The sequence below is a fragment of the Streptomyces sp. NPDC037401 genome, from assembly GCF_055602345.1.
The window spans coordinates 1-57093 of sequence record NZ_JBVJWO010000029.1 but is presented as its reverse complement, the minus strand read 5'-3'; the positions used below and the strand labels follow the sequence as shown (position 1 = coordinate 57093).

Annotated in this window: 50 protein-coding genes and 3 pseudogenes; 23 read left to right on the top strand and 30 right to left on the bottom strand. The window is 71.9% G+C overall.

The features are described from left to right. Nucleotides 1-129: 129 nt before the first annotated feature. Nucleotides 130-906, bottom strand: a complete 777-nt coding sequence (locus tag ACZ7H1_RS27055) for a hypothetical protein (RefSeq protein ID WP_470790372.1) — start codon at nt 904-906, stop codon at nt 130-132. Nucleotides 907-1336: 430 nt separating this feature from the next. On the opposite strand from ACZ7H1_RS27055, the gene ACZ7H1_RS27050 reads away from it, so the two are divergent. The 8 genes and pseudogenes from ACZ7H1_RS27050 (at nt 1337) to ACZ7H1_RS27015 (ending at nt 6583) form a co-directional block, all read left to right on the top strand. Then, the gene (locus ACZ7H1_RS27050; RefSeq protein ID WP_470790371.1) at nt 1337-1918 is read left to right on the top strand and encodes a hypothetical protein; all 582 of its coding nucleotides are present in this window, start codon (nt 1337-1339) and stop codon (nt 1916-1918) included. Then, nucleotides 1816-2433, top strand: coding sequence for a phosphodiester glycosidase family protein (locus tag ACZ7H1_RS27045; protein ID WP_470790416.1), 618 nt, complete (start codon nt 1816-1818; stop codon nt 2431-2433). The genes ACZ7H1_RS27050 and ACZ7H1_RS27045 overlap by 103 nt, the downstream gene beginning before the upstream one ends. Nucleotides 2434-2661: 228 nt before the next feature. Then, entirely contained in the window at nt 2662-2880 is a 219-nt protein-coding gene (locus ACZ7H1_RS27040; RefSeq protein WP_470790370.1) for a peptidase inhibitor family I36 protein, read from the top strand. Nucleotides 2881-2895: 15 nt separating this feature from the next. After that, nucleotides 2896-2952, top strand: a pseudogene (locus tag ACZ7H1_RS27035) (hypothetical protein); the annotation flags it as partial. Nucleotides 2953-2958: 6 nt separating this feature from the next. Next, nucleotides 2959-3369, top strand: coding sequence for a peptidase inhibitor family I36 protein (locus tag ACZ7H1_RS27030; RefSeq protein WP_470790369.1), 411 nt, complete (start codon nt 2959-2961; stop codon nt 3367-3369). Continuing rightward, nucleotides 3366-4925 (top strand): phosphodiester glycosidase family protein, encoded by a 1560-nt coding sequence (locus ACZ7H1_RS27025; protein ID WP_470790368.1) that lies wholly within the window; start codon nt 3366-3368, stop codon nt 4923-4925. Before ACZ7H1_RS27030 ends, ACZ7H1_RS27025 begins: the two co-directional genes overlap by 4 nt. A gap of 423 nt (nt 4926-5348) precedes the next feature. Then, the gene (locus tag ACZ7H1_RS27020; RefSeq protein WP_470790367.1) at nt 5349-5579 is read left to right on the top strand and encodes a chaplin; all 231 of its coding nucleotides are present in this window, start codon (nt 5349-5351) and stop codon (nt 5577-5579) included. A gap of 116 nt (nt 5580-5695) precedes the next feature. After that, nucleotides 5696-6583: a hypothetical protein gene (locus ACZ7H1_RS27015; RefSeq protein ID WP_470790415.1), complete on the top strand. Its 888-nt coding sequence runs from the start codon at nt 5696-5698 to the stop codon at nt 6581-6583. A 582-nt stretch (nt 6584-7165) separates the two neighbouring features. Here the strand turns inward: ACZ7H1_RS27015 and ACZ7H1_RS27010 are convergent. Continuing rightward, on the bottom strand, nt 7166-13303 hold the full coding sequence (locus ACZ7H1_RS27010) for a DNRLRE domain-containing protein (RefSeq protein ID WP_470790414.1): 6138 nt from the start codon (nt 13301-13303) through the stop codon (nt 7166-7168). A 378-nt stretch (nt 13304-13681) separates the two neighbouring features. Here ACZ7H1_RS27010 and ACZ7H1_RS27005 point away from each other — a divergent pair, with 378 nt between their 5' ends. Further along, the gene (locus tag ACZ7H1_RS27005) at nt 13682-15589 is read left to right on the top strand and encodes an SMI1/KNR4 family protein (protein WP_470790366.1); all 1908 of its coding nucleotides are present in this window, start codon (nt 13682-13684) and stop codon (nt 15587-15589) included. Between the two features lie 5 nt (nt 15590-15594). On the opposite strand, the gene ACZ7H1_RS27000 is transcribed toward ACZ7H1_RS27005, so the two are convergent. The 6 genes from ACZ7H1_RS27000 to ACZ7H1_RS26975 all read right to left on the bottom strand — a co-directional run bounded on the left by ACZ7H1_RS27000 (nt 15595) and on the right by ACZ7H1_RS26975 (nt 20745). Further along, nucleotides 15595-16386, bottom strand: a complete 792-nt coding sequence (locus ACZ7H1_RS27000) for an alpha/beta fold hydrolase (RefSeq protein WP_470790365.1) — start codon at nt 16384-16386, stop codon at nt 15595-15597. A gap of 223 nt (nt 16387-16609) precedes the next feature. Then, on the bottom strand, nt 16610-17212 hold the full coding sequence (locus ACZ7H1_RS26995; protein ID WP_470790364.1) for a dihydrofolate reductase family protein: 603 nt from the start codon (nt 17210-17212) through the stop codon (nt 16610-16612). A gap of 133 nt (nt 17213-17345) precedes the next feature. Continuing rightward, the gene (locus ACZ7H1_RS26990; RefSeq protein ID WP_470790363.1) at nt 17346-18068 is read right to left on the bottom strand and encodes a dioxygenase family protein; all 723 of its coding nucleotides are present in this window, start codon (nt 18066-18068) and stop codon (nt 17346-17348) included. 236 nt (nt 18069-18304) lie between these two features. Beyond that, nucleotides 18305-19138 (bottom strand): NAD(P)H-binding protein, encoded by an 834-nt coding sequence (locus ACZ7H1_RS26985; protein WP_470790413.1) that lies wholly within the window; start codon nt 19136-19138, stop codon nt 18305-18307. A 355-nt stretch (nt 19139-19493) separates the two neighbouring features. Beyond that, the gene (locus ACZ7H1_RS26980; RefSeq protein WP_470790362.1) at nt 19494-20126 is read right to left on the bottom strand and encodes a hypothetical protein; all 633 of its coding nucleotides are present in this window, start codon (nt 20124-20126) and stop codon (nt 19494-19496) included. A gap of 133 nt (nt 20127-20259) precedes the next feature. After that, entirely contained in the window at nt 20260-20745 is a 486-nt protein-coding gene (locus ACZ7H1_RS26975) for a hypothetical protein (protein WP_470790361.1), read from the bottom strand. A 207-nt stretch (nt 20746-20952) separates the two neighbouring features. Between ACZ7H1_RS26975 and ACZ7H1_RS26970 the strand changes: the two genes are divergently transcribed. Further along, on the top strand, nt 20953-21579 hold the full coding sequence (locus tag ACZ7H1_RS26970; RefSeq protein WP_470790360.1) for an HAD-IA family hydrolase: 627 nt from the start codon (nt 20953-20955) through the stop codon (nt 21577-21579). Between the two features lie 108 nt (nt 21580-21687). Here ACZ7H1_RS26970 and ACZ7H1_RS26965 read toward each other — a convergent pair whose 3' ends face one another. Then, nucleotides 21688-21891: a cold-shock protein gene (locus tag ACZ7H1_RS26965; protein ID WP_470790359.1), complete on the bottom strand. Its 204-nt coding sequence runs from the start codon at nt 21889-21891 to the stop codon at nt 21688-21690. Nucleotides 21892-22172: 281 nt separating this feature from the next. Between ACZ7H1_RS26965 and ACZ7H1_RS26960 the strand changes: the two genes are divergently transcribed. Further along, a complete protein-coding gene (locus ACZ7H1_RS26960) occupies nt 22173-24956 on the top strand; it encodes a phosphodiester glycosidase family protein (protein ID WP_470790358.1) in 2784 nt (927 codons plus the stop codon). 58 nt (nt 24957-25014) lie between these two features. Here the strand turns inward: ACZ7H1_RS26960 and ACZ7H1_RS26955 are convergent, their stop codons facing one another. The 3 genes from ACZ7H1_RS26955 to ACZ7H1_RS26945 all read right to left on the bottom strand — a co-directional run bounded on the left by ACZ7H1_RS26955 (nt 25015) and on the right by ACZ7H1_RS26945 (nt 29019). Continuing rightward, complete coding sequence (locus tag ACZ7H1_RS26955; RefSeq protein WP_470790357.1) at nt 25015-25584, bottom strand: hypothetical protein; 570 nt, start codon at nt 25582-25584, stop codon at nt 25015-25017. A 57-nt stretch (nt 25585-25641) separates the two neighbouring features. Further along, entirely contained in the window at nt 25642-26400 is a 759-nt protein-coding gene (locus ACZ7H1_RS26950; protein WP_470790356.1) for an LmeA family phospholipid-binding protein, read from the bottom strand. Nucleotides 26401-26520: 120 nt separating this feature from the next. Continuing rightward, complete coding sequence (locus ACZ7H1_RS26945) at nt 26521-29019, bottom strand: MMPL family transporter (protein ID WP_470790355.1); 2499 nt, start codon at nt 29017-29019, stop codon at nt 26521-26523. 94 nt (nt 29020-29113) lie between these two features. Here ACZ7H1_RS26945 and ACZ7H1_RS26940 point away from each other — a divergent pair, with 94 nt between their 5' ends. Next, nucleotides 29114-29788, top strand: coding sequence for a TetR/AcrR family transcriptional regulator (locus tag ACZ7H1_RS26940; RefSeq protein WP_470790354.1), 675 nt, complete (start codon nt 29114-29116; stop codon nt 29786-29788). 186 nt (nt 29789-29974) lie between these two features. Here the strand turns inward: ACZ7H1_RS26940 and ACZ7H1_RS26935 are convergent, their stop codons facing one another. Continuing rightward, nucleotides 29975-30346: a hypothetical protein gene (locus ACZ7H1_RS26935; protein WP_470790353.1), complete on the bottom strand. Its 372-nt coding sequence runs from the start codon at nt 30344-30346 to the stop codon at nt 29975-29977. A 7-nt stretch (nt 30347-30353) separates the two neighbouring features. Then, the gene (locus ACZ7H1_RS26930) at nt 30354-31472 is read right to left on the bottom strand and encodes a hypothetical protein (protein ID WP_470790352.1); all 1119 of its coding nucleotides are present in this window, start codon (nt 31470-31472) and stop codon (nt 30354-30356) included. A gap of 189 nt (nt 31473-31661) precedes the next feature. Here ACZ7H1_RS26930 and ACZ7H1_RS26925 point away from each other — a divergent pair, with 189 nt between their 5' ends. Further along, nucleotides 31662-32198 (top strand): GNAT family N-acetyltransferase, encoded by a 537-nt coding sequence (locus tag ACZ7H1_RS26925; protein ID WP_470790351.1) that lies wholly within the window; start codon nt 31662-31664, stop codon nt 32196-32198. A 71-nt stretch (nt 32199-32269) separates the two neighbouring features. Here the strand turns inward: ACZ7H1_RS26925 and ACZ7H1_RS26920 are convergent, their stop codons facing one another. After that, on the bottom strand, nt 32270-32842 hold the full coding sequence (locus ACZ7H1_RS26920) for a GNAT family N-acetyltransferase (RefSeq protein WP_470790350.1): 573 nt from the start codon (nt 32840-32842) through the stop codon (nt 32270-32272). 192 nt (nt 32843-33034) lie between these two features. Here ACZ7H1_RS26920 and ACZ7H1_RS26915 point away from each other — a divergent pair, with 192 nt between their 5' ends. After that, entirely contained in the window at nt 33035-33466 is a 432-nt protein-coding gene (locus tag ACZ7H1_RS26915) for a hypothetical protein (protein WP_470790420.1), read from the top strand. An 82-nt stretch (nt 33467-33548) separates the two neighbouring features. Here the strand turns inward: ACZ7H1_RS26915 and ACZ7H1_RS26910 are convergent, their stop codons facing one another. Next, nucleotides 33549-33680, bottom strand: a complete 132-nt coding sequence (locus ACZ7H1_RS26910) for a hypothetical protein (protein ID WP_470790419.1) — start codon at nt 33678-33680, stop codon at nt 33549-33551. On the opposite strand from ACZ7H1_RS26910, the gene ACZ7H1_RS26905 reads away from it, so the two are divergent. The 3 genes and pseudogenes from ACZ7H1_RS26905 to ACZ7H1_RS26895 all read left to right on the top strand — a co-directional run. Beyond that, entirely contained in the window at nt 33630-33875 is a 246-nt protein-coding gene (locus tag ACZ7H1_RS26905; RefSeq protein ID WP_470790412.1) for a helix-turn-helix domain-containing protein, read from the top strand. The genes ACZ7H1_RS26910 and ACZ7H1_RS26905 overlap by 51 nt on opposite strands. 681 nt (nt 33876-34556) lie before the next feature. Further along, nucleotides 34557-35915, top strand: coding sequence for a transcriptional regulator (locus tag ACZ7H1_RS26900; protein ID WP_470790349.1), 1359 nt, complete (start codon nt 34557-34559; stop codon nt 35913-35915). Between the two features lie 11 nt (nt 35916-35926). After that, nucleotides 35927-36373: pseudogene (locus ACZ7H1_RS26895) on the top strand (DciA family protein); the annotation flags it as partial. Nucleotides 36374-36465: 92 nt separating this feature from the next. On the opposite strand, the gene ACZ7H1_RS26890 reads toward ACZ7H1_RS26895, so the two are convergent. Genes ACZ7H1_RS26890 through ACZ7H1_RS26875 form a run of 4 tightly spaced genes read right to left on the bottom strand, consistent with a single transcriptional unit; the run spans nt 36466 to nt 39846 of the window. Beyond that, nucleotides 36466-37752, bottom strand: coding sequence for an acyltransferase domain-containing protein (locus tag ACZ7H1_RS26890; protein WP_470790348.1), 1287 nt, complete (start codon nt 37750-37752; stop codon nt 36466-36468). Nucleotides 37753-37784: 32 nt separating this feature from the next. Next, a complete protein-coding gene (locus tag ACZ7H1_RS26885) occupies nt 37785-38555 on the bottom strand; it encodes a 3-oxoacyl-ACP reductase family protein (RefSeq protein WP_470790347.1) in 771 nt (256 codons plus the stop codon). Continuing rightward, complete coding sequence (locus tag ACZ7H1_RS26880; RefSeq protein WP_470790346.1) at nt 38552-39571, bottom strand: 3-oxoacyl-ACP synthase III family protein; 1020 nt, start codon at nt 39569-39571, stop codon at nt 38552-38554. Before ACZ7H1_RS26880 ends, ACZ7H1_RS26885 begins: the two co-directional genes overlap by 4 nt. Further along, nucleotides 39568-39846, bottom strand: a complete 279-nt coding sequence (locus ACZ7H1_RS26875; RefSeq protein WP_470790345.1) for a phosphopantetheine-binding protein — start codon at nt 39844-39846, stop codon at nt 39568-39570. Before ACZ7H1_RS26875 ends, ACZ7H1_RS26880 begins: the two co-directional genes overlap by 4 nt. Nucleotides 39847-40159: 313 nt before the next feature. Between ACZ7H1_RS26875 and ACZ7H1_RS26870 the strand changes: the two genes are divergently transcribed. Both ACZ7H1_RS26870 and ACZ7H1_RS26865 read left to right on the top strand, forming a co-directional pair. Next, nucleotides 40160-42115, top strand: coding sequence for an AAA family ATPase (locus ACZ7H1_RS26870; protein WP_470790344.1), 1956 nt, complete (start codon nt 40160-40162; stop codon nt 42113-42115). A gap of 143 nt (nt 42116-42258) precedes the next feature. After that, nucleotides 42259-45099, top strand: a pseudogene (locus ACZ7H1_RS26865) (BTAD domain-containing putative transcriptional regulator); the annotation flags it as partial. Nucleotides 45100-45208: 109 nt separating this feature from the next. On the opposite strand, the gene ACZ7H1_RS26860 reads toward ACZ7H1_RS26865, so the two are convergent. From ACZ7H1_RS26860 to ACZ7H1_RS26815, 10 genes are all read right to left on the bottom strand, one after another. Continuing rightward, on the bottom strand, nt 45209-45925 hold the full coding sequence (locus tag ACZ7H1_RS26860) for a beta/alpha barrel domain-containing protein (protein ID WP_470790343.1): 717 nt from the start codon (nt 45923-45925) through the stop codon (nt 45209-45211). Continuing rightward, nucleotides 45925-46635: a phosphoribosylanthranilate isomerase gene (locus tag ACZ7H1_RS26855; RefSeq protein WP_470790342.1), complete on the bottom strand. Its 711-nt coding sequence runs from the start codon at nt 46633-46635 to the stop codon at nt 45925-45927. Before ACZ7H1_RS26855 ends, ACZ7H1_RS26860 begins: the two co-directional genes overlap by 1 nt. Continuing rightward, a complete protein-coding gene (locus ACZ7H1_RS26850) occupies nt 46632-47768 on the bottom strand; it encodes an acyl-CoA dehydrogenase family protein (RefSeq protein ID WP_470790341.1) in 1137 nt (378 codons plus the stop codon). The genes ACZ7H1_RS26855 and ACZ7H1_RS26850 overlap by 4 nt, the downstream gene beginning before the upstream one ends. An 11-nt stretch (nt 47769-47779) precedes the next feature. Then, entirely contained in the window at nt 47780-48154 is a 375-nt protein-coding gene (locus ACZ7H1_RS26845) for an ectoine synthase (RefSeq protein ID WP_470790340.1), read from the bottom strand. A 25-nt stretch (nt 48155-48179) separates the two neighbouring features. Continuing rightward, nucleotides 48180-48989 (bottom strand): tryptophan synthase subunit alpha, encoded by an 810-nt coding sequence (gene trpA / locus ACZ7H1_RS26840; protein WP_470790339.1) that lies wholly within the window; start codon nt 48987-48989, stop codon nt 48180-48182. Further along, nucleotides 48982-50031 carry a hypothetical protein gene (locus ACZ7H1_RS26835; RefSeq protein WP_470790338.1) on the bottom strand — a complete coding sequence of 350 codons (1050 nt, stop codon included), beginning with the start codon at nt 50029-50031 and terminating at the stop codon, nt 48982-48984. Before ACZ7H1_RS26835 ends, trpA begins: the two co-directional genes overlap by 8 nt. Nucleotides 50032-50034: 3 nt before the next feature. Then, nucleotides 50035-50295 carry an acyl carrier protein gene (locus ACZ7H1_RS26830; protein ID WP_470790337.1) on the bottom strand — a complete coding sequence of 87 codons (261 nt, stop codon included), beginning with the start codon at nt 50293-50295 and terminating at the stop codon, nt 50035-50037. Then, a complete protein-coding gene (locus tag ACZ7H1_RS26825) occupies nt 50292-51839 on the bottom strand; it encodes an AMP-binding protein (RefSeq protein ID WP_470790336.1) in 1548 nt (515 codons plus the stop codon). The genes ACZ7H1_RS26830 and ACZ7H1_RS26825 overlap by 4 nt, the downstream gene beginning before the upstream one ends. A gap of 66 nt (nt 51840-51905) precedes the next feature. Beyond that, entirely contained in the window at nt 51906-52448 is a 543-nt protein-coding gene (locus tag ACZ7H1_RS26820) for an anthrone oxygenase family protein (RefSeq protein ID WP_470790335.1), read from the bottom strand. A 195-nt stretch (nt 52449-52643) separates the two neighbouring features. Then, a complete protein-coding gene (locus ACZ7H1_RS26815; protein WP_470790334.1) occupies nt 52644-53477 on the bottom strand; it encodes a Rossmann-fold NAD(P)-binding domain-containing protein in 834 nt (277 codons plus the stop codon). Nucleotides 53478-53558: 81 nt separating this feature from the next. Between ACZ7H1_RS26815 and ACZ7H1_RS26810 the strand changes: the two genes are divergently transcribed. From ACZ7H1_RS26810 to ACZ7H1_RS26795, 4 genes are all read left to right on the top strand, one after another. Beyond that, the gene (locus tag ACZ7H1_RS26810) at nt 53559-54500 is read left to right on the top strand and encodes an AraC family transcriptional regulator (protein ID WP_470790333.1); all 942 of its coding nucleotides are present in this window, start codon (nt 53559-53561) and stop codon (nt 54498-54500) included. 105 nt (nt 54501-54605) lie between these two features. Beyond that, nucleotides 54606-56099 (top strand): FAD-binding protein, encoded by a 1494-nt coding sequence (locus ACZ7H1_RS26805; protein ID WP_470790332.1) that lies wholly within the window; start codon nt 54606-54608, stop codon nt 56097-56099. 43 nt (nt 56100-56142) lie between these two features. After that, nucleotides 56143-56517, top strand: a complete 375-nt coding sequence (locus ACZ7H1_RS26800) for a YybH family protein (protein ID WP_470790331.1) — start codon at nt 56143-56145, stop codon at nt 56515-56517. 12 nt (nt 56518-56529) lie between these two features. Continuing rightward, nucleotides 56530-56958, top strand: coding sequence for an acyl-CoA thioesterase (locus ACZ7H1_RS26795; RefSeq protein WP_470790330.1), 429 nt, complete (start codon nt 56530-56532; stop codon nt 56956-56958). The last annotated feature ends 135 nt before the right edge of the window (nt 56959-57093 follow it).

Below are 57093 nucleotides of genomic sequence, written 5' to 3'. Positions count from 1 at the left end.
GCCTTTCGGCTCGCTCAGTGGGAGACCTGGGCGACGAGGTGGCCCTGCAGGCGTGTACAAGTTCCGGTGCTGGGGCCCCTCTGTGCGGAGGCCCGGCATCCGGACTTCGTCTCCGGATCGCGGGGGCTGTCACCCCTCCTGCGAGCGCCTGCGTGCCTGGCGGAGGATCTCCTCGCCGAGCCGCTCGCGGTCCGAGTCCGCTCGGAAGCGGAATCCCCTCTGGGCCTCCACCAGTTCGGCCAGCCTCCCGGCCTGGTCCGCGTCCAGGGCATCGACCATCTGCACCGCGAGCAGCATGGCGTGGTACTGCTCGAAGGCGCTGCGCGAGTGAGCGATGGCGGCAAGGGTGGCTTCGAAGTTCCGCAGTCCGGGGTTGGCCTGCATCATTGCCAGGGCAGTGATGCGCTCCTCGTCCGTACCCTCCCGCAGCCAGCGCGAGACCTCGGCGGGCTCGAAGGGCTGTTCCCGCGCCAACTGGCGCGCCCGGGCGAGCACCTCTTCCATGGCCCGGGTACGTGATGCACCGGGGCGCATCGAACCGCGTACCGAGCTGTAGTCGTCTGCGATCGGCCGTGCGGCGTCGAGCAGGGTCATCGCCTCTGCCCGCAGCTCGTTCGCCGTGGCGTTGTCCCCTCGGCGCTCGGACTCCTCCGCCAAGGCGAACCTCTCCGCAGCGGCGGCCCGCATCCTCAACGTGGCCCCTGCGAACTCGAGGCTCTCGACGCGGCTGCCGAACAGGGCAAGGAGGAACAAGATGCCCCCGAAAACGATCAGCGCCGCCGAACCGGTCCCGTTCTGCGTCGCGAAGACGGCGAATGCCCCCAACCCGAACGACCCCGCACCGACGAGAGCCGTGAGCGTACGCAGGGCAGGCGTGAACCAGACGGTCTCGGCGCTCGTCTTCACCGGTCGCTCCGCTTCTGCTCGACTGGTCGTGAAGCTATCGGCAAACAGGGGTGAATCCGAACAATCACGGCATCGTGTCAAGGCATGGCGTACGGTCCCGCCCGCTCCCGGTCGACGGCGAGGACCTCACCACGCCCGACGGACCTTGCGGCCACACCCGGGCGTACAACCATTCGATATCGTAAGGAAGGTGCCGTCGCATACGCCGCCAAGGTACCGGCGGAATTCAGGGCCAAGGTGGTCGAGCTGCACTCCCCGGAGACTGTGGACACGTACGCGCTGCCGTTCTACGGAGTGCATGCCGGCCCCTACGCCAGCGCAGCCGAGGCGAATGCGGCCGCCGCCGAACTGAACCCGGACTACTCGACCCGGGTCTTCCACTCCGCGGAAACCGACCCGGAAGCAAGGGGCCCTGGCAGATCCGAGTCAGATGGCCGTAGCCGGCGGTGCGCTGGCCGCAGTCAACGGCATCGAGTTCGACATCGACTCCGTAAACAACAAAGATTTCATCGGATATGAAGGCGTTCCACAGGGGCTGTACGCGCGCAACAACGTGTTGCTCGGAGCACCCGACAACGGTCGTACCGCTCTCCTCCTGAACACGGCGGGCGGCGGCAACCGCACCACCGAGGTCTCCTTCCGGACGTGGATCTCCGTCCCGGACAGGGTCGAACGCGACATCGACGGCATCAACCGAGTGGCCGGCCAGATCCTCGGCTGCGGCGGCGTCGGCGGCGACTACCGCCTCACTGCAGCAGGTCCGGTAGGCATGCTGGCGCCCATGCGCAACGGCACCTGCCTCGACCCCGACGAGATCGTGATCTTTCGTCCCGAGTGGGGGGACACGACCCCTGCGCCTGCCAAGGCGTGGGCCGGAACTCCCGTGACGGAGGTCGTCGTGAACGGCAACTGGGAGGTTCTCGAGGTCCGCCAGGCGCCGGGACCGATCCCTGCGGCCGCGTCCTCCAGGGCATCGGCAAGGGCGGCGCTTGGCTCAAGGCCCTCGGTCTGAAGGCAAAGACGGCTTCGGCTCCCGGCGACACGATCAAGCCGCGGACCGTCATCACCGACCCGCAGGGCGACCCCGTCACCTCGGCCGAATTCTCTCCCGTACCGGGCGGCACTCCCGCACTGCTGCGAGACGGCGCCGTCCACCTCAACCCGGCCGCCAACGGCATGGCACACGCCTCGTGCACCCTCCCCGTGCCGGCAGAGAAGTGCCGTCCCAGCGGGGTGCTGACCTCGCGGCATGCCCGCACCCTGGCCGGCATTTCCGCGGACGGCCACCTGATGCTCGTCACGATCGACGGACGCAACACCCAGCACAGCGTCGGTGTGACCCTGCCCGAGGCCGCCGAGGTCATGCGGTGGCTCGGAGCCCGCGACGCCGTCGGCCTCGGCAGCGGCGGTGACACGACCCTCGTCGTGAACGACAGTCTTTACAACCGCCCGCGGGACCAGTGGGAGGACACCGTCAACGTCGAGCGGCCCATGAGCAACGCCATCGTCGTCGTACCGCGCTCCTGAACGTGCCGCGGCAGACTCGGCCCTGGCCCCTTCGCCGCGCAGGTGCTGCGGGCCGGGTCGTCACTCCGAGCGAGGCCCGGGTCGGGTGGATCACGCAGGTCCGGACGGTGGCCCGGGCCGGGGCGCGGTGACCGCGTCAGGCGGGCCCTCGCACCGCACCGCCGGCTGAGCGCCGCGGACACGACCTCTACGATCGCCATCACAGCACGTATTCACATAAGGACAATCTTGAAGATCACCATGCTGCGCGGCGCCCTGGCGGCGGGCTCGCTTGCCCTGCTCGGGACGGCGCTCTCCGCCCTGCCCGCGAGCGCCGCCGGGTACGAGGCCTGCCCGACCGCCTCGCTGTGCCTCTACAGCGCAGCCGACGGCACCAGTGACGAGGGCGACACCGTCCGCGCGTACGACATGGGAGGGAACGCTCAGGGCCAGTCGTACGGCACGTAGGGCGACCGCGCCGAATCCCTGTACAACAACTCGCCCTACTGGGCCTGCCTGTACACGGAGGCCCGCTTCGGCGGCCAGGTGAAGGCGGTCGCGCCCGGCGCCAAGGACAACCTCTCCGTGCTCGCCCCGAACCTCGGCGGCAAGCTCGGCTCCCACAAGCTGGCGCCCTCGCAGGGCCACTGCTTCACCGGGTTCGAGCGCTGCCCCGACGGCACGCTCTGCCTCTTCCAGGAGCCCGCCGGCCGCGGCCGCCTCACCAGCACCGGCCAGGACTACCGGGCCTACCACCCCGACGTCTGGGCCGACCAGATCGAGTCGGTCGTCAACCGCACGGACAAGACGGCGTGCTTCTACGCCAAGCACCTCGACCAGCTCACCGCGGCGGACAAGCCCTTCCGCGTCCTGCCCGGTGACGCGACCTCGGTGACCGGCAGCCTGGCGAACACCTTCAACTCCCACCGGTTCAGCGACAATGAGGACTGCTCGTGACCACCCTCCGCCGGACCGCCGCCGCCACCGCCCTGGCGACCGCCCTCCTGTTCACCCTCCCCGGCGCCCCCGGCTCAGTCGCCACCACCGCCGCCCCGCCGCTGACCGGCTGGGAGGGGATCACGGAGACCGACGCCGACAAGGTCCTCGCCCCGGGCGTCGAGCACTTCCGGTACCGGGAGACCGCCCCGCCGTCAGGCGATCTCCGCCACGGCAAGCCGCGGCGCGAGCTCAACATCCTGCGGATTGACCCGGCGAAGGGCTCCCTGCGCATCGAGGGCACGTACGGCAGGGCTGCCGGCGACGCCGAGATCGTCCGCGACCAGCTCAACGCCAACAAGAACCTCCCCGTCGGCGGCATCAACGCCAGCTTCTTCTCCCCCGAGGGCCGCCACGCCCTGGCCGCCCCGGAGGACGAGGAGTCCGTGCAGAGCTACGGTGCGACGGTCCGCGACGGGGTCCTGCTGGGAGCCGCCTGCAACCCCGACAAGGCCAGCCGCCGGTCCCTCGTGCTCCAGTACGGCATCCCGTACATCACCGAGGTCTCGACGGGCATCGCCGTCACGAGCGACCGCGCCCCCGCCGGCGGCGGCCCGGCCCGGCAGGTCGTGGACGACGTCAACCGCAACCCGGGCGGGGCCCTGGCCTGCCCGCGCGACGACACGGACGGCGTCGGCGACAAGGACCCCAACGACCCGGAGGACGCCGAGGGCCGCAAGTACGCGGACTCCGAGGGCCGGTCGATGACCGTGTACCAGGACCCGACGGAGTTCGTCCTCTTCAACGACCGGTACGGGATGAAGACGCCCCGGCCGGACCTCAACACCGCCATCGGATCGGACAACTCCGAGGGCTTCGAGGTCGTCGTCGAGGCGGACGGCAGCCTGACCCGTCCCCCGACGTGGACCACCGTCCGCGGAGGCAAGGACGTACCCAAGGGCAAGCACATCCTCCAGGTCGTCGGCACGGTCCCGACCGCGTGGCTCAAGGAGATGTACGAGGTCGGGGCGAAGCTCACGCTGGAGCAGAAGGTCACCGACACCTTCGACGGCCGCGACATACCGCTGGACGAGTCCGTGGACATCGTCTCCGGCGGCCACCGGCTGCTCATGAGCGGCGTCAACAAGTTCCCGGGCATCCGGGACGGCAAGGGCGAGCCGACGTCCTGCGCCCGCCTGGTGAGCGCGGGCGAGCAGGTCATCTGCAAGGACTCTCGGACCGTCGTGGGCGTGGACGACCAGGGCCGGACCGTCATCGCGACCCTGACCGGACCGCGTGACGAGAACCCGGAGACCGGCCAGGCCGACCTCGCAGTCTTCGACGGCGGCTTCTTCGCCGAGGTCACCAAGCCCCTGGCCGAGCTGCGGGTCATGGACGCGATCAACCTCGACGGCGGCGGCTCCACCACCCTGCTCATCCGCCAGAACAACGACAATCCGGCTGATACCGCGGCGAACTACCGCCGGTACAGCGGCCTGACGGACCTCAAGCACCGCCCGGTGTTCGACTCCGTGTACGTCGGCCTCGGCGGGGACGTCGTCACCCCGGGCAGCTAGGCCGTTTCTCAGCGATCTCCTCGCGGGCGACGGACGAATCCGTTCCGCCGGACCGGACCCGGTCGGCGTAACGGAATGCCGCGCGGCCCCGTTCAGGATCTTTACGGGTGGGGAGCGCCCAGCGTCGTCTGTACGAAGGCCTCCACCCCCGCGGATCACCCGCCGCGAGGCCAGGTGAACGTGTAGTCCGCGGGGTGGGCGTCCCGGAAGGGCACCCAGACGATGCCGGGCCGCCCGGGATGCGGCCCGCACTCGGGGATGCGGCCTGTGCACGGCACCCGAACGGGTCGAGCACCGTGTCCTCGCACCCCGCTGACGGGTTGGAGAGGACGAGAGCCCGGCGTGGGCCCGTCTGCCTGCCGGGCTCACGGCCTACCGCCGCTGCTGCTTACCGCGCCAGAGTCACATCCTCAAGGAGACCCAGTGAAGAAGACCACGGCCGTCATCGCCGCCACCGGCGCCGTCCTCCTCGGCGGAGCGGGCATCGCCTCCGCCGACGCCGGCGCCCAGGGCGCGGCCATCGGCTCGCCGGGTGTCATCTCCGGCAACGCCGTCCAGGTCCCGCTCAACATTCCCATCAACGTCTGCGGCAACACCGTCAACATCATCGCGCTCCTCAACCCGGCCTTCGGCAACACCTGCGTCAACCGCTGACCCACCCCACAACGCACCGCGGAGCCCTGCCGGCTCGCCGTGTGACCTGTGAGCGCGGCCCCCGGCTTCCTCCCCGGCGGCCGCGCTCACACGCGTAACGCCCCGGGAGAGCATCGATCGACAAGACGCTGCCCGGCTCGCCCACTGCGTTCGGAGCAGGGCCCGCCACTGCCCGGGATGCCTCTCCCGCCAGGACGCGATCGGCCGAGCAATGGCGTAGGAGACGCTCGGGACCGCCATTCAGATGGGGCAGTGGCAATCCAAGGGCGTGGCGCGTCCGTGATCAGACCTTCTGCCGACGTGTTCCTGTATGTGGAGGGTACGGAGAACGCCACCCGACGGGAGAGATCCATGACCATTCGTACGATGCGGCACCGCGTGGCCGTCCTCGGTACCGTTTTGGGGCTCGGCATCGCGGTGCCCTTCACCACAGGGGTCACCCCCGCGTACGCGCAGGCGGAGCTGAGCATCCTGAAGACTGCAAAGGGAATTCCCAGCGGGGTCTCAGCGGGTTCTACAGAATCACGGTCCGCAACTCGGGGACCGAATCGACCGATGGCGCGACGACCATGACGGACGTCCTCCCGGCCGGGTTCACCGTCGATTCCATCAGCATCCAGAACTTTTCCACCGACACGCTGACGTGTGGCACCCCGGGATCCCAGACCCTTCAGTGCCAGAGCTCCGAGATGGAACCGGGGGACAGCTACGAGGTCGCGTTCGCCGTCGACATCCCCGACGACGCCCCCTGCGCGGTCGAGAACACCGCGACGGTGACCGATGGCGTCATCACACGCTCGTCAAGGGCCGCGGCCATCATCCCTGGCCCGGGCTGCGACCTCGACAGCGGCGGCAATAGCGGCAACGGGGGCAATCAATCCATCCTTCCGATCAACCTCAGCGGCGTGATCTCGGCGTTCAACAACATCACCACCAACAACAACATCAACAGCCCCCATGCCGCCAACGTCAGCGCCCAGGCCTTCCGTCAGAACGCCAACTGATCCCATCCGCGATCGAAGAGCTGACAAGAGCTGTCTCCCAGGTCTGGCTGTGAGTTCGTCAGCAGCGGCCGCACCCAGTCCGTTGCCGGTGGGCAACTCGCGCGGCAGGTCTGAGGAGGCCATGGCCCAGTACACGGGGCCGGGTCGAGCGGACCGGCGTCCCGCGTGACAGCGCGGTCGCACCAGTCGCACAGCACTGTCGCGTCGGCACCCCGCCGCCTCAAGGACCTCGGCCACGGAATCCCGGCTCGGCCCAGAACTGCCGGCCACCCGCAGGCCGGTCGGGTCGGGCGGCTGAAAAGAGAGGGCCTGCCGTGGGGATTCCACGACAGGCCCTCTCAGAACGTGCGTCGGGCGCCTCAGCGCTCGCGGCGAGCAGTCGGAGCGGAGTCCGACCCACCCCTACCCGACCTTCGCCACCAGTCCCAGGCGAACGTCAGGCTTCCGAAGGCGAAGAGTACGGCGATGAGGTGCCCGGAGACACCCAGGGCAACAGCCATCACCCCGAGCACCGCCGCCGCCACCGCTTCGATGACGCCCATCAGCCGGCTCGCGGTCGAGCCGCTCACCCGCACGCACGCGTCAGCATCGGGTCCTCCAGACCGAGGGGATCATGTACCACGAACGATGTGACCAGCGCATTTTCGCCCAACCACCTCGAAGCGCAGCGCAGTCCTTCGTGTACGAGGCAATATATCCGGCCGAGACCGCGATGTACCAGGCGTAGAAGCGCATGGCGTTGACCACGTGCTTCCAGTAGCCGGGAACGTAGTCCTTGAGAATTCCGAGGAATCCTCCGACCGCGGCTGCGCTCCATGCCAGCCGGCTCGTCTCGCCCCGGGTGAGCTTGACCGATATCCAGAAGTACTGGACGGGCGACCACCAGGCGTTCTTCCAGTAGCTGAACCGGAAGGCACCGGTGAGGTCGTGGCAGTTCACCGGGTCGCCGACGCAGTACTCGTAGGCGTTCGCGTTGCCGCCGTAGACCGGGTCGGTCGACAGGAAGCGGCCGGTGCCGGGGTTGTAGAGCCGCACGCCCATCATGGTGAGGGAGCTGGGCGTCTCCGTGGAACGCTGCTGCGCTCCGTGCCAGTTGTACCGGGTCGGCGACTGGCCGTCCCTGGCGTTGCCGTACTCGTCGCTGTCGAGGGCGACGGGCGGCTTGCTCGTGTCCAGCGGCAGCTGGAGGGCCACGTCGCCGTGCACGTCGCTCAGCTGGAGAACCGTCTCACCGCTCTGGCCGGTGACGGCGCCGAGCACGCCCGCGAGCGATTCCACGTTGCGGCTGATCTGGCCGGTGGTCGTGTTCTCGACGATCCAGCGGGGGGCGTCGCCGTCTTCGCCGTAGTGGTTGATCTTCGTGCCGAGGTCGGTCCAGGTGCTGCCGCTGCCCGATTCGAGCTTCCACGACCGCATGCGCAGGGCGGAGTCGAGCTGCCACGTCTGGCGCCGGCCGTTGGCGACCTGCTGGTGGACGAGGTCGTTGGCGTAGTAACCGACCGTGCCGTGGCCCGGCGCGGTGGTGGTGCGGCCGAAACCGTCGTACACGTAACCGGCGTCGACCAGGCGGTCGCCGCTGTCGTAGGTGTGGGTGGTGGTGGTACCGCCGGAAGCGGGGCAGTCGGCGCCGGGGGTACCGGCCGCCGAGGTCAGCGTCTTCCGGTTGGAACGCTGGTCGAACGTGTAGGTGCGCTTGGTGCAGACGGTGTTCGCGGTGTCCTCGACGGACGTGAGCCGGCCGGTGGCGTCATAGCCGAACGCCTGCTCGGACCAGCCGCTCTGCGAGGAGATCTGGCCGTGGACCGAGGACGAAGCGGTGTCCGAGTACACCAGGGTCCCGTCCGAGTCACGGGTGTACGTGCGCCCGCTGACCGCACCCACGCTGTTCTTGACGACGTCGAGGGAGTAGCCACCCGGCAGCTTCTCGCTGTCCACGTCCCCGTCGGCGTCGTAGACGGCCTGGAAGGCGCCCGCCACGGAGTCGGTGAGGGCGGTGGCCAGGCCACGCGGTTCAGCGCTGTGATCGTAGGTGTAGGTGACCGTGGACGGCGCGCCGTCGGTGATCTTGGTGGGGCGGTTGAGCAGGTCGTACTCGGCCCGTGTGGCGCCTCCGTCGGCGTCGGTGTAGGACGTCTGGCGACCGAGCTTGTCGTACGTCTTGGTGATCGTGCCCGCAGTGGGGGACGTCTTCTTGACGATGTTTCCGGTGCCGGCGTCGTACTCCGTGGTGACCTCGGGTACCGCCTGCCCCACACCGCCGGTGACCGTTTCCTTGGTCGCGCGGCCCGAGGCGTCGTACGTGGTCGTGGTGGTGCGTGTGACGCCGTTCGCGGTGTCCATGACCTTGGCCGGGTGGCCCCACCAGCTGTACTCGGTGGTGGTGGTCGGCAGCTGCGACGGGTTGGTGCCGCCGCCGGTGATCGCGCCGGCCGGGCCGGTGGAGCAGACCAGGTCGGCCCACTCGGGGCGGCCCTGACAGGTCCCGGTGCCGGTGGCGGACCAGTAGGTGGTCACGCGCGTGCCGGCGTCGGTACCGGTGGCGCCGGGCAGCCGCTGCTTGGTGACACGGCCCTGGGCGTCGTACTCGGTGGTCTCGGTGATCGCGAGCCCGTCCGGATCCTTGATCGTCTGGGTCGGGAGCCCCTTCGACCAGTCGACCACGGTCGCCGCGACGCGCTTGTCACCCAGCACCGAGGCGTGTTCGCGCACCTGGGCGCCGGCGGTCACCCGGGTGATCTGGTCCTTCGCCTTTGCCGAGCCGTCGGTCGGACGGCCGGCGTCGTACTCGTACACCCGCTGGGACCGGGCCGTCACCGAGGTACCGGCGGCCACCAGGGTGGTCGTACCGGACTTCAGGTCGGCGCTCAGCTGGACCCGCTGCAGGGGGCCGAAGCCCTCGAGCTCGCGCGTGCCGTTCTCGTTGAAGACCGACGTGGTGGACAGCAGGCCGGCCCGGTCGGCGGAGGACAGCTGGGCGATCCCGAGGTCGGCCTGGACGGCGCGGTCGGCGGCGGTGATGCCGAGCGCGACGGCGCGGTTACCGGCGGACAGCCTGCGCACGGTGTTGCCGAAGCGGTCGTACTCGGTGGTGCTGATGTGACCACCGGGAGCAGCCGCGTTGACCGTGCGCCCGGACACGCCCATGTACGTGATGTTGGCGCGCCCGTACGAGCCGGAGGTCAGAGCGCCGCCGTCGTGGGACGAGGGCACGGAGTCACCGGGGAAGACGGCGGTCGCGTCGGTCGGGGCGTCGGTCTGGCCCCAGCCCTTCACCTGCGCGGCACCCATGGCGTACGGGGCGACGGCGCCGGTCAGCGGGACTTCGTAGACCACGGAGGTCGCGTTGGTGCCCTCCACGACGTCCGTCGTGCCCTGCTTGAGGCCGGAGCGGGACGCCTTGAGGAGCATGCCGGGACCGGCGGTGGCGCTGCTGCCCGCCTGGCCGTAGGTGAAGGTCCAGGGCAGCTCACCCGGCTCGGTCAGGCCGGTGACCCGACCCGCCGTGTCGTAGGCGTACTCCGTCTTCAGCGCGGGGCTGACCAGCGGGTTCCAGGCCTGCCGCAGCCGGCCGGAAGCGTCGTACGCGTACGACTGCACGCTCTTGGAGGTCGCAGCCGCGGCACCGGGCTCGGTGGACCACAGGCGGACCTCCTTGACCTGGTTCAGGTAGTCGCCGAAGACGGTGTCGGTGCCCGTGGTGCTCGTCGCGTAGACGAACTCGAGCACGCGGCATCCCTTGGTGGCCGGGGTCGCCGTGCAGGTGGCCGCGGTCACGGCGGAAGTCGGCGCGATGACCCGCTTGGGGCGGGCCAGCTTCTTGCCGTCCACGGTCACGGTCTCCGACACCACCGTGACGGTGGAGTTGGTCAGGCCGTTGCGCAGCGTGGAGGAAACCTGCCAGGTGGCGGCCGCCGCGTCCGGCTTGGTGAACTCCGTGACGGTTCCCCGGTTGTCGGAGAGGGTGAACGAGCCGGTGACACTGCCGGTGAGGGTCAGGTTCTCGGCGCCGGGCTCGGGGATCCAGGCGGTCTTCGCCGCGTTGGCGGTGAAGTGCAGCTCGGTGCCTTCGGAGTCGACGACCGCCACAGCAGTGTCGGAGGTCTTCCGCAGGTGCGAGTAGTCGGAGTCGGTCAGCTCAGCGGCCGTTCCGGAGACCCATTCCTTGCCGAAGATGCCCGCCTGGCCTTCCTGCTGCCCGCCCTGACCGGGGACGCGGGAGGAGGCCGTGCGCTCCACCGAGAGGCCGAACGCCGAGGCATCCGACGCCGACAGGGCGTAGTCGCCGGTGAGCAGGTTCAGTTCGCCCGGCCCGATCTCGCCGGTCGCGGCGCCGGAGGCGTTGCGGTCGACGATGACGGTGAGGGGCTGGGTGGCGCCGGTGGCGGAGTTCGGGCCGGTGAAGTCGGCCTTGATCTGGACCGTGCCGTCGGGGTTGACGGTGTCGGTGGTGTTCCAGACGAGGGCGCCGTTCTGGCCGAAGACCATGCTGACGGGCCAGGAGGCGACAGGCGTGCCGCCGGCGGTGACATCACCGGCCGGGATCTGCACCCAGGCGTCGGCCTCGGAGCGGCGCCAGGAGAAGGACACCTTGTCGTACTTGCTGCCGTCGGCCTCGGCGACCAGCGGGAGGCGGCGGGCGGTGCGCTCGCCCTCGCTGGGCTGGACGAAGCCGCCCGGACCGGCGTGGAAGGTGTACTCGATCGCCTCGGACTTGTTGTCCGCCTTGTCGACCGTGCGGACCTGGAGGGTGTGGGTGCCGTCCTTCGGCGGGGCGATGGAGATCGCCTTGGCGCCGGCGGCGCCACCGGTGGTCACCTTGGTCCACTTGGTGCCGTCGAGGGACCACTCCAGCCAGTTGTGGTCGGCCGCGGGCGGGGTCACGTTGAAGACACCGGTCTGGCCCGCGCCCTTGACCCAGGCGTTCGACGGGTAGTCGGTGGACGTGATGCCGGTGGGGGCGGAGGGGGCGGCGGTGTCGACCGTGAAGGTCTTCTCCGCGGACCAGCCGAGGTTGTAGTGCGTGCCGTCGTACGGGGAGGTACGGAAGCGGTAGGTCTTGCCGTTGGTCAGCACCCCCGCCGGAACGGTCACCGAGGCCGGCTTGCCCGAGGGCACGAAGGCCGACCGCAGCACGTCACCGACCTGCGCGTTGGTCGCGTTGTCGAAGATCTGGAACGCGCCCTGGATCGTGTCGCCGTTCACGTCGATGAACGTGTCACGCAGCGTCGGGGTGACCGTGTTGACGACGTAGGCGCCGCCATAGGAGAAGAAGGGGGCGCCCGCCTCCTGCTTCGTACCCGTCCGCGGACGGTAGTTGTACGTGACCGTCAGCTTGGGCGGGTTGGAGGCGGCGTTGGCCGAATTGACCCGCTTCCACTCCTTGACGTCCAGCTCGTCGGTGGCCCGCAGGCCCATGCCGGAGTAGGCCCACTTGTTGTTGGACCAGTGCTGGACGAGGTTCTTGACATCCGCGGTGATCCAGCCGTCGGCGGTGCAGGCCGTGTTGCCCTTGGTCTGCGTCGAGGTGGCCATCTTGGTCACCATCGAGGGCTGGTTCGTCCAGCGGGAGGAGGTGGAGGCGTTGTTGGCCGTCCACACCTCCCACGGCTGGGCCGAGCAGTCGGTGTTGCCCGAGTGGAAGTTCCACAGGGAGAGCGTCGCGCTGGAGATGAGCGCGTCGGCGACGGGGGCGGTGTTCCAGGTGATGAAGGAACGGGCCGTGCGCCAGGTGCCGTCGCCGTTCTTGGTGCCCGGGTTGCCCATGTCGAGCTCGGTGTCGGCCGACCAGTCGACGGTCTCGCCCTGCTGGACGTAGGTGTCGAAGAGGTTCCCCAGCGTCGAGGTCGACGGGTCGACCGTCACCGGGTACTTGGTCGCCGGGTCCGCCAGGAACTTGGCGTCCGGGGTGATGACCAGGTCCACGCCGCCCTTGGTCTTGACGACCTTCATGGCGACCTTGGACCGACGGGTGTGCTCACCGGAGACCTCGTCCACGGTCGCGTCCCACATCACGGGCGCGGGCATGCTCGCGGTCTTCTTCGACTTCTTGTCCGTGAAGAGAATGCTGCCGTCGGCCTGGGGCTGAACCTTCAGACCCTTGGTCCGCAGCGGAAGCGTGTACGAAAAACCGGCCGCCGGCTTCGCCTTGACCTCGACGAACTGCTCGAAGCCCGTACGGGTCGCCTCCACGACCACGTCCGCACCCGGAACGGCGTTGACGTACGTCGCACGCGTGCCGTTCAGCTCCGGCTTGGGCAGACCGCCACGCCATTGCAGCGTGATGGCGTTCTCGCCGGTGCCGAGAGTGACCAGCTCCGTGGCCGGGGCGGCCTGCGCGGCCTTCAGCGATGCCGACTTGGCGCCCGACTTTCCGGCCAGGCGCAGCCCCCGAGGGTGCGCCTTGGGCGCGACCGACCCGTCGGGCGCGGCAGCGAGCTCCACGTCCACATTGCGCCAGTCACCGGTGTCGGGGTCCTCGAACCGGATCGGGCCGGCTGACAACTCCGTCGTCAGCGAACCGTCCTTGTTCACCCACGTCGTCGACGTCTCCGTACGCTCCGACAGCGCCTCCACGCGCTTGCCCGACAGCCGCGCCGCCACGCGGGCCGACTGGATGTCGGCCGCCGCAGTGACGGGCTTCGGCGTCGCAGGCGCCGCGTTGCCCGCTCGCGAAGGGGCGGCCACCGCCGCCTCGGCTCCGTAGATCATGGACACGGCCATCAGCAACGCCATGCCCGACGAGGTGGACCGCAGGCCACCTCTTCTGCCGAGCGGCTTACCGGCATACCCAGTGGGTATGCCTCTTGACTTTCCGGAAGGCAAAATTTCCCCTACGTCTATGAAATCGTCTTACATACCGGACAGTTGGTCTTACAAGCTGTCCACAGCAAGAGGAATGTAGCGTTCCCGTCAAGATCAACAACGTGGACAAACAGCACTTCCCGCCCCCTATCCCGGGTCAGGCGTTACATGATCGAAATCGGCCAACGCCCACAGCGGGACGCCGCTCCTGACTGTTCGTCGAGGAGGGTGCTCAGTAGCGCCCTGTTCCGCCGGGCGTCGCGAGCTGTGTCAGTGGTGGATGTCAGCATCGGGCCCATGGCGAATACGACACCGATCGACTGGCGGCCGTTCCTGCTCGGATGGAGCGAGGAGTGGTCCGATTCCCTGCCTGATGACGAGACGCGCAGCGAGACGGACGAAGCCGCCCGGCGGGGCCGGTGGTTGGGGTTTCCGGCGGCGTCCGAGGGGCGGATCGCCGCCATGGAGGAGCGCCTCGGCCGGCGGATGCCCCCGTCGTACCGGGAATTCCTCAAGGTCAGCGACGGGTGGCAGCACGCCGGCGGGTTCGTCTGGCTGCTGGCGGGGACCGCGGACGCGCGCTGGCACGACAACGAGTCCGGGCTCGCGGACGTGTTCGAGGAGTACCTGGACGACGACGCCGGACCCGAGGGGCGGCGGGAAGCGGACATATGGCGGCGCGGGCTCCAGCTCGACGTCGAATCCGACGTCACCCACGTCCTCATGGATCCCGAGGACGTGGACGAGGACGGCGAGTGGGCCGTGTACACGTGGGCGAGCTGGCGGGCCGCGGAACCCGAGCGGCACGCGAACTTCGCCGAGTTCATGCGGGCCATGCACCGGGAGTTCCACAGCCTGCGGGCACGCCCGGTCAGAGGGGAGCCGGAGTTCGCCAACGACACGACGCGAGATCTGGACGCCCGGATGGAACAGGCCCGGCTGGAGGCACTGCGCGGCGACTGGGAGCGGGCCGGGCACGCCTTGGACGAGGCGAAGGAGTACGGCAGACCGCGGGCCGCCGGGCTGGGCGACCAGATTCGCCGCCTGCTCGGACAGACCTCGATGGTGTACTTCGAGGACGTGGTGACCGACCCGCAGTACGCGCCCGAGCTGCTGCCGGCGCTGGTCGCCGAGCACGCGGCGCACTCGTACCGGGACGACTCCACGCTGACGTTCCACCTGCGCGGAGCCGGTGACGACGTGGTGGCGCTGGCCTACGCGACGCTGGAGCAGGTACGCAACGGCACGTACCGCTACACGGCGGCCGGACCGTTCGGGGAAGCGGTCGAACGGGCCCGGGAGCTGGCGCGGTGGGGCGACACCGACGGGGCATGGCGGACGCTGGTGGACGCCCTGCCGGTTTGGCAGCCGCTGGGACCCGACCACCTGGCGCCGCTGGGATGGGTGGCCGACCCCCTGCTCGGACCCCTGCTGACCGCGGAACGGGGCCGCGAGCTGCTGTCCACCCCCAGGGGCGGGCAGGCGGGTGAGGCACCGTGCCCGACGGCCGGGCTCGACCCGGACGACCTGGCGTGGCTCGCGGACCCGGACCCCCACGCCGACCTCACGTCCTACCGGTTCGTGCTGGTCGAAGGGGGGAAGCCGGAGGACGTTCCCGGCCGCCTCGCGGACGGGAAGGACGCAGCGCTGGACGCTCCCAGGACTTCCGACGAAGCCCGCCACCGATTGCTCCGCGGGCAGAGGGAGTTCTCGTCCTACGACGACAAGGCCCTCGTGGCGGTCGGCCGGGCCGGCACCCGTTGGAGCTTCGCCTTCGACAGCGCCCCTTCAGATTTCGACCCGCAGCGGTTCGTCTCACCGGCTGCGGCCGCCAGCGCGGGCACCCGCGCGGTGGTCGTGTGGAGCGGTCTCAGGACCAGGCGCGGGCGACCCTTCTTCCACCTTTCCGTGGCGCGGGACGGCGCCGAGCAGTACGCCTTCACGTACGCGGACGGAGAGATACGCCGGACCGGGGAGATCCCACGGGCATTGGACCCGGACCGGTTCTTCGGCTCCCGGGAGGAGGGCGCCGAGGCGGAGCGGTCGCTACTGGCGGCCCTGACCGGCGAGTTCGGTGTCCAACTGCCGCGCTACGCGATCACGAACGGGCGGCTGCACAGGTTCACCACCCGCTCGTGGACGCGGCCACCGGGGAACGGGGAGGCGTACTCCGTGATCAGCTTGACCTGGGATGCCGCACGCTGACGGGATCAACGAGAACGTTCGGAACCGAGGAGGAGTTCGAGAAGTCGCCCCGGAGCCCGTAGTGGCAGGTAATGATCGGCACCGGCGACCACCTCCAGCCGTGCGCCGGGGATGCCGTCGGCGAGGCGCCCGGCGATGACGCCGATCTCCGGGTGGTCGTGATCGCCGACGACGACCATCGTCGGCACCTCGATCCGGTCCAGACGGCCGACCGCGTCCTCGTCGGGGTCGAGCGCGTGTCCCTTCTCAGCGGCGGCGCTGACTTCGGCGTTCTCCCGCACCATGGGTTCGATGACGTCGAAACCCGGGGCCCGGTCGCCCAGGCTCGCCCAGACCGTGAGCTCCAGCTCGGCAATGCGGCGTGCGTCCGATCCGCGATGCGCCGCGACGTACGCATCCGTTTCAGGGCTCGGGGGCCACTCGTGCCCGCCGACGGAGGCCGCGATCAGCGTCAGCGAGCGGACCCGCCCGGGGTGTTCCAGGGTGAAGTCGAGCGCGACCTCTCCTCCCATGCTCAAGCCGACGAGCTCCGCAGCCTGGAAGCCGAATCGGTCCAGGACCGCCAGCAGGTCGTCCTCATAGCGAAAAGGCGCGGTCGCAAGCGTCGAGCCTCCATGGCCCCTGGCGTCGTAACGAACCACGGTGTGGTGCCGTGCCAGCGCGGCGAAGACACGGTCCCACAGACGGCTGTCGTGGACCGATCCGTGGAGCAGGACGAGCGGGGGGCCTTCCCCTGCTACCTCGGCCCAGATGCGGCCTCCGCCAGCGACGGGGATCAGCTCGGTGGTGGTCTTCATACCTCCGATTCGATCACACCGCCGCCGTCAACGGCGCCTGGGCGATCGCCACTCCCGTTCCAGGCCGCCCAGACCATCGTCGGCATCTGCGCCCCAACCACCCCGATCCGGTCGGCTTCTGACGGTTCGAGGGGACGCTTGTGGCGGCGGCGTGGCCGCGGCGAGGGTGATGCCGGAGGTGGTGTCGTGGGCGGCGACGGCACCGCCGGGGGCCGGTGGTCAGTCAGGCCCCTTGCTCAGCGAGTCGATCTTCGCGAGGGGGCTGACGCGCCACGCGGTGGCGGAGGTAGACGACTTTCGAGCCGAAGGTGCGGGTCTCGACGAGTTCGAGGTCCACCCGGCGCTCGCGTCGGGGAAAGAACGGGATGCCACCGCCGACCAGCACCGGATAGACCATGGTCCGGTACTCGTCGATCAGATCCAGCGCGGCCGCCTCGGCGGCGAGGGTCGCGCCGCCGATCGCGATCTGGCCCTCCCCCGGCTCGGCCCGCAGCCGCTCGATCTCCTCCGCCAGGCTGCCGGAGGCCAGGCGGGCATTGCCCTGCACCGCCGACAGCGTGGTGGAGAACACCACCTTCGGGAGCGGCTTCCAGAGCGCGGTCCACTCGCGCATGGCGTCGTCGAGCGAGGGATCCTGGTCGGCGGTCTCCCAGTACAGCATCGTCTCGTACAGCCGTCGCCCCAGCAGGTGGACGCCGACCTTCCGGGTCTCGTCGATCCAGAAGCGAAAGACCTCCTCGTCGGGCTCCGTCCAGTCGAAGCCGCCGTCCGGCCCGACGATGTAGCCGTCAAGTGAGACGCCCATCGCATAGGTAACGCTGCGCATCAGAAGTCCTCCTCTGTGACGCTACGGCTTCGACAGTACGACCGCCGGACGCCGCAGGACCCTTGCGGCTCGCGGAATCACCGGTTCGGTCAGGGTGTGCCGGTCGTTGCCGGTCGCTGAACGGTGCGCGCGGTCAGGGCAGGCCGACGGTGAAGGAGGCCCGGTATCCGGCGCCTTCGGGGATCGGCTGCAAGGTCATATGACGGCCCTTGGAGGCGAACCGGTCGTCACGGCTGTTGGGACGGGCCGGAGCCTTGCGGGCCGAGTACGGCGGCCGGCTGAACACCTGCCGCAGCAGGTCCTCCGGCAGGAACAGCTGGGTGGATGCCTCGGTACGGGCGTCGGGATGCACCTTGAGGTGGACGTGCGGGGCCACGTGCGCGTACCAGCCGGGGACGATCGTACGGAACGAGACCCTGCCGGCACGATCGGTGACCTGAGTCCCGCGCAGGAACGTCGAGGTACCGGCCGAATACTCCCCCAGGGCGTCGGCCTGCCAGGCGTCCACAGCGACACCGGCCAGCGGCGTGCAGCCTCGAGCGGCACTGACGACGGTCAGGGCCAGGCTCAGCGGTACGCCTTCGCGGCCCTCGGTGATGTCGGATCGCAGGCGGGCGTCGGGAACGTAGTACGGGCCCTCGCCGGTCTCCGGCGACAGTACGCACACCGGCAGCGGCGTACGTGCCGGAACGGTGACCGGGGCGGCGGCCTGCGCCTGATGCGGAGCGGGGGGCGGCGCCTGACGGGCACTGCTGCAGCCGGCGGTTGCGGCTGCGGCTGCGGCTGCCATCCCGGCAGAGCCGGCGGCGAGGAGGAACGCGCGCCGGCCGGCCGGACCCGGCGTGGGACCAGTCATGGAAACACCCCTGACGACGGTGAGACTCGGGGCGTCCACCGTGGCCCGCCAGACCGTGCAACAGCCGCCGACACACGCGCAGTCCTCCGGACTGTCCCCCGGCCATACGCAGTCCGCCACTGCGGTCGGCGATTCCGTGCCTCTCCGCGCCTCGTCGGAGGCTGTCCGACCACGAGCGGTCGGGCGGTAGCGCGGGCAACCCCTGAGGACGGATGGCATGCTCGGGCCCGGAGTGCTCAGCGGAAGGCGTCGGCGTTCTCCGAAGCCCACTGCCGGAACGGGCGGGCCGGGGTTCCCGTGATCTGGGAAACCGTGTCGCGCACCGTCAGGAGCTCGTCGTTCACGTCTCCGCCCGTGACGTCGAGCACCGCGTCCGCGGCCTCGGCGCCGAACACCGCGGCCATCTGCTCGTAAGCCTGCCGGCGGCTGGTCTCGGCGAAGGGAACCTGGCGGCCCAGTGCCGCCGCGATGGCCTCGACCTGCTGTCGGGCGGTCACCGGTTCCGGACCGGTCAGGGCGTACGTACGTCCCCGGTGTCCGGGTTCGGTCAGTGCCACCCGGGCCACCGCCGCGATGTCCGCAGGGTGGATGGTCGGCAGCGCGGTCCCGGCGTACGGCGCGCGGACTGTCTCGTGGCCACGGATGGACGCCGCCCACATCAGGGCGTTCGAGGCGAACTGCGTCGGCCGCAGGATCGTCCAGGCCATACCGCTTGCCTTGAGCAGTTGCTCCACTGCCAGGTTCTCGCCCGCGGGGCCGAGGTGCGGGTGGGTCTGGACGGTGATGGACGAGACCAGCACGACGTGCTCCACACCCGCCTGCCGGGCGGCTTCGAGTATGTCGGCGTCCGGCCCCAGACGCGAGACGAGGAACAGCGAGCGCACACCCTTCAGTGCGGGCTCGAGCGACGCCGGATCCGCGAAGTCGCCCTCCACGGCCTCGACCCCTTCGGGGAAGACGGCCCGGGAGGCATCACGGGTGAGCCCCCTCAGCGGAGCGGCACCGCGTGCGTGCAGTTCCTTCAGCAGGGCACTGCCGATGTTTCCGGTGGCTCCGGTCACGAGGATCACGAGCATGTCTTCCCGTCGTCAGATGATCAAGTAACTGACACGCTAGGACCTCAATCACGCTTCAGGTCAAGGGAATGGCCGACCAGTGCCCCAACCCGAGCGACGGAGGAGCGGAGGAGCGGAGGGGTGCGCCCACGGTTCAACAGGTCCGGGCTCCACCGTCACGGAAAACGCGAAGGCCCCGGTCTCCCTGAGGAGGAGCCGGGGCCTTGCCAGAGCGCTGGGCAGGCCTTGCACCTGCATCCCCCCACGGGAAGTGGGGTGCCTTTCCTTGGACCACCAACGCATCTCCCGCCACCGGAACTCCGGCCGCGAGAACAAGATCAACTATACCGCATTCCTCCCCGGGCTGCCGTCACCGAGTCCGGGCGGGTACGGCCGGGGCTACGGCGGAGGGCCGGGCCGAGCGGCAGCGCTGCTGCTCTGCCGTGGTCATGGGGCCCGTCCGCTGGAAGATCCGGTCCGCCAGGGCCATGGCCGGGCCGTCGAACTGGCCTGTCAGCACCTGCGCGTGGCCTTCGGCGTCGGTGACGGTGAACGAGGCCGTCCCGGTCGTCCGGGCGGGCTCGGACTCGATCCAGGACACCTCCCCCGGCTGGACGACCTCCGCGACCGTGCGGAAGGCGTCCTCGGACCAAGTGAAGCGGGTCGGCCGACGCTGCCCCTCGGCCGTGGTCCCGCCGGTGAATTCGGCCGTGCCGTCGCGTTCCACCGTCACCGTGCGTTCGTGGCGCAGCGTGTTGCGGGTGCAGTTGACGAAGGCCTCCCCCGCCATCCGCGGCGTCGCGTGGAAGGAGCGGCTTTCTGTGACCTCGGCCGACAGGGTGCAGAACCAGCTTCCCCGGTCGTCCCAGCACAGGCCGGACACCCCGGTGGCGATGTCCGACGACCGCAGCGCCGCCCGCTCGTGCCCGGCTGCCGGGGCGGCGGGAAGCGCAAGCGAGGACAGGGAAACCGCGGCCAGCACCGCGGACATGAGGAGCTTCATGATCCAGCAGTAGCAGCAGCCGGGACCGCAGGGCCCGCTGCCCCGCCGCAGGTACGGGAACCCGTAGTCTCCCGCCACACGACCGGCCCAGCCCGGCAACCGGTGCGGTTGGCCCGGCCGTCTCGCGATCGGGCTAAAGCGGATCCTTGCGCTCGTGGCCGGGGCGGGTGAGGGACCGTGTGTAGAGGGCGCGGTCGAAGACGTACGGGCCGAGCGGCAGCACGTCCTCCACGGGCCGGTACGGCATCCGGAACCCGGACCAGGTCACGGTGTCGTCCGTGACGTCGATGCGCGCGTACAGCGGACCGCACTCCCACACCCCGCACACGCAGCCGAGGACGACGACCGTCCCGGTCTCGGCGTTCCGCAGCTCCTCGGGACCCTGGCCCAGGAAGTGCCGTACGGCCCCGTCGCCCTGGCCGAAGTCCCGGGCGGTCAGGCCGCCGTACTGGCTCCGCAGGAACTCCTCGCGCTCCTGCGGGGGCTTCTCCCGGTAGAAGTCCTCTTCCTCCCAGACGGGCCGGACGGCGTCGACCAGCGGCACCCGGAGGTCCGTACCGTCGACCCGCATGCCCAGCCTTCGGTCTGCGCCGTACGTGAAGAACTCGATGTGCTGCACAGACCGCATTGTCCTGCAGCGGGTGACGCGGGACGGTCTCGTCGGGATGCTCGTCGAGCCGGCAGTGGTGGCTTGCACGGGAGTGGCCCGGTCCGGTCCTGGCTCTGTCGTACGTCGCCAGTCATAGGGCGCCGCCGAGCCAGTGTCGGGCCTCGCCGACAGGGCGCGTGTCGGGGGCTGGCATGATCGCGAGCTATGGGCAATCGTGTGTTCGACGCGGTGTTGTGCGATCTCGACGGCGTGATCCGCTTTTACGACCTGACCGAAGTGACGCGCCTGGAGCGGGCCGCCGGGCTCATGGAGGGCAGCACCGCCGAAATCGCTTACGCCCCCGAGCGGGATCTGCCACTGCTGCTCGGGCAGATCAGCCGAGCCCAGTGGGCCGCGTCCATCTCCGAGGCACTCGCCGACCGGATACCCGTCCCGCAGGCCGACGAATTGGCCGCCGTCTTCGCCCACGCCCCGTTCCGCGCGGATCAGGATGCGGTGGAGCTGATCAGGGAAGTCCGCCGCAGGATGCCCGTCGTACTGGTCACCAACGCAACCGCTTGGCTGGACGAGGACCTGGCCCTGCTCGGACTCACCGACCTGGCCGACCACGTGGTCAACAGCTCCCGCATCGGCATCGCCAAACCCGACCCGGAGATCTACCGGACCGCCGCGGAACGAGCGGGCGTCCCGGCCGAGCGCTGCCTTTTCGTGGACGACACCCAGGCCAACGTCGATGCGGCCCGCGCGGCAGATATGACGGCCGTGCTCTACCGCGACCCCTCAGACCTTCGCCAAGCGCTGGCGCCGGTGCTTGAACAGGACCGGGAGGCGCCGGCCGGCTGAGGCTCGCAGAGAATCAAGGTATCGCCCCCGCCGCCCGGGCCTTCCGGCTTCGCCTCCAGGTCGTGGGCCCCGCTGGCGCGGGGCCGGGCCGGCAGCAGAAGCAAGCGATCAGAGGGGGCGGACCTGGTCGGCCTGCGGGCCCTTGGGACCCTGCGAAGTCGTGAACTCGACGCGCTGGTTCTCCTCCAGAGACCGGTACCCAGACGAATCGATTGCAGAGAAATGCACGAACACGTCCGGAGTACCGTCATCCGGCTGAATGAACCCGAACCCCTTCTCCGCGTTGAACCACTTCACAGTCCCCTGAGCCATAACACGCCTTCCATAAGCAGGAGCCGGACACTGCTCGCGTCCCGGCTGCGTGCTGATCCTCCCCCGCCCCTCAAAGGCGAAACAGAGTCCCGGGGTGAAATCCTCGCGTTCCTTGCGTTCCGCGGGGCGGTTTCCGCGCCGGGGCCGCCGTGGATTGAGCGCCTTGGCGACGAATGGCTGAAGAACGCGCCGTGACCGGTTTCCTTTCCTGTGTCGCCGCAGAGCATATTTGCCGACTATCGGATGCTGCCTGGATGGTGACCTACCATCCGATTCTCAGTGTGGCATTGCCAGTGCTGCTGACCACCCTGTCGGCGGCGACCGGCACGGCCGTGGCCGCGGGTGGCGGCGACACCGCCCGTACCACGCGGTGGATCGCCCCGGGCGTCCGCCTGGAGTCCTACGACCGGCTGGAGACCGACCGCTGGCTGCGCATCGACGAACTCGTCGTCGACCTCGACGCACCCGGCGTCGGCGTGGAGTACCTCGGGGGACCGGCAGCGGGCCGCGCCCCGAGGCGCACGGCCGCGCACGACACCGTCGCCGAGGCAGCCGCCCGCCACTCCGCCGGCCCCGGCAGGCGCGTGGTCGCGGCGGTGAACGGCGACTTCTTCGACATCCGGCACACCGGCGCCCCCCTCGGCCCCGGCATCTCCGCCGGCCGGCTGCTGCACTCCGCGGCACGGGGCGCGGGTACCGCCGTCGGCTTCGGCCCCGGCCCGGTCGGCCGAGTGCTGCGCCTCGCCCTGGACGCCACCGTGACCCTCCCCAGTGGTGCCGTCCGCCGGATCGTCGGACACAACTCCGCCCGGCCGCCTGCGAACGGCATCACCGCCTACACCGCCGCCTGGACCGGCATCGGAGCCGCCCTGCCGCCCGGTACGGACGTCGAGGCCGAGCTCTGGAACGGCCGGGTCACCGCCGTGCGCCGTCCCGCGCGCGGCACGGCCCCGCTGCCCGGAGGCGTGCTGCTCGCCGGGCGCGGCAGCGCCGCCGCGGAGGTGGCCGCGCTGCGCCCCGGGGACGCCGTACGCATCACCACGCGGCCCACCGCAGGGGCCGGGCTGCCGGTGCCCACGGCCGCCGTCGGCGGGCGGGAACGGCTGGTCGTGGACGGCGTCCCGCAGAACCACGACGCGGCGAGGAACAACAGTCCCGCCCCGCGCACCGCCGTCGGCATCTCGAAGGACGGGCGGGAGGCCCGGATCGTCACCGTGGACGGGCGGCGGGACGACAGTCCCGGCATCACCCTCACCGCGCTGGGCCGGCTGTTCCACGAGCGCGGCGCCCACAACGCGCTCAACCTGGACGGGGGCGGCTCCAGCACCCTGCTCGCCGGGCACCCCGGCCGCGCCGACCTCACCCTGGAGAACTCCCCGTCCGACGGAAGCCTGCGTACCGTCCCCAACGGGCTGGTGCTGACCACCCGGCTCGGCAGTGGCAGGCCCGCAGGCTACCGGGTGGCCGCGGCCGCCGGAGCCGCCCGGGTCTTCCCGGGGCTCACCCGCTCCCTCACGGCCACCGCCCACGACGAGATGCTCGGTCCCGCCGTCGCGGCCCGCCCCGACTGGTGGACCGCGCCCGGGAGCAGCGGCCGTACCGGTCGGGACGGGATCTTCCACGCCGGCCGTCCCGGCAGCGCATGGGTCTACGCAGGGCACGCGGATCGCGCCGGCCGGGCGCCGCGCGCCGGCGGGATCCGGCTGGAGGTGCTCGGCCCGCTCGCCCGGATCGAGGCTTCCGAGGACCGCATTTCGCTGGCGGGCCCCGGCGACCACCGGTCCTTCCAACTCCTCGGCTCGGACGCCAAGGGCCGTCTCGCGCCGGTGGAGGCCCGTGACGCCCGCTGGCAGTACGACCGCTCACGCTGGCGCGTCACCGACGACGGCCGAGGCGGTTTCACCGTCACCGCCCTGTCCACCGGGGGCACGACGGTCCTCCATGCAACCGTCCCCGCCACGGGCGCTGCGACCCGGCTTCCGGTTGCGGTCGGCGACGTCGAGTCGGCCGGCGTGGACGGTGCCGACCCCGTGGGCGGTGCCGACCCCGTGGGCGGTGCCGACCCCGTGGGCGGTGCCGACCCCGTGGGCGGTGCCGACCCCGTGGGCGGTGTGGAGTTCGAGGCCCTCGCTGTGCCCGGAGCAGCCGCCGGTACGGAACCACTCCCGGGTGACCCGACGCGTGCCCGCGCGGGGGCGCTGCCTCCGCCGGCCGCCGGCCAACCCGGCGGGCCGGGAAGCCTTCTGTCGGAATCAGGGCAGGCGCACGGCCTCGGATCCCGGGGGTCCGGCTTCGGGAGGCTCGGGCTCGCCGAAGCCGCGGGGTGGCTGAAGAAGGGCATCCGGCCCGCGTGGCTTCCGAACTGGCTGCCGGGGCGTGCGGCGGGCCGCGCAGGGCAGTGGCCCACGGCCGGAGAAGGGGCCGCCGACAGGGCCGCGGAGGGGACCGCGGACGAAGTGCCGTCCTGGCCCTGGCGGTTCGGCGTGGCTCCCGGTGGCTTCTCGGATGCCGAAGCACGGCAGGCGGTCGACCGGGTCGGCGCCGGACGGGTGGACTTCGTCCTGATCGCCCCGCCCGGCCCGGGAAGACCTCGCGCGGTACCCGCCGGGCCGGCCGCGCGAAAGCCCAAGGGAACGTTTCATCTACGGCCGGGCACCGCCTCTTTCCGCCATCGAGGCGTCCGCTTCGTCTCTCTGGACACCGCCCGCCCCACCCTGGAGGGCGGCGGGGCCGCCCGGATCCGGGTCCTGCGCGCCGGCCTCGCGGAGGCGGCCGTGGACCCGGCGACCGGAGCAGTGGCCGTAGTGGAGCAGCACGCGGGACCGGACCGGGTGGACGAACGGGAGGCACGGGCGCGGGCACGGCTCCTCACCGAGTTCCGCCGCAACAGTGGCAAGAGCACGGCGCTGATCGTCCTGGACGCTCCGGAACCGGCGGCGACCCGCAAGCACGGCGTCCTGTCCCTCGCCATCACCCCCCGGGAGGGGGCTGTGCTCGACGTCGACGCGATGTCACCTGCGGGACGGTCCTGGCTGTCCGTACGCCGTCAGGGTCTGCCGTCCTGAGCCAAGACCTCGGCCGGGTGGCCGGGTGGGTGGGATGGAGCAGCGGCCCGGACGTGGTTCAGGGGCGCACGGCGCGGACGTGGCGGGCCGAGAGGTGGAGCTCGTAGGGCAGACAGCAGTCGGAGCAGAGGGTGGCGACGAGGGTTCCGCAGGCGCACGCCTGGTTCATGCCGCCGTCGGGAGTCGCTCCGCAGCACGCGGAGGAGGCGTGCCGCAGTTCCAGGCCGCGTGCGTCGTCCGGGTTGATGACGATGTTGCCCCGCGGGCCCTGCGACACCAGCCATTGCCCGTGCCCGTTGCCCTTCGTGCCGTAGCGCGGCATGGCCGGCCCGGGCACGTCGGTGGCGACCAGGGGTGCGCCGTAGGGCTCCGTCTCGATCGCGTACCGGCCTGAGGGCACGGTCGCCGGCGACGGGCCCCGCTCGTCGGCGTCCCACCATGCGAAGTGCGGAGGCTCGGGAACTGCGGGCAGCCGTTCGAGGGGCCCCGTCAAGGGGACTCCACACGTCGCGCACACGAAGACCACCGCTCCGGACGCTGCAGCACCGTCGGTGAGGTCGACAGGCAGGGCAGCCTGCTCCGGCGCAGGCGTGCCATTGCGCTCGTCCTGGGCCTGGTCATCGTGCATGCGCTGACCGTACGCGGCGCGCCGCCGGGCTCCGCGGCCGCCCCCACCAGCGGCGGGTCAGGTGAGGTTCACCTGTCGGGCCTCGGCGTGGGCGGTGATCCCGTCCGGGCCCACGGTGACCTCGGTGGGCTTCAGGCCCAGCGGGAGCTGCGGCAGCTGCCGGTGCTCGCGGGACAGGGCCCCCTTGATGGCGGGGGCGGTTGGGTCGAGCGGGCGGCCGGCCAGGGTCGCGCTGTCCGCGTGCAGGGTGACGACGCCCGCGTCGAGGCGGGGTTCGGCCGTGATGACCAGGGGCATCCCCAGCACGCCGCTCTCGATCCGCAGTCGGCCGCCGCCGGCGTCGGAGAGCCGGACCTCCCGGTCGCCGACCGTGGCGAACGCGTCGAACGGGGCGGTGAACGCGGCGTCGACCGAGTCCGCCGCGTAGCCGCGGGGCTGTTCGGACACCCGGTGGAGGTCGATCTCGGCCTTGACGGGGATGCCGTCGGGCGTTCGGGCATCGCCCGTGACCCGGACCTCGGGATGGCGCCCGCGGGCGGCGTGCAGCAGGAAGGGGTGGCCGTCGATGGTGACCTCCGGCGAGGTCAGGGCACCGCCCTGGCGGGCGGCGATCCGGTCGGCGAACCGCTCTTCGCCGAGCCGGCGGGCCAGGGCGTCGGCCGTGAGCAGGAGGGCGCCCACGAGGACGGTCACGGCCGCCGCCCGCCGGTACGGGCGGCGCGGGCGGCCCGTACGGGGGCTCCGGCGCTCGGGGGCGGGCCGGGACGCGGGCGCGTGCGGCGACGCGGGTGCGTCGTGCGGGGTGCGGAACGGCATGGGTCGGTACCTCGGGGTCGGAGTGGGTGTCGGGCCGGAGTCGGTGTCGGGTGGCGGAGGTGGTCGGGCCGGGGGTTGAGGGTTCGGAGGTTCGGATCGCGATGCGGGAGGGCGGGCGGGTCAGGGCGTGGGAAGGCGGTCGGCTCGGGAGCCTGCGGCGGTCTCGGACGGTCGGGCTGCCGCGGGCATCGCCGTGTGGGCGCGAGCGCGCGGGGCCGGCGTGGGGGTGCCCTCTATGTCCACGCGCGGCAGGATCCGGTCGAGCCACGCCGGCAGCCACCAGTTGCGCGACCCGAGCAGCACCATGCTGGTCGGGACGAGGAGGCCGCGGACGACGGTGGCGTCCAGGACCACGGCCGCGGCCAGTCCGATCCCGAACATCTTGACCACCGGGTCCTCGGACAGCAGGTAGCTCAGGAACACGCAGACCATGATCAGCGCAGCCGAGCTGATGATCCCGGCCGTTCCGGTCAGCCCGTCCACGACCGCGCGCCGGTTGTCGCGGTGTCGCAGATGGGACTCGCGCACGGCGGTCAGCAGGAACACCTCGTAGTCCATGGAGAGCCCGAACAGCACGGCGAACATCAGCAGCGGGACGTAGCCCGGGATGGGCACCGGCCCGTCGAGGCCGAGCAGGGCGGCCCCCCATCCCCACTGGAACACCGCGGTCAGCACGCCGTACGAGGCCGCGACCGAGATCAGGTTCATGGCGGCCGCCTTGGCCGCGACCACGGGTGCGCGGAAGGCGAGCAGGAGCAGCATGCCGGCGACCAGGACGACGGAGGCGATGATCACCGGCATCCGGTCCGCGAGCCGGGCGTTCAGGTCTGCCTGGGCGGCCGTGGGCCCGCCCACGTGGGTGGCGGCTCCCGTACCCGCGGTGGCCTCGGGCAGGGTGGTCCCGCGCAGCCGCTCCACGAGGTCGACGGTCCGCGGGTCGCCGGGACCGGTGGTGGGGGTGACCTGCCAGAGGACCGTAAGGCCGTCCGGGCCGATGCGCGGCGGGCCGACCGCCTTGACCCCGGAGGTCCGCGCGAGGGCCTCGGTGACCGGGGCGACGCGGTGGTCGGAGGGGCCCGCGGCAGCGGTGGGCAGGGTCTCGGTCACCGTGACCGGACCGTTCGCGCCCGGTCCGAAGGCCTCGGCCAGCTGCTCGTACGCGGTACGGCTCGCCGTGCCGGCCGCCTTGTCTCCCGCGTCGAGCTGGCCGAACGTCAGCCGGGTGGCCGGCGCTGCCAGGACGGCCAGGAGGACCAGGCTCGCGACCAGGTAGCGCCAGGGGCGGTCGGCCACGTGCGTGGCGAACCGCCGCGCACGCGCGTGCGCAGGCTCGGTGGTGTCGGTGGTGTCGGTGGTGTCGGTGGTGTCGGTGGTGTCGGTGGCGTTGGTGGCGCCCTCGCTGTCCTCGCTGCCCTCGCTGTCCCTGGCGGCTTCTACGTCCTCGGAGGACTCGGTGGACTCGGTGGACTCGGTCTGCTCGGCGCCGGTTGGCGCGGAGTGAACGGCGGGCGAAGCGGTCGGATCCGCCGGGCCGGCCGGCGTAGGTCTCGCGGCCTCGGGGCTCGCCTGCGCCCGCCCGCGCTCGTGGCGTCGGCCCGTACGGTGGCCCAGGCGGTGGCCCAGCAGGGCGAGCAGCGCCGGGAGCAGCGTCAGGGCGGCCAGGACCGCGACGAGTACGGCGATGCCGGGCGCCAGCGCCAGGGCGTGCAGCAGCGGCAGCCCGCCGAGCGCGAGCCCGGCCAGCGCCGCCGCCACCGCGCAGCCGGCGAAGGCGGCGGCCTTGCCGGCGCTCGCCGTGGTGTGCCCGACGGCCTCCGGCACCTCGTGCCCCTGCGCCAGGAGTGCACGGAAGCGCGTCAGGCAGAACAGGGTGTAGTCGATGCCCACGCCGAGGCCGATCATCGCCGCGATAGTGGCCCCCGACGAGGGCATGTCGAGGAAGTGCCCCACCAGGCCGATCACCGACAGCGAGACCACCAGCCCGAGGGCCCCCACCAGCAGGGGCAGCCCTGCCGCGAGGATTCGGCGCAGTGTGAGGAAGAGGATCACCGCGGCCGCCGCGAGACCGATCAGCTCACTGTGTGCGGTGGACCCCTTGTCGACGGCCGCCGCGAGGTCGCCACCTGCCGTGACCTCGATGCCCGCGCGGCGCGCGGGTTCCGCGGCCGCGAGCACGGCCTCGCTGATCTCCGGGGTGATGTCACGCCCCGTCACGTCCAAGCCGACGGACAGGTATGCGGTGTGCCCGTCCGTGCTCATGGCCGCGCCGCCCGAGGGCCCGTACGGCGTGGTGACGGCGACCACGTGGTCCGCCTCGGCCACGTCGGCCGCGGCCGCCTCCACCGCCCGCCGCGCGGTCGCGGAGGTCAACTCCGGGCCGCCCGGCGTCGTATGCAGGACGATCGGCTGGTTGCCGGACGCGGGGCCGGGGAGGGTCCCGGCCGCGTCCCGGGCCGCCTGGCTGTCGCTGCCGGGGATGACCACGGCCTCGGTGGTGACGCCGCCGTGGAGGGCCACGGCCGCCACGACGGCGATCACCACGGCCGCCCACACGGCGAGGACGCGTACGGGTCTGCGGGCGCACCACCGGCCCAGGGCGAAGAACATCGTGCTGCGCACCCCTCCACGGATCCCACGAATGAAGTTGCACTCTGAGTGCAGATTCACCGTTGCACTCCGAGTGCAATAATGTCAATCGGAGAGAGGAGCCCAGGTGGAACGGCAGGGCGAAGAGCAGGACCGGCGGCCGGGAGTGCCCCCCGCCGGGACCAGGGACGGCCGGGCCGAGCGCGGCCGGCAGACCCGCGAGAAGATCGCCGACGCCCTGCTCGCCCTGCTCGACGAGGGCATGACGGAGTTCCCCGCCGACCGCGTCGCCGAGTACGCCGGCGTCTCGCGCCGCTCGGTGTTCCACCACTTCGCCGACATGGCCCAGCTCGTGGACACCGCCATCACCCGCCGGCTGGAACAACTCGCAGCCCAGGTAAGGCCGTTGCCCACCGAAGGGACGCGGCAGGCGCGGGTCGCGGCGCTGGTCGAGCAACGCTCCCGGATCCTCGAATGGATCACCCCGGCCCGTCTGGCGATGATCCGCATGGACCACCCCTCGGAACGGATCCGTCAGGTCACCGCGGACGCCTTCCGCGATGCCCGCGAGCGCCTGGAGGCAGTGCTCGCCGAGGAACTCGACCGGCTCCCGGCCCGGCAGCGCAAGGACTTGGTCGACGGGCTGGACGCGGTGACCACGTGGGGCGCCTGGCACCACTGGCGGTCCACGGGACTCGACGCCGAACGGGCACGGCACGTCATGGAGGCCACCGTGCTGAACCTGCTCGCCTCCGCCGACCCACCGGGCCGCGCCCCGGCCCCGCGGAACGACTCCGCCTGACCACCCCGGCGTGCCGCGGAGACGGCGGTGACGCCGCCGAGCCGCCTACGGCGGGGAGCCCGGCGCCAGTGGTGACAGGTCACACGGCCTTCACCGGAGTTCGTCGGGCGACGGGACGCAGAAGACCGGATCGTGATCGTGAAATGCGGACGGGCAGCTGACGTGTTCCGGATCGCCGCGCGGGCCTCATCGACAGCTGCCGAGGCTCCCGAAGACACGAGTGACCCACCGGTCCAACCGGGTCCCGAAGTCCGACGCCGAGGTGATCTCCCAGGCCGGCAGGCATCCTGCGTCGTCCAGGTCAGCGACGAAGTCCACGTCGGCCCAGCCACCACGGAAGAGCACGACCGACAGCACGGCCTCCGACGGACCGGATGCGACCACGCCTACCGAGTCCGGATCATGAACGCGCGTTCTGTCGGTCTCCAGTGACGGAGGCCAGGCGGCTTCGGCGTCCCTCCAGGTCACCCGGCTCACTTCAAGGCCGGCCGACGTCCAGCCCACGGTGCGCTCAGCCAGTACGACAGCCACCTCGTCAAGATCAACGACTCTGTCCATGAACGGATCATCCCTCATGGTCGATCCCCCTCAGGCCGGGCCTCGGTGCGGGCGTGGGGGCACCGGTCGGCGCCGGTTGAAATCCCCCAGGGGCGGCCAGGCTGCGGGGGTGCAACTGGCGGGCGGGACGCGTCCGGAGCCAGTACGAGCGGGCCGCGAGGGTCAGGGCGATGCCGTACACGGCGAAGGCGGCCGTCCCGATCCAGCCGACCAGCAGCGCGTCGCCCGCGGAGTGGAAGTCGCCGCGCCGCATCGTCACCACGCCGGCCGTGGCCAGGGCCAGGTATCCGAGGCCCACCACGCCGTACGGGGCGAGCGTGGCGGCTCCGAGCAGGGCCGGGACGAGCGGGAGCCAGCGCGGCACCCGTCGGCCGCGGAGGAACAGCGTCCAGCGCGGGAAGACCTGCCCCCAGGGGCGGACCAGGCCCCAGAGCAGGAAGACGCCGAGCGCGGCCAGCAGCGCGGTGGGGTCCAGGCCCCAGGACTCGAGGGTGAGGAAGATCCCCGAGGCACCGTTGCGCTCCGAGACCGCGAGCATCTCCTCGCCGGTGATCCCCGCGAACGTTCCGCCGGACGCCCACACGAGCTTCATGGCCGCGTACGGGACAAAGGCCAGCGTCCCGGCCCAGGCGGCGAGCTGGACGGGCTGCGGTGCAGCGGACGGCGCTCGTACGGAGGTACCGGCCGGCCGGCGGCCGGACCGGGCCGTGGCCGCGAGCAGGACCGCCCCGACCGCCGCCAGTGTCTTGTTCGCGGCGGAGGCCCCGCTGTCCACTCCCTGACCGAACATCAGCGTGATCACATCCATCAGCAGGCTGAACGCGGTGATCCCGGCCAGGGCGCAGGCCACCCAGAGCAGGACCCGCAACGCCGGCCGCAGCCCGTACCGCACCACCGCCGCGCCGACCGATCCCGCCAGCGCACCCTCCCCCACGACCGCCCAACCCAGCCCGGAGACCCCTGAGTCACCACCGAGGTAGAGCAAGGAGGTCCCGCTCAGCGCGCACGCCAGGCCGAAGCCGGCGTACGGCACCGCCCACAGCATCGTCGCCCAGGCCGCCCAGCGCGGCCATCGCTGCCACCACGCGCTCCAGAGCGCCTTCACCGTCCGTTCAGCACTGGTCATGTCCTCAACGGTGCAGCGGCCGCGGTGGGGTGACGTCAGCCGCCGGAACGATCTCCCTCCCCCTGCCGGGTGAGCCACCCATGAGGCCCAGGTATGCGTGACGGAACGTGACGCCTCAAGTGGCCGGATCCCATTGCGGCTCGGACTTGCAGCTTGGCCCGGCTGCGGAGCAGAGATCACCATGTGCGTATGTCCGACAATCATTTCCTGCCTGCGCCGAGTGTCGTGCGACTGCCCCGGTACACGAAGGTGGAGCAGGACGAGATCCTCGGCGAGAGCACCGACCCCTTCGGTGTTGCCTCGGCCGGCTTGACCTGGCTGCCCAAGGAGGAACACTTCGGCATCAGGCACGGCGGCCGGCTCGTGGCACACACCGGCCTGCTCCGGCTGCCGGTTGCGATCGGCACCGTCGGGACAGAGGTCGTGGGCGTTGGCGGAGTGGCCGTCGCACCCGATGTGCGCGGGCAGGGCCTGGCTCGGCTCGTGGTCGAAGCGGCACTCGACCACGCCCGCACGATGGGCCCCGAGCACGCGCTCCTGTTCTGCCGGCCCGTCCTCGTGCCGTTGTACCAACGGCTCGGATGGCACCTGATCGACGAGGAGGTACTCGTCGAGCAACCCGAAGACCGCGTGGTGACCATGCCGTTGCGGACCATGGTGACGCCCTTGCGCGAGACCGCGCACTGGCCTTCGGATCCGGTGCGTCTCTTCTCGCTGCCGATGTAAGGCGGCCGAGGGCCACGCGCCGATGCGTTCTCGGACGACGCTCAGTCGGTCTGTCTGCGGTCCTGTTCCGGTCAACAGGCCTCTGCGGCCAGGCGGCCCGCCTGATGCCGGGTCAGCCGCCAGATCTGATCCTCGCCGGTCTCGGCCGGGGCGAGGCGCTCGGCGGGGCGACGCAGGTGTTCGGTGAAGCCGAGGCGGGCCGGGACGGCGCCGCTGGCGCGGTTGGCCGGGTCATGGACGACCTCGACGTAGTCGACACCGGGAAGGCGGAAGGCTTCCGCGACCAGAGCGCGGGCGGCCCGGGTGGCCACTCCGCGGCCGGTGGCGCCGGGGTGCAGCCAGTAGCCGATCTCGCGGCCGTCGTCCGGTGCGTCGTCGCGCCGCAGGACCCAGCAGACGCCGACGATCGCGCCGTTCAGCACGATCACGTAGGTGAACTCCTCACCACTCGCCCAGCCCCCCGCGCGGCGGGCCAGCAAGTCGGCGGTCCTGGCCGGGCTGTGCTCAGCGACCCAGGCCATCCACGGGCGCAGGTGCTCCAACGACTCTTCGATGACCTGGAGGAGCTCCGGAAGGTCTGTCTCGCCGCTGAAGCGGCGCAGCGTCAGGTCGTCCAGTTCGATCACCTGCTGTGGAAGGTCCATGCCAGGAGGATCGTCTGCGGCCGTTCCGGTCGGCAAGGGGATTACATGGCAAACCCCTTCGGTGGCGGCGGTACGACGTACCCCAACACCTCGTGCCGGAAGCGAGCAACGCGCTCGGGTTCCGCGCGGTCGAAGGTGACTTGGGTGGGCTCCCGGGCTCGTGCAGGGGGTGTCGACGCGGGGTGGTCGCTCGTGCCCTGCACGGGCGGGGTGATGGTCACCGCGTTCGGCGACGACGCCCGTCCGGAGGGGCTGCGGTTCCGGGTGCCCGCCGCCGGGTACTGCCCGTTCTGCCTCCTGGAGGAGCAAGCCCGGACCTTCGTCGGCGGGGACGGTGACGGCCTGTTGGCCGAGTACCGCGGGCACCTGCGGCACGGCAGCAGCACGCACGTGCTCATCCGTCGGATGGAACCGGGCGATCCGTGGCGCGGCCGTCTGCGCGACCGGGTCTACCACCGCACCCCGCGACAGCGTCCCGTCTGCCCGAGCCACCCTCCGACCGACGCGGCGCTGGTGCCTGAAACCGGCGCCAGGGGGACCGGGCTTGCGTCCGGCATATGCGTGCATGGGGCGGACGCGACAGGTGGTGCGGGCGTGGGAGGGGGCGCCCGAGTGTTCTCGTGAACACCCCATTTCGGTGGTGTCCGAGATCACGATTTGAGGTATCTTTCGGATCATCATCGTTGGATGGGGAGGTTTCTCCATGTCAGAACCGGATCTGCACGCGTCGGTTGACGCTCTCGTCGACCGCGAACCCGACCTTCCCCTTCCCGCCGTACGGCGGCAGTTGCGCCTCGCGGACGACCTGACGCAGCGCCAGCTGGCTGATGCCCTCCACGTGAAGCCGCTGACGATCCTGCGCTGGGAAGGCGGGCAGACCGAACCGCGGCGCCCCTGGCGGGATGCGTATGCACACCTCCTCCGGAGGCTTGCCGAGAAGCACCCCGAAGCCGCGCGGGTCGTTGACGGCAGTGCGGCACACCGGTCTCCGGGCATGCCGACGCCGCCTTCGGATTCAAGGGGGTCGGGATGACCTAGCCGGTCATCGGCCGCGCGCGCCGTTGAGGATTCGCCACCCTCTGGCCTCGCGCGGCCCGCCTGCCGCCTGGTGCATCACCAAGGCGGTCCGCTCGGATCACGGCAGCAACCGCTTCCGAGCCGCGGCTCATCAGGCCGCTCATATCCACCGGCCCCTCATCAGGGCCAAATCAACGCGCAGCACCATCGCTCCTCTCGGCGGCCCGGCCAAGGGCTCTCGAGAAAGAACACGAGGGAAAGGAGTTCCGTCGCCGGTCTTTGCGCTTTCGCCCGCTCCTCCCGGAGTGGGCTCACCCCTCCCGCCACACGGGCCATCGAGATCGGCCCCGGCCAAGGGGCCCGTCTGCGTTGGTCCATCTGAAAGGTAGGTACTCGTCATAGTGCCCGATGTTGCGCACTCTGAAAACCCGGACAATGTCCGTTTCACCCCTTTTCACACTGATCGCGCTCCCCATATGGCGGGATCACTACCGGAAAAGCGAAAGTCCTTTACCTTTCAACGGGCGGTCTTACTTCCCGTAGGAACCCACAACGCAGGCCTGTTCCGGTTGTTGGGCCGGTGAGTGCCGTGGCGGCGGTCGCCGCGCGGGTTCCCGGTGCGCGCCGGCCGGCGGACGGTCCGCAGCCCGCCTCCCCCGTAACGGTTTTCACGCAGGTGAGGGGCGAGGCGCAGTCCGTGGAGCACACTGCGTCGCGGCGTGCCGAGCCGCGGGCGTGGCTGCGGTCGGTGGTGTGGCTGGTGGGTTCGGGCCTGTACCCGCAGGCGGGCCCTTCGACGGTGAAGGTGGCCGAGGATCTCGCCTCCCGGATGGACTTCTCGCTGAGTCTGGTCCTGTACGACCTCGACGGCACAGTGGCTCGTACTGGCCTGTCGCGGGCGACGGTCAAGCGCCACGTGCGCTGTCTGCGGGAGCTCGGTGCTCTGGTGTGGGTGCGTCACGGCACGAAGCGGAACCTCCGGCTGCCGGGGCGCGCGTACACGGCGACGGCCACGATCTACGGTGCGGTCGTCCCCCCGGTGTACGACGCCGCGATGGGGCACCGGCTGCTCGGGAACGGCTACCGGGCGCGGGTGTGCGGGGTGACCGAGGCCGGCCGCGAGCAGGCGGTGGAGGCGGCCCGTGCGGCGGCGCGGACCAAGCGGAAGCGGCCTGCCGGCAGGCGCCGTAGGGCGGGGCGTGAGCCCCATTCTCTTAGGCACGACCTGCAGTCTTCCTCTGCGGACAGTACTCGCTTTCCCCCTGAGAAAGGCTTCGCGAGCGGGAACGGCACCACCCTCGCCCCGAAGCACTCGAAGCACTCGAAGCACTCGAAGCAGTCGAAACAGCGGGCCGGTGGCGGCCGGAAGCTGAACCGGTTCGGCACCCGTCTGCGGTTCGCGGCGCAGCTGATCGAAGCGTTCGCCTGGCTGCGCGGCTGCTCGGTCCGCCGCATCGCGTGGGTGGCCCGCCATGTCGCCGATGCAGGATGGTCGGTCACCGACGTCCTGGGCTGGCTGCACTTCCGCGGCGGTGCGGTGATCAGCCATGTGCACCGGGCCTCCGGGCTGCTCGCCACGCTGCTGGCCGGTGCGGAAACCGTGCTCGACACCCCCGCAAAGCGCGCCGCGGTGGTGGAGGACTGGCGCGGGGCGCAGGAGGCGATGCGCCGTCACCGCATCCAGCACGTCCGCCACCAGCGCGAGGCCTTTGACGGGGACTGGCAGGCCCCGTCCGACCCGACGGTCCGGCAGCAGGTCGTCGACGCCTACGCGACGGCGTTCCGTCCCGGCGGTCATGACGCACCCGACGGCCGCGTACTGGAGCAGCGGTCCACGTCGATCGGGTTGGAGGATCTGGACGCGGCGGAACTGGCCGAGGACCGCGAGCTGGTGAGGCGGCAGCTGCTGGCGGGCGATCCGTCCACGGTCGTCAACGCGGTTCATCTGCTGGGACGCCCCATGGCCGAGCAGCTCTACGGCGCGGGCCTGGTCCACCGGGCCGAGCAGCTGGCGAGGCTCGCCCACAGCACTCAGACCACTCTCGGCAGCCGGTAGGAGGCCCCACCATGACCACCACGCCCACCACCCCCGGTACCGCCCCTGCGGCCGCCTCCGGGGCGGACATGGCCCGCATGGCGCTCCAGGCGGCCCGCGCTGCCGCCCGCAAGCGCGACCGTCCGGGCGAGGCCCGCACGTCCCGTGTCCGTACGGCCCGTCCCGGCGCCCGGGACGGCAGGGAGCCGGCCGTACTGGGCGTCGTCACGGAGGAGTTATTCGCCGACCGGGTCTGGGAGCTGGCCGCCGTCGGAGCGAGCGTGCTCGACCAGTGGCCCGCCATCGCGGCCGCGGTCGCCCCCGCCTTCGCCGAGCACGTCAGAGCCACCGCCTACAACCCGCGCACGCGCGTGCTGACGCTGTGGCCCGACTCCCGCGCGTACTGCACCCAGCTGCGCCTCGCCACCGATCGCATCCTCACGGCAGCCCGGAACGTCACCGGGGCGCGGACCGTGCGCAGCATCGTCGTCCTCAACCCCGACACCCCGCCCCCGCCCCGCGCCGTCCGCGGCGCGGGGCGCGCGGCGACGGCGCGGCGGCCGAGGACCGGTCAGGACGAGGGGGACGGGCTGCGGTGTCCCCGGGAGAAACGCACCTCATCGAGATCGTGGCCCTCGCGCCACAGGGCTGCGGCAAGCTCGAGAACCGCAGAGCGGTCGGGCCGGTCGCCCGGCAGCATGGACAGCACCGTGCTCCCCCCGGTGCGCACGGCGGGCTGCCGGAGGGCGAGGGTGGACAGGACGCGGCCGGGTCCGCATTCGACGAGCAGGCGGTCCCCCTCGTCGAGGAGTGCGGTGAGCGCGGGCCCGAAGCGGACGGTGTCGGCTATCTGGCGGGCCCAGAACCGTGCGGAGCCCGCGTCCTCCGTCGTGAGCAACTGCCCGGTGTAGCCGGAGCGTACGGGGAACCGGGCGCGCCGGGGCTGTGCGTCGTACGCCAGCTCGGCCGCCGAGACGGCCGGTTCCATGGCCGGGCTGTGGAACGGGGTGGTGGCCGGGATGGGCCGTTGGGTCACCCCGTCGGAGGCGAGGCGGGCTGCCACGGCGGCCAGTTCGGCACGCGGCCCGGCGAGCATCGTGCGCTGGGCGGCGTTCACGGCGGCCACTGCGACCTGCCCGGACAGGTAGGGGACCAGCTCGTCGGCGGATGCGGCGACGGCGAGCATCCCGCCGGGCGGGATCCGTGCGGCGGCCCGTACCCGGCCGCGTACCAGGGCGACGGCCTCCTTGACGGTGAACACCCCGGCCAGGGTTGCCGCCACGACCTCGCCCGCGCTGTGGCCCAGTGCCTCGGCGGGCGTGATGCCCCAGCTCAGCAGCAGCCGGCCCAGCCCGTGGTCGACGGCGAACAGCAGGGGCTGGGAACGGCGCCCGTCGTCGATCGGGATACCCGCGCCGGTGCCGGTACCGAGCCAGTCGGCGCGGATCGCCTCGCCCTCGGCCCCCCACGCCTCCAGGACGTCGTCGACGGCCGCCCGGAAGACGGGTTCGTCGCGGTACAGCCCGGTCGCCATCCCGTGGTGCTGGGATCCCTGGCCGGGCAGCAGCAGGGCGACCGGCCGGGGGCCGCCGACCGGGACCTGCCGCACGGGGGCGGCCGCGAGGTCGTCGAGGGCGCGGGCCGCCGTCGTGACCACCGCCCCGCGCACCGGCCCCGGCCCCGGAGGGGGCGTCGGGGTCCCGGTGCGCAGGGCGTCGGCGACCCTGGCGCGGGAGGCGCGTTCACCTGCCGGGTCCGCGCCCGCCCAGCACAACAGCCGGGCCGCACCGTGCGCGGTACCGGTCGCCGTGGTGCCGGTGACCGTCGTGCCGGCGACCTTTGTGCCGGTGAGCGTCATGTCGCTGTCCTCCCGTGCGGTCCGGTGCAACCTCAGGTGAGGGAGATCCCACCGTCGACGCTGAGCACCTGCCCGGTGATGTAGTCGTTGTCCAGGAACACGCCGATGGCGGGCGCGACCTCCTCGGGGGTGGTCAGCCGGGGCACCGGCAGGTTGGCGGCGAGGTTCTGGCGGAACTTGTCGGTGGCGTTCGCCGTCATCCGCGTCTCCATGAATCCGGGCGAGACGGCGTTCACCGTCACTCCGCGCCTGCCGCACTCGGTGGCCAGGGTGCGCGTGAGCGCGATCACCCCGGACTTGGAGGCGGCGTAGGCCGTCTGGCCGGACGTGGCGACCAGGGCCGACGGCGACACCACGTTGATGATCCGCCCCCACCGCCGCTTGACCATGGACGGCAGCACGGCACGGCACACGTGGAAGGTGCCCATCAGGTTCGTCTGGACCACCTCGCCCCACACCTCGGGCGACTGGCTCATCATCAGCGCGTCCTTGCGGATGGCCGCGTTGCTGACGAGGACGTCGACCTCGCCCAGCTCCTCGGCGACCCGGCGGTGGAGGGCGCTGACCGACTCCCAGCTGGCCACGTCGGCCTGGACGACGACCGAGTCGTTCGTGAGGCGCTCGCTGACCTCGCGGGCACCGTCCTCGGCGCGGTTGTAGTGGAGGGCGACGCGGCATCCGAGCCTGTCGAGCTCGACCGCCACGGCGGCGCCGAAGCCGCCGGACGCGCCGGTCACGAGGGCGACGGGCTTCTCCGGGCGCTGCGCCGCGAAGGGGCGGGCGCCCACGGCGGGGGCGCTCATGCCGCCCACCCCGTCGGCTCGCCCGCACCCCACTCGATCAAAGCGGTGAGCCACACCATGCCGGCGCCGAACGCCGCGAACATGACGCGGTCGCCCTTCTTGATGCGCCCGGCGTCGAGCGCCTCGGCGAGGGCGATCGGCATCGATGCCGCCCCGGTGTTCCCGTAGTACTCGATATTGCTGATCAGGCGCTCCCGGGGCACGTTGCTGCGCTCGAGGATCGAGTCGATGATGCGCATGTTCGCCTGGTGCGGCAGCAGGTGGTCGATGTCTTCGGGCTTGAGGTCCGCCGCCTCGAGCGTCTTCTTCACCGAACCCACGGTGAAGCGGACGGCGTTCAGGTAGATCTCGTTGCCCTTGATCTGCGCATAGTGCTGCTTCTCGCGGAGCGTCGTCTCGCTCGCCGGCAGGCGGCTGCCGCCGGCCGGGATCCTGAGGCTGTCGACCTTGCTGCCGTCGGACCCCATGTCCCAGTGCCGCAGCCAGCTGCGGTCGTGGGGTGCCAGGACGACCGCGCCGGCCCCGTCGCCGATGAGCACGCCCAGGTCCCGGTCCTCGGGGTTGACGACGAGCGAGTGCGTGTCGGTGCCGATCAGGAGGATCGGACGGGGGTCGATCGCCATGAGCCCGGCCGCGACCACGAAGCCGTACGCGAAGCCGGCGCACTCGGCGTTCACGTCGTGGGCGCCGCCCGCCGTGCCCAGTTCGCGCTGTACGAACGCCGACGTGGCCGGCGACAGCTGCTCGGGCGTGCCCGAGGCGACGATGAGGTGCGAGATCTGGTCGGGCCGCAGTCCGGCGTGCTCGAGCGCCCGCCGCCCGGCCTCGACGGCCAGCGAGGCGGTGGTCTCGCCCGGTCCGACGATCCGCCGCTCCCGGATGCCGGTGCGCTGCACGATCCAGTCGTCGTCGATGCCGAAGCGTGCGGCGAGGTCGGCGTTGGTGAGCCGTCCCTCGGGCAGGTGCTTGCCCCAGCCGATGATGCCGATGCCCGCCACCGCTGCCTCCGCGGTCACTCGTCACCGGCCGCGGAGGCGACCGGGACGATGCCGTGGACGGCCAGCAACTGCCGGTGGATGCCCCGGAAGGTGACGGTGTCGTCGATGCTCTCGACGATCGTCTCGTCCACCCCCAGGTCCGGGTACCGCTCCTGCATGTCGTAGACCCACTCCATGAGGTCGAGCGAGTCGACCCCGGACGTGGTCAGTGGCGTGTCGGGGTCGAAGACGTCGACCCGGCTCACGGCCATCAACCGTTCGACGGACACCTCGAGCGTGGGAAGAAGCGGCATTGCGCACTCCTGGTCATTGTGATCGGCCTGTGGGCCGCAACGTATGAGTGCTGGTGCAAGCGTTGCGCAAGCCCACGGCGCCCCGGACGGCCGCACCGGCTCCACCGCGTCTCGGCCCCGGCCGGCCCCGTCGGGCCGGAACCGCCGTCGTGGATGCGAGCGTCCCCGCGGGCGCGCAACGGGCGCGCAAGCCTATGTCCCGGCGATACCACCGCGGTCCCACCGGGCGGGAATCCGCCCCGGCACCCCGCTGGTACCACCGCGCCGGACGCTGTCCCCACACAGGCACTTCCAGCCAGGGGGACGCGTTTTCATGGATGCCGACATCGAGATAATGGGGCCGATGGCCGTGCGGTGCGGGGGCGCCGTGCACCATCTCCAGAGCTCACAGGCCCGGGTGGCGTTCGCACGCCTCGTGCTCGCGGGCCCCGAGGGCGTCACGCGGGACGAGCTGGCCGACGTCATCTGGCCGGGGGAGCTCCCGCCCACGTGGGCGTCGGCCCTGCGCACGCTGCTCAGCCGACTGCGGACGTTCGTGGGGCCGCTGCAGGCCGAGTCGACGGATCCGCTGGTCAAACGGGGCGGTCGTTACGTGCTCGCGCTGGGCGAGGACGTGCTGGTCGACGTGGAGGACGCGACCCGGTCGCTGGCCTCGGCCCACGAAGCGCTCAACGCCGGCGACATGGTTGCCGCCACCCGGCTGGCCACGCGGGCCGCGGACCGGCTGCGTTTCCCGTTCCTGTCCGAGCACGAGGGCGACTGGGTCGCCGGGTGGCGCGAGCGCCTGACCGAGCACCTGGTCACGGCCCTCGAGATCGGCAGCCGGGCGGCGATGGGGTCGGGAGACCACGGGCAGGCCGCCCTCCTCGCCGAGGAGGCGACGACCCGTGCCCCCGAGCGCGAGAGCGCCCACCGCTGCCTCATGGCGGTCCGCGAGGCCATGGGGAACCGCGGCGAGGCCCTGCGGGCGTACCAGCGGCTGCGCCGGTACCTCGCCGAAGAGCTGGGAGTCGACCCGTCGCCCGAGACCGAGGCCGCCTACCTGGCGCTGCTCGGCCCGTCGTCGCCGTCGGTGGAGCCCAGCGGCACAGCCGCCGTCAGGCACCGCCCGGTCCCGTTCGTGGGCCGGCACCACGAGATGGCGACGCTGACCGGCGCCTGGGACCGGGCCGCACGCGGCCGCCGGCAGTTCGTGCTGGTCACGGGCGAATCGGGCATCGGCAAGACGCGCCTGCTGCGCGAGGCAGGGGCGACGATGGCCGCCGGGGGCGGATTGCTGCTGGTCGGCCGGTGCGACGAGGGCGCGATGATCCCGTACCAGCCCCTCGTCGAGGCGCTGGACAGCTACGTCGCCGCCTCGCCCGACAACCCGCTCGAGGCGCTCTCCCCCACCGCCCGGGGTGCGCTGCGCCTGCTGCTCCCCTCGCTCGGCGGGCCGTGCCTGCCCGGCGAGCTGCCCCCGCAGCCGGTCCTGTTCGCGGCGCTGACCCAGCTGCTGCTGGCAGCGGCGAGCGAGCGGCCCTGCGCCGTCCTGATCGACGACGCCCACTGGGCCGACCCGCAGACCGTGGAGCTGCTCCGGCACCTGCTGCGCACCACGGCCGAAGCGCGGCTGTGCATCGTCGTCGCGGCCAGGAACGACCTGCCGGCATCCGCCCGGCGACGGGTGTGGGCCGGTCTGGACGAGGCGATGCTGCCGTTCGAGCACGCCGGCGACGGGACCGAAGTGGCCCTGGGCGGCCTCGGCTTCGCCTCCACCCGTGCGCTCATGCACGAGCTGGGAACCGGCACTGTGACGGACGTCACCGACGCCGACACGGTCCGACGGGCGTGCGTCCGCAGTGGCGGAAACCCGTTCATGCTCCTGGAGATGCTGCGGCACGAGGCCGGTCTGGACGCGGTACCGCCGGCCGTCGCCCGGATGGTGGCCGCCAAGCAGGCCGCCATCGGCCGCGACGCCGACCGGCTGCTCCAGGTCGCGGCCGTCACCGGCCAGTCCGTTGCCTTCGACGCGGTGGCGGGCTCCTCGGGCCTGGACGTGCTGGCGGCCCTGGACGCGCTCGAGACGCTGCTGCAGGTCGGGATCCTCGCCGAGGGCTCCCAGCACCCCGACGGGCCGGCGGTGTACGAGTTCCGCCACGACGTCGTGCGCCAGGCGGTCGACGAGCAGGTGAGCGCCGCCCGGCGCCGCCACGTCACCTCCAGGCAGCCGACGGTGCCCGGCCCCCGCTCCGGCACCGACCACCGGCTCTCGACGCACCGGAGGTGAACAGCCGCGACAGCCAACCCGTCCATCACCCCAACACCGCGTGTGTTTACGCACTGTGACGGCTCGTCACCCTATTTCGTGTTAACCTACAACCCGACCGATCAGGCGTGAGGGTGGGGGTCCTGGGGGTCGCCGGTTCAGGCATGAAAAGGGGACAGCCTCATATGGCTCGCGTGCCTTTCGTCCCGCGTCAGCGGCTGGTGGAAGAGATACTCAACGCGAGGCACTCGGTGCTCATCGAGGCAGGCGGAGGGTTCGGCAAGAGCGTCCTGACCGGGCAGGTCCGCGCCGCCGCCGGTGGCGGCCTCGGGGTACGCCTGCCGCGCGACCACCCGGTCACGGTCGACGAGCTGACCTCGGCGATCCTCGACGCGGCCGGCCGCCCCGCCGGCTGGCCGCGCACCCCGGCCACCGGCGCCGCCGGGCGGATCGGCGAGCTGCTGGCCTCGTCGACGGGGCCGGGCCTCCTGGTCGTCGACAACGCCGAGGCCCTCACCGACGACGCCGCGGCCTGGCTGGCCGACCTGGCGCAGGACGGCATGCCGCCCCTTCGCGTCCTGGTCAGCAGCCGCCTGCTGCCGGCGCCGCTCGCGGCCATGGAGTTCCGGGGCACCGCCGAACGCTTCAACACCCAGGACCTGCGCCTCACGCAGGAGGAGGCCACCGCCCTCGCCCTCGTCGAGCTCGGCGACGAGGACGGCGAGCGGCTCGCCGCCACCCTGCACGACCTGTCGGGCGGCTGGATCGCGCTGCTGCTCGTGATGCTGCGCAGGCTCGCCCGTACGTCCGACCGCATGGCCGCCGCCACGGTGCTTCTCCGGCACCCCGGCCTGATCCACCAGCTGATGGACCACTACGCCGCCGACCTCGACCCGGCCGACCGCTACCTGCTCACCCAGGTGGCGGCCTTCCCCATGGTCAACGACCGCCTCGTCGAAGGGCTGGGCGAACCGGGGCTGTTACGCCGCCTCATCCGGGCCGGTATACCCTTCGCGGTCGGAGCCGACGGCTGGTCACGCCTGTGCAGCGAGTCGAGGGAAACCCTGGCCGCGCTCGCACCGCTCGACCCGGCCATCGCCCAGCGAGCCGCCCCGCTGCTGATCTCCCAGGGCGCCGAACTGGCCGCGGCCAGCCTGCTCGTCGACAGCGGCGACCCGAAGCAGGCCGCCACGCTCATCGCCAAGCTGCCGACCTCGCGCATCAACCAGATCGACCCGGTCGAGTTCATCCACCTCATGGCCCGCCTCGGGCCCGCGGCCGAGGCCGCACCCCAGGCGCTGTTGCACCTGGCCCGCACCCACCGCAACGTCGGCCAGCTCGCCGAGGAGCGCGAGGTGATCGGACGGGCCCTGCGCGTCGTACGCGAACAGAACACGGACGACGACCTCGCCGTCGAGGTAGAGAGCGAGTGGTTGATCCAGCGGGCGCTGCTGCGCGACGCCGACGTGCTCGTCCGGGTCGAGCGGCTCCTCGAGGCGACAGCCGAGGGCACCCGCGCCCAGGCCAGCCTGCTCGAGGCCCTGGGCGTGGCCCTGTCCGGCCGCCCCGACGGGCCGAGCCTGCACCGCGCCGAGAACGCCATGCGCCAGGCCGCCATCACCTGGGGCGAGCTGGGCGAGCCCGCCCGCGTCTCCGCGGTCCAGCGGGGCCTGGCCACCCGGGTCCTGTCCGCCCTGGGCAAGACCGGCGAGGGCGCCGTGCTGCTGCGCCGGCTCGGCGCCGGCAGCGACACGCAGTTCGACCGCATGCTGTGCCTGGTCATGGAGGCCCGGCTGCTGGCGCTCAGCGGCGAGGCCGACCGGCCGCTCGCCATCCTCGACGACGCCATACGGCTCGCCGAGCTGCTGCGCATCGACTGGGTGGCCGGCCACGCCGCCTGGACCCGCCTGATCGTGGCGGCCAACGACCACGACCGGTCCGGTGTGCTCGAGCAGCTGGCCCGGGCCGAGGCCCGCCTCGGACAGATGATGATCCACGACGGCGGCGGTCTGCTGTTCCTGTGCGAGGCCGCCGACGCCTGCGCCGTCGTCGGGGCCGACGCGCCCTCGGCCCGGCTGCTGGCCGCCGCCCGCGAGCACCGCGTCGAGGACCCGGTGACCCTGGCGCTGACCGAGGCGTTCATCGGCGCCCGCCGGGGCGAGCCCGAGGCGGCCGACATCCTGCAGCGCATGCTCCAGGACGGCGCGATCGCCCCCTGCCTGCGGTGGAAGGCCGAACTGCTGACGGGCTACGTCCGCCACGCCGCCGGCCACATCGACGACGCCGACCAGTGCCTGCTGATCGCCCTCGACCGGGCGGCGAGCCTCGGCCACCCCGATCTGCCCGACCGCCGTGAGCGTCGCGTGGTCGGCGTCCTGCGGTCGGCCATCCGGCTGCCCTCGGCGGCCGTGGCCAGCACCTTGACCGACGACGGCTGCTACGAGGTGCGGGTGCTGGGCGGGTTCGAGGTCCGCCAGGGCCACGCGGTGCTCCCCGGGTCCGGCCGGGCCAGCCAGTTGGTGAAGCACCTCGTGCTCGCCGGCGGGTCCGTCCGGGTCGAGACCATGGTCGAGATGCTGTGGCCGGGCGAGATGCCGGGCGTCGGGCAGCGCCGCCTCAAGAACGTCCTGACCCGGGCCCGCGCCACGTACGGCTCGCTCGTCCACCGCAGGGGGCAGCTGCTGTGCCTGTCCTCGTGCACGGTCGACCTGCACTCGTTCGAGGACCTGGCACGGGCCGTCGCCGCCGCGCAGGGCAACGAGCGCGTCTCCCGCGCCCGCGTCGCCGTCGCCGCGTTCTCCGGGCCGCTGCTGCCCGACGACCTCTACGACGACCGCATCGCCCAGCGCAGCGAGCTCGTGCGCCAGCGGGTGCTCGGCCTGATCGACGTCGTGCTGACGGCCGCTCTGGAAGGGGGCGACATGGAGGAGGCGATGGACCGGCTCGAGTCCGCCATGGAGCTCGACCCGTACGACCAGGAGCGACCCTTGCGGGTCGCCCGTGCCCTGGTCGCACGGCGGCGGTACCTCGAGGCCAACGACCTCGCCGCCCAGGTGATCGCCGCCGCCAACGAGCTGGGCGACCCCTTCGCCGTCGAGTGGGACGAGCTGTCGCTCAGCCCGCTCGACGGGGCGCGGGCGACGCACGACGCAGGTCGTCCAGCTCCTCGCACCACGACTCGAGGCGGCCCGCCCGCAGCAGGTGGGTCCCTACCAGCAGCCCGGCGTAGCCGGCGTTGAGGAGCCCGGCGGCGACCTGCGGGTCGTCGATGCCGCTGGCGCTGACGGGGCACGGCGTCCCCGTCCCCCGTACGGCCGATAGCAGTTGGTGGCTGCGGCCCGTGTCGGCGTCCCCGCGCTCGCGGATGCGGATGTCCTTGTTGTTGACGGCCACCACGCACCCCTCGCACGGCGGGAGGGCCTCGATCTCGGCGGGGCCGGCCACCTCGATGAACGGGGTGAGGCCGAGCGCGAGGGCGCGTTCGGCCAGCCTCGCCAGCGCGAGCTTCGGCAGCAGCGCGGCCGTGAGCAGCACCGCGGACGCACCGAGGCCGGCGGCCGCCTGCAGTTGGCCGGCGTTGGTGACGAAGTCCTTCTGCAGGACCGGCAGATCGGTGCACCCGGCCACCTCGGCCAGCAGACCGGCGTCGCCCCCGAACCAGCGGCCGGTGACGACCGACAGGCAGGGGGCGCCGGCGGCTTCGTAGCGGGCCACGATCTCGGCCGGCGACCGGTTGCGGAACAGGTCCTCGCCGTCGGCCGAGCGGGGCTTCAGTTCCATGATCACGGGACGGTGGGCGCCCATCAGGGCGTCCATGAACGACGGCGCCATCAGACGACCTCCTCGACATCGGGGACGGCACGCCACTGGTGCCGGATGTCTGCGACGCTGTCGGCGCAGAACGCTCCGGCCGCATCCCGTGCCGCCGTGTCGACGTCGACGCCGGCGAAGCGGGGGTGGGCGGCCACCTTCTCGTAGTACGTGCGGTTGGCGGCCGAGATGCCCCCGGCGAGGAGGAACGGCTGCGTGATCGCCTCGGCCAGGTCGATCACCACGTCGGGTTCGAGCGACAGGCCGGTGCTCCCGACCCGCCCCTGGGCGCTCGTGGCGTCGAACAGGAACACGTCGGTCCCCGCCCGCTCGTACGAGGCCAGGAGCGGTCGCTCGGCGCAGGCGTCGCCCGTGACGTGGAGGACCTTGACCACGGTGGCCTCGGGCCATCCCCGCTTGAGCGCCGCCACCACGGCCGGGGGCTGGTAGCCGTGCAGCTGCAGCCACCGCACGCCGGCGGTGCGGGCGGCGTCCAGGATGGCTGCCGGGTCCCGCAGGAAGGTGACCATCATCGGCTCGGGTGCCGGCCGCTCCGCGGTCACCTCCACGGTGCGGCACGCCTGTGCCAGGGCGGCGAAGCGGCCGAGGGACAGGTCGGCGGGGCCGCCGGGCACCCCGTGCCACAGGCCGATCAGGTCCGCGCCTGCGGCCCCGAGCAGGGCGACGTCTTCGCGGCTGGTCGCGCCGCACACCTTGAGCAGCACGGTCACAGCCCCAGCAGCGAGGAGAGCCGGTTGTACTGGATCTCCGTCGTGCCCGAGTAGATGGTGCTGCCCACGGCGTTGGCCAGCTCGCGGTCGAGGCCGTACTCCGACATGTAGCCGTTGCCGCCGAAGACCTGGATGGCCGCCAGCCCCGAGGCCACGTTGGCCTCACTGGTGAGCAGCTTGCTGATCGCCACGTCCATCGTGACGTTCTCGCCGGCGGCGAGGCGTTCGGCGGTGTCGTAGAGCCACCGGCGGGCCGTCTCGAGCCGGATGCGCATGTCGACCAGCTTGTGGGAGATCGCCTGGTACGAGCCGATCGGCTTGCCGAACTGCGTACGCGTGCGGGCGTACTCGAGGCAGCGCTCGAACCGGTGCTGCATCTCGCCGACGTTGATGACGAAGGAGCAGAGGATCTCCCACTTCATGACGTGCTCGAGCAGCAGGTAGCCGCGCCCGACGCCGCCGATGACCCGGTCGGCGGGCACCCGGCAGTCGTCGAAGTAGAGCTCGCTCATCGGTGAGGACGTGAGGCCCATCTTCTTGAGCGGCCGGCCGGCCGAGAAGCCGGGGGTGTCCGTGTCGACCAGGAAGGCGGTGATGCCGAGCGGCCCGCCCTCGGGCCGGGTGCGGGCGTAGACGACGACCACGTCGGCGATCGGGCCGTTGGTCACGAAGCTCTTGCTGCCGTTCAATACGAAGTGGTCGCCTTCGCGTACGGCGCTCGTCCGCATGCTGAGGGCGTCCGACCCCGTGTCGGGCTCGCTGATGGCGTGGGCGCCGATCAGGTCGCCCGAGCACACCCGGGAGAGGTACCGGTCCTTCTGTTCCTCGGTCCCGAAGTGCTGGAGCGGGACTCCCGTGCTGCAGAGGGTGGTGGCGACGGAGAAGCTCAAGCCCCCGTCGCGGCACCCCTTGCCCAGGGCCTCCAGCACGAACATGGTGGTGACCAGGTCGACGCCGGCCCCGCCGTGGGCGGGGTCGAACGGCAGGCCGAGCATCCCCGAGGAGCCGACCAGCTTCCACGCGTCCCACGGAAACCCGTTCTCGACGGCGTCGTGCTCGGTGACGGCAAGGCTGCGGCACAACTGCTCCGTGCCCGCGCGCAGTGCGAGCTGTTCCTCGTCCCAGGTGCGCATGTACGGACCCCTTAGTAGGCGGAGGCGCTGGAGGCGTCGAGGCTGTGCTGCTCGTCGCCCCGCAGCGCGGGCGAGAACACGCAGACCAGGCGCAGGTCGGTGTCCGGGTCGGCGATGAGGTGGTGGGCGTCGTGCTGGTCGAGCGCGTAGAGCGTGCCCGGGGTGATGCGGTGCGTCGTGCCGTCGAGGGCGACGACCTCGCCGGAGCCCTCGATGCAGTAGCAGGCCTCCAGGTGGCGGCGGTACTCCAGCAGCGACTTCGTACCGGCCCGCACCGTGGTGTCGGTGACGGAGTATCCGAGGCCGTCGGCCTCCAGGAGGAAGCGGCGGCTCAGGCCGTTGCCCCAGTCGACGGTGGTAACGGCGTCCAGGTTGCGCACGATCACGGGATCGCTCCTTTCGAGGGGCCGGTCACTGGGACCGGGGAAGGGGGTGGGACAGGTGGTTCGGACGGAGGTCGGTGACGAGGGCGGCCAGGTCGGCGACGACGTCGCCGCCGCCGGTGAGCGAGGCCTCGGCGCGAGCGACGACGGTGCTGCCGACGACTGCGGCGTCGGCACCGGCCGTGTGCACCCGCGCGACGTCGGCCGCCGTGCGCACCCCGAAACCGGCGGCGATCGGGGCGTCGGTCAGGGCCCGCAGGGCGTCGATGGGGGCGCGGAGCGCTGCCGGGTCGGGTGCCGGGCCGGCACCGCTGGGGCCGTAGTGCGTGACCAGGTACACGTACGCCGACGCGTGGGCTGCCGCCTCGGCCACGACCTGCGGGGACGAGGACGCGTAGCAGGTGGTGACGACGGGCAGCCCGGCGGCGCCGGCCCGGTCGTAGAACTCCGGGCGGGCCCGGGGCGGTGCGCCGTGCAGGAGTGCCCCGGCCGCCCCGGAGCCGGCGATGGCCGTGACGACCTGGGCCATCGAGCGGGGGCGGACCGTGTGCGCCCAGTCGGCGAGGACGACCACCCGCAGGTGGCGGTGGCGTGTGCGGGAACGTTCGACGAAGGCGAGGGCGTCCTCGAGCTCGGTCCCGGCCGCGAGTGCCCGGTCGGCGGACCGGCGGATCACCGGTCCGTCGCTGATCGAGTCGGGGAACGGCACGCCCAGTTCCAGGACGTCGACCTCGTGGTCGTCCAGCATGTCGGCGACGTCGTCGAGCACGTCGAACGGCGGGTCGCCGGCGTTGAGGAAGACGGCGAGGCCCGGCGGGCGGGGGAACAGGTCAGTCACGGGATGCCGCCTCGCTCAGCTGTGGTGACGGTGCCGGCCCGCCGGTCCGCACGGCGTCGACCAGGTCGCGCACCGCGCCGTCGCGCATCGCGGCGATCGCCGAGGCGATGGTTGGGCGCCACCCGGTCCCCCGCTCGGCCGCGATCAGCAGCGCGGCGGCGTTGAGGGCGACGGTCTGGGTGGCCACCTCGCCCGCCCGCCCGGATATGACGTCCAGGAAGTGGTCGACGACCCGGGCGGGTTCGGGCACCGGTGCCAGGTCCGGCAGGGTGCCGTCGGCCGTGCCCAGCGTGCGGCGGTTGAGGTGGAGCTCGGGCGTGCCGGCGCCGGGGTGGACGACGTTGTCGGCGAAGCTGACCAGCTCGTCGGCCCCGATGTCGTTGGTGCACAGCCAGACTTCGCGGTCGTCGACCGCCGTCGCCAGCGAGCGGGCCAGTGGCAGGAGTGCGGGGCTCGACAGGCCGGTGAGCTGGCGTGTTTCCGGCAGCGCCGGCAGGAACGGGCCCAGCAGGTTGAGCACCCGGCCGTAGGTCCGCATGGGCAGCGGCATGATGCGCCGGGCCAGTACGGTCAGCTCGACCGGGTACACGAAGTAGCCGGCGAAGGCGACGCCGTGGCGGGCCAGCGAGGCGGCGGTCTCGTCGTACGACTTCGTGAGCGGGATGCCGAGCCGGTCCAGCAGGTCGATCGAGCCGTACTTGCTGGCGTGGGCCCGCGACCCGGTCTTCACGATGCGCGCGCCGAGCGTGGCGGCGACGAAGGCGGCGGCGGTGGAGACGTTGAACGTCGATGCGCCCCCGCCCGTGCCGACCACGTTGACCGCCCCGGGGAAGGGGCTCACCGGCCCGGTGCGGCGCGCGTGCAGCGACCGCACCAGGTTGGTGAGCGTCCGGGGGGCGACCGTGTCGGGGCTGAGTGCCGCCATGAGGGACGCCGGCTCGCCGGGGTCCAGCGTGTCGGCGCTCAGCTCGTCCCAGAACGACGACCACGTCGCGGTGTCGACCGGGCGACCGGCCTGCAAGGCGGCGAATGCGTCGTGCACCGGTCAGCTCGCCTGGGCCGGGACCGACGCCCGCGCCACGAAGGCGTCGATGGCGTCGATGGTGCGGAAGTTGTCCGGGTCGAGGCCCGCGTCGTCGACGGTGACGTCGAACTCGGTCTCGATCCAGGCAATGAGCTTGAGCAGCCCGAGGCTGTCGATGACGCCGTTGGCGAGCAGGTCGTAGTCGGTGGCGAGCTCCGACGGCTGGACGTCGGGTATGAACTCCTCGATCAGGAAGTCCTTGATGACGTTCTCGTTCTTCATCGTGCCGGTTCCTTTCTGGCGACGGTCGCCTCGAGGCGAGGGGACCCTGGGGTCTGTTCGAGGGCCTGGCGGTCGACCTTGCCGGTGGACGTGCGGGGCAAGGGGACCTCGGACAGGCGGAAGATCAGCGGGATCGCTGCGGTGGGCAGGTACCGGGCGCAGTGTTCGCGCAGGTCGAGCGTGCTCACGGTCGCTTCCGGCACCCGGCGCAGGACTGCGTGCAGCAGGTGGCCGGCGACGGGGTCGGGGACGGCGAGGACCACGGCCTCGGCGACGTCTCCGTGGTCGAGCAGCACCTGCTCGACGACCGCGGTGTTGACGCGGGTGCCGCGTACTTTGACCTGGAAGTCGTTGCGCCCCTCGAGGTGGAGGACGCCGGCGTCGTCGCGGCGCACGATGTCGCCGGTCCGGTAGAAGCGTGCGGCGGTGCCCGGCGGACGGCCGGCGGGGGCGTCGACGAACGGGCTGGGTGCCGCCGGGTCGGCGCCGAGGTAGCCGGCGGACTGGAACGGCGTGGCGACGACCAGCTCGCCCCGTCCCGGCCCCGTGACCACGGCGCCGTCGTCGTCGAGGACGACGGCTTCGACGCCGGGCAGCGGGGTGCCGAGCGGGACGCCGTCGGTCGGGAGCGCGTCCCGGTCCACCTCGTGCAGGAAGCTGTCGTTCGTCTCGGTGCAGCCGTAGATGTTGTAGAAGCGGCTGTCTGGGAACAGGGCGGGCAGCGCGGCCAGGCACCGGGCGGGCATGTGGTCGCCGGTGAACAGGGCGTGGCGGACCGAGGTGAGCTGCCGGGCGGGGGCGCCGGCGGCGTCGGCCAGCAGTTGGTGGGCCATCGGTACGGCCTGTACGACCGTCACGGCGTTGTCGTCGATGGTGTCGAGCAGGTGGCGTCCGTTGGTGGCGACGTCCGGGTCGACCAGGACGACCTTGCCGCCGTGGTGGAGCGTGGCCCAGACGTCGAGGAAGCAGAGGTCGAAGTTCAGGGGGGCGTAGTTGAGCGTGGAGGCCCCGGGGCCCAGGTCGAAGCGTGCGGCGGCCCAGTCGGCGAAGCGCTCGATGGCGCCCGCGGTGAGCGGTACCAGTTTGGGCAGGCCCGTCGACCCCGACGTCGTCAGCACGAAGGCGACGTCGTCGGGGCCGTGGGGCGCCGGCGCGGCGCCGGCCCGGGCGGGGGTGACAGGGTCCGGCGCCGCGCCGGCCCGGGCGGGGCCGGCATCGTCGGCGTTGACGATGTGGCGGCATCCCGCCCCGGCCAGGAGGCGTTGCAGGGTGGTCGGGGGCAGGGTGGCCGAGGGAAGCACCACCGGGAGGCCCGCCCGCAGGCACGCCAGCACCAGGGCGATGGTCCGGGGTGTCTTCGTGGCGGGTATGCCGATCGGCTCGCCGCCGGTCGTGTCGAGCCGGTTGAGGCGGGCCGAGGCGTCGGCGACGAGGTGGGCGAGCTCTGCGTAGGAGATGTGCCGGTCCCTGGCCACGAGGGCCGTGGCGTCGGGGCGGGCCTCGACCTGTCGGGCGAACGATGTCCAAAGCCGGGTAAGTTTCATCACCGACATCGTGCGGGCGCACCCGCAACATCACCGCAAGGTCTGCTCCCGCACGGTGCGACGGGATCAGTGTGACGGGATGCGCTCGCGGAGCTCGGAGACGGCGGAACGGGTCCTGGAGCGGCCGAGGAGGACCAGGGCCCAGGAGAAACAGGCGAGGGACGCGACGTTGGCGAGGGCGCGCGCATGGTTCGCGGCGACCCACGGGTCTTCGAAGGCTTCGCGGACGGCGGCGGGGTTCGGGATGCGGTCGGGGTCGCCGGCCGCGGCCAGGTCGTAGTTCAGCGGTACGTGGAAGCCTGCGGTGATCGCCAGCATCGCCAGGTAGCAGGCGAGCCCGGCGATGACCCAGGTACGGAAGGCCTTGTCGGTGGTGCGCCAGTGTGTGACCGTCGCCGCGATGGAGAAGGCCAGCCCGCCCACGAAGCAGCTCAGGAAGACCGGGTTGAGGATGACCTCGTTGATGTTCTGCATGACCTCGATGAGGACCCGGTCGTCGCTGCGGGCCAGCGCGGGCATCACCGCGTAGGAGCAGGCTGCGAAGAGCCCCGCGGTCAGTCCTGAGGTGATGGTGGCGCCGACGAGAGTGGCGGTCTTCCAGGCGCTCACGGCCTACCCCCGAGGACGAGCACGGTTCGGTCGTTCTGCATCAACTCTCCCGAGGGGACTGGGGCGGGATGGTTTCGAGCGGGGTGCCGGTGTGGGCGCAGAGTGCACGGGCGAGGGAGTTCGGGTCGTGCCGTGCAACACGACCCCGGGCTCCCTCGCCTCGTGCTCGGAGCAGGCACCCTTGGAAGTGCCGGTCTAGGCGGCGTCCCACACGCCGGTGGGGGCGATCTCGGCGACCCAGTCCGCGAAGTCGCGGGGCTTGCGGTGGAGGGCACGCTCGACTCCGTCGGCCAGCGAGCTGTTGCGGCCGTCGAAGAACTCGGAGATGAGCGTGGCCAGCGGGTCGGCGAAGTCGCGCGGGGCGCCGTCGTTGACGATGGCGTCGGCGAACTGGTCCCGGGTGATCGGCTCGTAGCGGATCGTGCGGCCCGTCGCCCGGGAGATCTCCTCGACGGCTTCGCCGAAGGTCCACAGGCGGGGGCCCGTGAGCTCGTAGCGCCGGCCCACGTGGCCGTCCTCGGTGAGGGCCGCCACCGCGACGTCGGCGATGTCGTTGGCGTCGACGAACGGGTCGGCGTTGTTGCCGGCGGGCAGGGCCAGCACGCCCTGGCGCAGCGGGCCGAGGAACACGCCCTCGTCGAAGTTCTGGTTGAACGAGGCCGGGGCGACGATGGTCCACTCGACCGGGAGGCTCGTCACGGCTTCCTCGCAGCGGACCGCCTCGTCCTGGTTGCGGGCGGACAGCAGGACCAGGCGCTGGACACCGGCGTCGACCGCCAGCCGGGCCACGGTGGCGATGGCGTCGCTGGCGCCGGGCCACTCGATCTCGGGGTAGTACATCAGGTAGGCCGACTGGGCGCCGACGACGGCGTCGGCCCAGGTGGAGGGGTCCTCCCAGTCGAACGGGGGCTTGCCGGAGCGGGAGGCCACCCGTACGTTCACGCCTCGCTCGATGAGTCCCTTCGTCACTCGGCGGCCGACCCGGCCGGTACCGCCAAGAACCAACGTCGTGTGCTCGTTTGTCGTCATGCCAGAAGTCTGGACGGCAGCAATCTGGACGGTCCATGGTTGAGATGCCAGGATGCATGTCCGGTCGTCTAGTCTTGGGCCATGGACGCACTCGCAGGATTACTCGAGGGGCCGCGGGCCAGCGGCGCCTTCCTCCTCCGCATCGTGCTGGACCCCCCGTGGTCGATCCGGGTCCAGGACAAGTCGCCGCTGTGCGTCGCCGTCATGCTCAGCGGGGAAGCGCACGTCGAACCCGACCACGGCAAACCGGTCCGGCTGCGCCCGGGCGACGTCGCCATCTTCCGCGGGCCGGACCCCTATGTGATGAGCGACGAACCGGCCACGGAGCCGCAGGTCATCGTCTACCCCGGCCAGCAGTGCGTCACGCCCGAGGGCGTCGAGCTGCGCGAGCGGATGTCGCTGGGGGTGCGCACGTGGGGCAGCAACCCCGACGGGTCGGTGCAGATGCTGCTCGGCGTGTACGAGGAAGTCGGTGCCGTCAGCCAGCGCCTGCTCGACGTACTGCCGCCTCTGCTGGTCGTGTCCGACGACACGTGGGACTCGACGCTCATCCCGGTGCTGGCCGGCGAGGTCACCAAACAGGGGCCGGCCCAGGGCGTCGTACTCGACCGCCTGCTCGACCTGCTGCTGATCTCGGTGCTGCGCGTGTGGTTCGACCGGCCCGAGACCGAGGCCCCGGCCTGGTACCGGGCCCACACCCACCCGGTGGCCGGCGAGGCGCTGCGCCTGTTCCACGAAGCCCCGGCGAACGACTGGACGCTGGCGCGGGTCGCCGCCGAGGTCGGCGTGTCACGGGCGACACTGGCCGAGGTCTTCCGCAACGCCGTCGGCACACCGCCGATGACCTACCTGACCGAGTGGCGCCTCGCCCTGGCCGCGGACCTGCTGCGCCAGTCCGACGCCACGCTGAACGTCGTCGCCCGGCAGGTCGGTTACGGCAGCGGCTTCGCCCTCAGCTCGGCGTTCAAGCGGGTGTACGGCGTCAGCCCGCAGGAGCATCGCAGCGCCGCACCGGCGCAGTAGGCCGAGCGGGCTCGCGTAGGCCCGAGTAGGCGTGCGCAGGCTCGAACAGGCCCGCGTGGGGCCGGGCTTGCGCTCCCCTTGCGCTCCCGGGCGTACCAAAAGGGCATGCATACCGAGCTCACACGCCGGAAGATCCTGTCCGGTCTGGTTGTCGGAGCGGGCGTGGCGGTCGCGGGGTGGGACCCCAGCGCCCGAGCGTGGGCCACCGCCCCCGGTTCGACGTCAGGCATCCGGCAGGTCCCCGCCCTCGACGGCACACTCCTCCTCCCCGCCGACCCGTCGGCGTTCACCGAGGACTTCGGCCACCTGTTCACGCGGCAGCCCCAGGCCGTCCTCACCCCCGGCTCGGTGGACGACGTCCAGAAGGTCGTCCGCTACGCCCGCAACAACCAGATCCCCGTGGCCGTCAACGGCCAGAGCGGGACCGGTACCGAGGACCGCGGTTCGCACTCGCACTACGGGCAGGCCCTGGTCGAGGGCGGCATCGCCATCGACCTCAAGCCGCTCGGCCAGATCCACGGCATCTCGCAGGGCATCGCCGACGTCGGCGCCGGCGCCACCTGGTCCACCCTGGCACTGCAGGCGCTCGACACCGGCCAGGCGCCGCCCGTCTACAACGACTTCGCCCACCTGTCGATCGGCGGCACACTGAGCGTCGGCGGCCTCGGCGGCACCAGCCAGCGCCACGGCTCGCAGGCCGACAACGTGGAGTGGCTCCAGGTCGTCACGGGCACCGGCGAGCTGGTCACGTGCTCCCGCAGCTACCGCCGCGCGCTGTTCGAGGCCGTCCTCGTCGGCGGCGGGCAGTTCGCCGTCATCGTGCGGGCCGGCATCAAGCTGATCCCGGCGCACACGAGCACCCGCTCGCTCGAGTTCACGTACACCGACCGGGCGGCCTTCCTGCGGGACTCGCTGGCCATCATGCGGGCCGGTGTGGTCAGCGACCAGAACGGCTACGCCGAGCCCAAACCCGGCGGCGGCTGGACCTACCGGCTGGCGCTCGGCATCTTCTACTCGGCGCCCGCCCAGCCCGACGTCGCCGCGGTGCAGGCCGTGCTCTCGCCCGAGGCTACTGCCGGCCCGACGGCCGACCTGACGTTCCGCGACTGGCTGCTGCGCTTCGACCCGAACTGGGCCGCCCTCAAGGCCGCCGGGTTCTGGGGCAGCAAGAAGCCGTGGCTCATGATGTTCGTCGGCCTCGAGAACACCCCGGCCTACCTCGACACCGTGCTCGGCGAGCTGACGGCCACCCAGATGGGCCCCGGCCCGGTCCGGATCTCGCCGATGGACGCCCGGTCGCTCAACCGGCCGAGCTTCATGCTGCCCAAGCGCCGTACGCACGAGTTCTTCGAGGTCAGCCTCATCCGGATCCCGGCGCCCAACCACCCGGACATCCCGGGCCTGCTGTCCCAGAACCGCCGCTTCTACGACCGGGCCGTCTCACTCGGGGCCAAGCGCTACCTCGTCGGCTCCGTGCCCTCGATGACCCGCGCCGACTGGCGGGCCCACTACGGCACGCGCTGGGCCCCGCTCACCGACCTGAAGCGCAAGTTCGACCCGGCCGCGATCCTCACGCCGGGCCAGGGCATCTTCGGCTGACCCGCCGACGGCCCACCCTGTTCCTCCAGCAAGGAGACCCGCCATGCCGGCACAACGCCCGGAAGACATACCCGGCCTCATCGCCGCGGCCTTCAACACCAACGACCCGCAGGCCATGCTCGACCTGTACGAGCCGAACGGCATCCTCGTCACGCCGCCGGACGGCGCGCAGGAGGTGGGGCTCGAGGCCGTCGCCCAGGCCCTCAAGCCGATGTTCGCCGCCATCAACTGGGCCGAGATCACGATGACCAGCGCGCTGCGGGCCGGCGACATCGCCATGACGCACGCCGACTGGCACCTCAAGGGAACGGACGAGGCCGGCAATCCGCTCGACCTCAGCGGCAAGGGCACCGTGGTGTCCCGCCGGCAGCCCGACGGCACGTGGCGGATCGTCTTCGACGATCCGGTCGGGGCCTGAGGGCGGGCCGGCATGGCGAACCCGTTCAGCGTCCGCATCCAGGCGCGGGCCTACGAGGTCGACCGGCAGGGCCATCTCAACCAGGCCGTGTACACGCAGTACGCGGAGCACGCCCGCTGGCAGTTCCTGCAAGCCGCCGGCCTCACCCCGGACGTCCTGGGTGAGGCCGGCATCGGCCCGGTGCTCCTCAAGACCACCATCCGGTTCCAGCGCGAACTGCGGGCCGGCGACGAGGTCGACGTGGGCTGCACCATCAGCGGCGGGCAGGGCAAGCTCATCGAGCTCATGCAGCGCTTCCACACGCCCGACGGAGTCCCGGTCGCCCGGATCGAGAGCATGGTCGGGCTGATCGACCTGGCCACGCGCCGCCTGCTCCCGGACCCGCGCGCCAAACTGCGCGAGCTGGCCAAGCAGCCCGACGTACTCGGCCTCGACACCTGAGCGAGGGCGGTGAAGCCTGGCGGCGACGTCAGGAGACAGTCGTGGGGGGGGGGGGGGGGGGGGGGGGGGGGGGGGGGGGGGGGGGGGGGGGGGGGGGGGGGGGGGGGGGGGGGGGGGGGGGGGGGGGGGGGGGGG

Bases quoted from the DNA above. Each gene is read 5' to 3' on its own strand.
- ACZ7H1_RS27050 (WP_470790371.1), top strand. From the start codon at position 1,337: ATGGCCGTAGCCGGCGGTGCGCTGGCCGCAGTCAACGGCATCGAGTTC.
- ACZ7H1_RS27010 (WP_470790414.1), bottom strand. From the start codon at position 13,303: ATGGCCGTGTCCATGATCTACGGAGCCGAGGCGGCGGTGGCCGCCCCT.
- ACZ7H1_RS27005 (WP_470790366.1), top strand. From the start codon at position 13,682: ATGGCGAATACGACACCGATCGACTGGCGGCCGTTCCTGCTCGGATGG.
- ACZ7H1_RS27000 (WP_470790365.1), bottom strand. From the start codon at position 16,386: ATGAAGACCACCACCGAGCTGATCCCCGTCGCTGGCGGAGGCCGCATC.
- ACZ7H1_RS26995 (WP_470790364.1), bottom strand. From the start codon at position 17,212: ATGCGCAGCGTTACCTATGCGATGGGCGTCTCACTTGACGGCTACATC.
- ACZ7H1_RS26990 (WP_470790363.1), bottom strand. From the start codon at position 18,068: ATGACTGGTCCCACGCCGGGTCCGGCCGGCCGGCGCGCGTTCCTCCTC.
- ACZ7H1_RS26980 (WP_470790362.1), bottom strand. From the start codon at position 20,126: ATGAAGCTCCTCATGTCCGCGGTGCTGGCCGCGGTTTCCCTGTCCTCG.
- ACZ7H1_RS26965 (WP_470790359.1), bottom strand. From the start codon at position 21,891: ATGGCTCAGGGGACTGTGAAGTGGTTCAACGCGGAGAAGGGGTTCGGG.
- ACZ7H1_RS26955 (WP_470790357.1), bottom strand. From the start codon at position 25,584: ATGCACGATGACCAGGCCCAGGACGAGCGCAATGGCACGCCTGCGCCG.
- ACZ7H1_RS26950 (WP_470790356.1), bottom strand. From the start codon at position 26,400: ATGCCGTTCCGCACCCCGCACGACGCACCCGCGTCGCCGCACGCGCCC.
- ACZ7H1_RS26935 (WP_470790353.1), bottom strand. From the start codon at position 30,346: ATGGACAGAGTCGTTGATCTTGACGAGGTGGCTGTCGTACTGGCTGAG.
- ACZ7H1_RS26930 (WP_470790352.1), bottom strand. From the start codon at position 31,472: ATGACCAGTGCTGAACGGACGGTGAAGGCGCTCTGGAGCGCGTGGTGG.
- ACZ7H1_RS26925 (WP_470790351.1), top strand. From the start codon at position 31,662: ATGTCCGACAATCATTTCCTGCCTGCGCCGAGTGTCGTGCGACTGCCC.
- ACZ7H1_RS26920 (WP_470790350.1), bottom strand. From the start codon at position 32,842: ATGGACCTTCCACAGCAGGTGATCGAACTGGACGACCTGACGCTGCGC.
- ACZ7H1_RS26890 (WP_470790348.1), bottom strand. From the start codon at position 37,752: ATGACGCTCACCGGCACAAAGGTCGCCGGCACGACGGTCACCGGCACC.
- ACZ7H1_RS26885 (WP_470790347.1), bottom strand. From the start codon at position 38,555: ATGAGCGCCCCCGCCGTGGGCGCCCGCCCCTTCGCGGCGCAGCGCCCG.
- ACZ7H1_RS26875 (WP_470790345.1), bottom strand. From the start codon at position 39,846: ATGCCGCTTCTTCCCACGCTCGAGGTGTCCGTCGAACGGTTGATGGCC.
- ACZ7H1_RS26870 (WP_470790344.1), top strand. From the start codon at position 40,160: ATGGATGCCGACATCGAGATAATGGGGCCGATGGCCGTGCGGTGCGGG.
- ACZ7H1_RS26860 (WP_470790343.1), bottom strand. From the start codon at position 45,925: ATGGCGCCGTCGTTCATGGACGCCCTGATGGGCGCCCACCGTCCCGTG.
- ACZ7H1_RS26850 (WP_470790341.1), bottom strand. From the start codon at position 47,768: ATGCGCACCTGGGACGAGGAACAGCTCGCACTGCGCGCGGGCACGGAG.
- ACZ7H1_RS26830 (WP_470790337.1), bottom strand. From the start codon at position 50,295: ATGAAGAACGAGAACGTCATCAAGGACTTCCTGATCGAGGAGTTCATA.
- ACZ7H1_RS26825 (WP_470790336.1), bottom strand. From the start codon at position 51,839: ATGAAACTTACCCGGCTTTGGACATCGTTCGCCCGACAGGTCGAGGCC.
- ACZ7H1_RS26815 (WP_470790334.1), bottom strand. From the start codon at position 53,477: ATGACGACAAACGAGCACACGACGTTGGTTCTTGGCGGTACCGGCCGG.
- ACZ7H1_RS26810 (WP_470790333.1), top strand. From the start codon at position 53,559: ATGGACGCACTCGCAGGATTACTCGAGGGGCCGCGGGCCAGCGGCGCC.
- ACZ7H1_RS26805 (WP_470790332.1), top strand. From the start codon at position 54,606: ATGCATACCGAGCTCACACGCCGGAAGATCCTGTCCGGTCTGGTTGTC.
- ACZ7H1_RS26800 (WP_470790331.1), top strand. From the start codon at position 56,143: ATGCCGGCACAACGCCCGGAAGACATACCCGGCCTCATCGCCGCGGCC.
- ACZ7H1_RS26795 (WP_470790330.1), top strand. From the start codon at position 56,530: ATGGCGAACCCGTTCAGCGTCCGCATCCAGGCGCGGGCCTACGAGGTC.